Here is a 55,967-nt window from a genome sequence, read left to right as displayed (position 1 = left end):
TCAGGGCGCCGGTGTCGACGTCGAAGGCACGGATGACGCCGGACGGCTCCTGCGTTGAATAATTGTCGTTGACCGCGCCGCCGACGATGATCTTGTTGGCGACGATCAGCGGCGCCGAGGTCGAATAATAATAGCCCGGCTTCGGATATGGCATGTTGGCAAGCAGGTTCAGCGTGCCGCCTTCGGCAAATGTGGGACAGACCTGGCCATTCGCGGCGTCGAGCGCGATCAGCCTAGCGTCGGATGTCGGCAGATAGATGCGTGCCGCACAGGGCTGGCCGGCGGCGATTTTGGCATCGGCATAATAGGACACGCCGCGGCAGGTCTGGTGCTGGCGGTCCTTGTCCAACTTGATCTTGGGATCGAAGCGCCATTTCTCCTTGCCGCTGGCGGCATCGATCGCAATGGCGAAATTGTGCGGCGTGCAAATGTAGAGCGTGTCGGCAACCTTCAGCGGCGTCACCTGATAGGTCGTCTCACTGATATCGTCGGGCCCTTTCACATCGCCGGTGCGATAGGTCCAGGCCGGCTGCAGATTGGCAACGTTTTCGGGGGTGATCTGGTCGAGCGGCGAATAGCGCTGGCCATACGTCGTGCGACCGTAATAGTACCATTCGCCGGCTGGCACATTGCCGCCGCGATCGGCGGTCGGCGTCACCTTGTCGGTGTTGAGTTCGCCGGCAATATCCTTTGGATCGGTCGTCATCGAATAGCCGGCGACGCCGATCGACGCCAGCACGGCGAGGATCAGCGGCGCGCGACCATCGGGACCGGTGAGCCCGCCCCGCGCCCACGGTGTCAGCAGCCACAACGCGATAAGCACGATAATGCCGCCGCGCGGACCGAGCTCCCACCAGTCGAAGCCGGTTTCCCAGACCGCCCAGCAAAGCGTGCCGATGACGATCGCCGCGTACAGCCACAGCGCCATGGATTTGCGCCTGTAGAGCAGCCAGGCAGCGACGAGGAAGGCTATGCCGGCAATGACGTAATACCAACTGCCGCCTAGCGAAGCTAACCAGATGCCGCCGCCGCCGAGTACCAGGCCGATAAGGAAAAGGATGAGGGAGGTGATGACGACAGCCAAAACGATGCTCCTTCGACTGGTGCGCGCTTCGCACGCGTCAATGGGCAACCCGGCATTGCGTTCCTGCCCCGAGCACAACTTTCTCCGGCCCGCCATGGCTGTCAAGCAGGCTGGCGCTATAGGTGGTGTTCTACCGGATTTGTAACTCCCCCGCCTGGATTGAGAACAAAACGGAGACACTTCTGGCCTTTCGCTGCCGAATCACTACATTCGGGGACAATGTCCGGCTTTTCGGAAGACATGCCCTTTTTTGACGAACCGAATGCGCGGCCCACGGCCCCGTCCGGCATTGCCGCGCGCGCCATGGCTGCCCGCAGCGGCCACACCAATGCGCCCGACTATCTGAACGGGCTCAACCCCGAACAGCGGCTGGCGGTGGAAACCACCGAGGGTCCGGTTCTGGTGCTGGCCGGCGCCGGCACCGGCAAGACGCGTGTCTTGACCACCCGCATCGCTCACATCCTCGCCACGAAGAGAGCCTTCCCGTCGCAGATCCTCGCCGTCACCTTCACCAACAAGGCCGCGCGCGAAATGAAGCAGCGCATTGGCCTGCTGATCGGCGACGGCAATGTCGAAGGCATGCCGTGGCTCGGCACCTTCCACTCGATTGGAGTGAAGCTGCTGCGCCGCCACGCCGAGCTTGCCGGGCTCAAATCCGACTTCACCATTCTCGACACCGACGACGTCGTGCGCCTGATCAAGCAGCTCATCCAGGCCGAAGGGCTGGACGACAAGCGCTGGCCGGCCAGGCAGTTCGCCCAGATGATCGACGGCTGGAAGAACAAGGGGCTTGGCCCTGCCGACATTCCCGAGGGCGACGCCCGCGCCTTCGCCAACGGCAAGGGCCGTGAGCTCTACAAGGCCTATCAGGAGCGGCTGAAGACGCTGAACGCCTGCGACTTCGGCGACCTCCTGTGCCACCCGATCCGCATCTTCCGCGACAATCCGGACGTGCTGAAGGAGTACCACAAGCGCTTCAAATACATTCTCGTCGACGAGTACCAGGACACCAACACCGCCCAATACATGTGGCTGCGCCTGCTGGCCCAGCGGCCGGACGCCGGACGCACTTCTACGTCGACAGGTTTGCGAACGGCCGAAGGCCGCAAGCCCGACCGGGCGTCCGAGCCGTTGCGAGGCCCCCGCGGAGGGCCCGCGCCGCCAGGCGCGGAACAGCCCGTGAGCGAAAGCAAAGTCAACATTTGCTGCGTCGGCGACGACGATCAATCCATCTATGGCTGGCGCGGGGCCGAGGTCGACAACATCCTGCGCTTCGACAAGGATTTCCCCGGCGCCGCGATCATCCGGCTGGAGCGCAACTACCGCTCCACCGCGCACATCCTCGGCACCGCCTCCCATCTCATCGCCCACAATGAAGGCCGCTTCGGCAAGACGCTGTTCACCGAAAAAGTCGCCGAGGACGACGAGAAGGTGCATGTCCATGCCGCCTGGGATTCCGAGGAAGAGGCCCGCGCCGTTGGCGAAACCATCGAAGCCTACCAGCGGCAGAAGCACAATCTCAACGATATGGCCATTCTTGTCCGCGCCTCCTTCCAGATGCGCGAATTCGAGGATCGTTTCGTCACCCTCGGCCTCAACTATCGCGTCATCGGCGGCCCGCGCTTCTACGAGCGCCTCGAAATCCGCGATGCGCTGGCCTTCTTCCGCGTCGTTGCGCAAGGTGCCGACGATCTCGCCTTCGAGCGCATCGTCAACGTGCCGAAGCGCGGGCTGGGCGAAGCCACCATCCGCCAGATCCACGACACCGCCAGGACGCTCCGCATTCCGATGCTGGAGGCTGCGGAAAAACTCGCCGAGAGCGACGAACTGAAGCCGAAGCCGCGCGCAGCATTGCGCGAAGTCGCCGCCAATTTCGAGCGCTGGCAGAAAGCGTTGGAGACCACGCCGCACACCGAGCTGGCCGAGACCATCCTGGAAGAGAGCGGCTACACCGACATGTGGAAGAACGACCGCTCGGCGGAAGCTCCCGGCCGGCTGGAAAACCTCAAAGAACTGATCCGCTCCATGGAGGAGTACGAATCGCTGCGCTCGTTCCTCGAACATGTCGCGTTGGTGATGGACGCCGAGCAGAACGCCGAGCTCGACGCCGTCAACATCATGACGCTGCATTCGGCCAAGGGCCTGGAATTCGAGACGGTTTTTCTCCCTGGTTGGGAGGAAGGTCTTTTTCCACACCAGCGCGCGCTCGACGAGGGCGGCCGCTCCGGGCTGGAGGAAGAACGGCGGTTGGCCTATGTCGGCCTGACCCGCGCCAAGAAGAACCTGCATTTGTGGTTCGTCTCCAACCGCCGCATCCACGGCCTGTGGCAATCGACCATCCCGTCGCGCTTCCTTGATGAACTGCCGGAGGCCCATGTCGAGGTCGCCGAGAGCGGCAACTCCTATGGCGGTTACGGCAATGCCTATGGCGGCGGCTCCTTCGCCTCCGGACGGGGCGGCCAGGGGGCAGGACGGCAGAATCCTTACGGCGCTTCGCGCTTCGACAATGTCGGCACCGAGAAATCCGGCGCCTTCTCCAGCACCTATGCGACGCCGGGCTGGCAGCGCGCGCAACAGAACCGCACCGAAGCGACCGACCGCAACTGGGGCTCGCGCTCCGGCCACCAGGTCGAGCGCATCGGCTATGGCGAGACCGACAGTGGCTATGGCGCCGGCCGCACCTCGATCAAAGGCCGCACCATCGACGGCGAACTGGTCGCCAAATCTGTTGCCGACACGCCATCCCCCTTCAATGTCGGCGACCGAGTCTTCCACCAGAAATTCGGCAACGGCAACATTGCTGCCATCGACGGCAACAAGCTGACCATCGATTTCGACAAGGCCGGCCAGAAACGCGTGCTGGACGGGTTTGTCAGCGGGGTGTGAGTATCCCCCTCACCGATACCGCGCCTGGTTCCATTTGTGGCCGAGCAGCGACAGGATGATGATCAGCCCGTTGAAGAACTGGACATAGAAACCGCTCAGGCCTGCCGCGACGACGCCGGTCTGGATGAACGACACGGTGACGGCGCCGATGGCGCCGCCGACCACGGTACCGACGCCGCCCCAGGTCGGCGTGCCGCCAACGAACACCGATGCCAGCACCGGCAGCAAATAGCCGTCGCCAGCCGTCGGCCACCAGGTGAAGTTGATCATCACCGAGAAGGTGCCGGCGATCGCCGCCCCGATGCCGACGAAGACGAACACTTTCACCCGCACGCGCTTGACGTCGATGCCCATCTGTTGGGCGCTGTCGGGATTGTCGCCGACCACCTTCACCTGCGCGCCGAAGCGATGCCTGTTGTAGAGCAGCGCCGACAGCACGACGAAGCCGATGGCCCAGAAGATCTGCACCGGGATGCCGTAGAGTTGGCTGGAGAAGATCTTGTAGGCCCAACTGTCGGCAAGGCTGGTCAGCGCCGTCGACTTGCCCTCGTTGATAATCTGGATCAGGCCGCGCAGCAGGAAATTCATGCCGAGCGTGGCGATCAGCGACGACAGCCCGCCGTAGACGACCAGCGAGCCGACCAGGAGCCGAGCAACGTGCCCGTTGCAATGGCGGTGGCGATGCCGAGGAACGGATCGTAGCCGGCCTGCACGACCAGCGCGAAGACCCATGAGGCAAAACCCATCGTCGCCGGAAACGACAGGTCGATCTCGCCGCAGGTGACGACGAAGACCAGCGGTACCACCACAAACAGCGCTACCGGCAGCGTGGTGAGCACGGAACTGTAGAGATACCAGGTGGTGAAGACGGTCGGGTTGGCGATCATGAACACTGTCATCATCACCACGAACACGGCAAGCGTGCCGAGTGCGGCGCGGTTGTCGAGGATGAAGCCGCGCATCCAGTGATCGGATGGGTGTTTCCACTCTTTCCGGGGATTGCCGGGACGGGAGATGCCGGCGGACGGCTCGTGCAGATCGGGCTCCATTGTCTTGCTCATCGTGCTCTCTGCTCCGGGTCGCCGGCGTCGTGCAGTCCCGGCAATCCGCCCGGATGCGCGACGTCTTCCATGAAGTTGATGAGGTCTTCGGCCGACTTGACTTGGCTGCGGTCGGCGGTGAGCGCGACCTTGCCGCGATCGAGCACGACGAAGCGGTCGGCGATATCGAAGACGTGATGGATGTTGTGGCCGATGAACAGGATCGATCGGCCGCTCGCCCGCACCTGGCGCACGAAATGGAAGACTTTGGCGGTTTCGGTCAGCGACAGCGCCGTCGTCGGCTCGTCAAGGATGATCAGGTCGGCCTGCTTGTAGATGGCGCGGGCGATCGCCACGCCCTGGCGTTCGCCGCCGGAGAGCTGGCCGACGATCGATTGCGGCGTGAACACTTTCGAGGTGAAGCCGATCTCGCGCATCAGGCGGCTCGCCTCCTCGATTTCCTTGTTGACCTTCAGCCAGCCGAGAAAGCCGGTGAGTTCGCGGCCCATGAAGATGTTGCGCACGATCGTCTGCTGCACGGCCAGCGCCCGGTCCTGGAACACCGTCTCGATGCCGGCGTCGCGCGAGCGCGCGGCGCTCCAGCCGGTCACCGGCTGGTCGCGGATGAGGATCTCGCCGCTGGTCGGCTTGACCACGCCGGAGAGAATCTTGATCAGTGTCGACTTGCCGGCGCCGTTGTCGCCGATCAGGCCGACCACCTCGCCGCGGTCGACGCTGAGATTAACCCCGCCCAGCGCATAGACCTGGCCATAGGACTTGCTGATGTTGCGCAGTTCGATAAGGCGTTCGGCCATTGCGATCCTCGCTTGGTTCCGGCTGCCGGTCGGCCTGTCCGACCGGCATGCCGTATTAGAAAGTCAGCGCAGCGCCTGCTTGGCGAGTTCGGCGACGATCTCGTAATTCTCAGGCGTGACGAAGCCGGCGCCGGTGTCGACATTCATTGGCGCTAGGCCCAGCACCACCTGCTGGCAGAGGCTGAGGATCGGCAGATAACCCTGCAGGAACGGCTGCTGGTCGGCCGTCAGCTGGACCCAGCCGCCCTTGAATCCCTCGACGATCTGCGGGCTGGTGTCGAAGCCGAAATTGAAGATATCGCCCGCCTTCCTGCCCGCCGCCTGCATGTAAGTCGGGACGTTGCCCAGCATCTGTCCGCCGGGATAGCCGACCGCCTTGACGTCGGGATTGTTGAGCAGTGCTGCGGTAATCACCGGAATGGCTAGATTGGGGTCGGAAGCCCATTCGCCGCTCGGCGGCGAGGAGAGCTGGATGACCTCGACGCCCGCCTCTTTCAGGGCGGCGACCGTGCCGCGCTCGCGCGCGCCGCGGTTCTCGTTCTCGAACGGCCCGATCATGATCGCCTTGTCGCCGGCCTTGAGCCCGGCCAGCTTGAACGCCTCGGCGCCGAGCGCGCGGCCCTGCTGCTCCTGCTGGGCGCCGACATAGCCGCCGCCGAACGCTGCCGTGACCTTCGGCACCGGCACGTTCTGGTACATCATCCTGATGCCGTCCTTGTGCGCCTGTTCGGCCAGCGGCATGATCGAAGCATCGCCCGGGTGGCCCATCATGGCGATGCCGCCGGGCTTGACCGCGACGGCCTCGCGCAATTGCTGCACCATCTTCTCGACGTCCCACTGGGAAAAGATGTAGTCGACCTTCGGCCCAAGATCGGCCTCGGCCTGCTTGGCGCCATTGTAGACGATGGTGCCGAAGGCGTCGCCCTCGGCGCCGCCGACGAAGAAGCGGATGTGGACGTCCTTGCACCACTGGGCATCGAGCGCCTGGGCAGGCAAGGTGGAGATTGCGGCGGCGAGCGCCGTGGCGGCCGCCAGGACGGTCGAGCGCAGAACTGTCCTTCTCATCGTGATGCTCATGCACGTTCCTCCCTTTGTTCCCTCGCAAGCCGAGGGTTTTCGACGAATGCTTCGGCTTCTCGCCGCAATGCTCCGCTGGCCGGCTCCTCCCGCCTGCCGATCCTCAGGCCGGGTTCGGCAGATACGCGGCACCTCCCCGGCATTGCTTGAGGTAATCCAGCGCCCGCACCTGCCCTGTAATCTCGAGGTCGCCGCGATAGACCGGGTCGTGCCAACCCTCGATGTCGATGGCGCCCTTGTAGCCGGCCAGCCGCAATTCGCTGATCACCCGCGTCCAGTCGCTGTCGCCGAAGCCAGGCGTGCGCATTTTCACGAACGGCAGCCGGCCGAACACGCCATGCTCGCGGATCACGTCCCAGCGCACCGTCGCGTCCTTGCCGTGGACATGGAAGATGCGCGGCGCCCATTTGCGGATCTGCGGGATCGGATCGATCAGATACACGAGCTGGTGGCAGGGCTCCCATTCCAGGCCGAGATTGTCATCGGGCAATTCGTTGAACATCAGCTCCCAGGCGTCCGGATTGTGGGCGATGTTCCAGTCTCCATCAGCCCAGTTGCCGTCCATCGCGCAATTCTCGAAGGCGATGCGCACGCCCTTGTCGGCGGCGCGCCGAGCCAGTGGTCCCCAGACCTCGCGGAAGCGCGGCAGACTGTCGGGCAGCGGCTTGCCGCGGAGGCGGCCGGTGAAGCCGCTGACCATCGAGGTGCCGAACAGATGCGCATGGTCGATGGCCGTTTCCCATGCGTGAAGCACGCCGCAATCGACATCGCCGCTTTCCAGCGGATTGCCGAAGACGCCGAGCGAGGAGACGACGACGTCGGCGTCGCCGATCGCCTCGCGGATCTGGCCGGCCAGCCGTGGAAGATCCTTGCCGCCCAGCGTCTGCCAGAAGAAGGGCTGGATGCTCTCGAAGCCGAGCGGCAGGATCGCCTTGATATAGGCGGCCGGGTCATCGAGATTGGCCCGCACCATGGTACCGATCCTGATGTCGAGAAGCGGGTTTGGCATCGTCACCCTTCCTGTGCGATCGCGACCCGGCGCCCGGTTTCGGCGCTTTCGATCGCGGCAAAGACCATGGCCAGGCTCTTGATGTTGTCGGCGCCGCGCGTCTCCGGCTCGCTGCCAGTTTCGACGGCGCGCACAAAATCCTGAATGATGCCGAGATGGCCGCCGATGCGGTCATTGGGATCGAGCGGCGGCACGGCGAGCGGCTCTGTGCGATCGAACAGGCCTTCACGGATAGGCCGCGCGACTTCCGCCCTCAGCCCATCCTCACCGTCCCAGACCAGGCTGCCGTGCTCGGCGACGATGCGCCATGTGCTCTCCCAACTGGTGCGGAACCCGTCGGCGCACCAGGAGCCGGAATAGGTGAACAGCTTGCCGCCGCCGAGCTCGAAGATTGCGGTGGCCGACGATCCCTGCCGGTACCAGGAATTGACTGGCTCCCATTCCTGGCAATAGACGCTGGCCGGCTCGCCACCTACCATGTAGCGGGCGGCGTCGAAAGTGTGGATCGCCATGTCGAGCAGCAGGACATGGCGCATCTCCTCGCGAAACCCGCCGAAATGCGGCGCGACGAAGAAGTCGGCGTGGATGCTGGTCGCAGCACCGATGGCGCCGGATTCGAGAAAGCGCCTGATACGCCTGACATTGGCGACATAGCGGCGGTTCTGCACGACGGCATGAACACGTCCGGCGCGGCGGGCGGCCGCAACGATGGCGCGCGCGTTGTCCGGGCTGTCGGCGAGCGGCTTTTCGGTCAGGAGGTGGCAATGATGGGCAAACGCGGAGAGCGCAACCTCGCGCCGGGCCACCGGAACCACGACGTCGAACACTGCGTCGGGTTTGGTCTGGTCGAGGACAGCGTCAAGATTGGTTCCGACGATGACGCCGGCAAGGTCATATTCGCGCGCCCTTACCTTCGCCCTGTCGGCGTCGAGGTCGACAAGGCCGACAATAGCCAACCCGTCGATCTGCCTCGCCGCATCGAGCCAGTGCTTGCTCATCGCTCCGCAGCCGACCAGGACGACATTCATCATCCAGCGCTCCTCCTCCGCTCGGCCCCTCCAGACCGATCGTCACGGCATTCACGGCGTGACCGTAAACGTTTTTCCGTAAACGTTTACGAGAACACACCCGAAGGCGTAGAATGTCAATTGGCCGCTCGCGAAAATCACCTTGATCACCTTGGCCTGAAGAGCGGCCGGTGATAGCCAAGAAAGGGGAGAACTGTCCTTTGGCGTCCAGCATTCACGACCTTGCGCGTCACCTGAACATTTCGATCGGCACCGTGTCGCGCGCGCTCAACGGGCGCGCCGACGTCAATGCCGACACGCGCCAGCGCGTGCTCGATGCCGCGGCAAAGCTGAACTATTCGCCGAACCAGTCCGGCCGCAGCCTGCGGCGCGGCGCCACCCACTCGATCGCCTTCATGCTGCAGCCGCACCCGGGCGACGAGCAATATGGCGAGCCGTTCTTCATTCCGTTCCTGACCGGGCTGCAGGCGAAACTCGCCGAAAGCGGGCTCGACCTGATCGTGGTGATGGGCGCGCCGGGCGACTACCAGCAGGAGCGCCTGCGCCGGGTGGTCGAGACGCGCCGGGCCGATGCGGTGGTGCTGGCCTGGACGCGGCGCGAGGACGAGCGCATCGATTACCTGACCAGGGTCGGATTCCCGTTTGCGACGCTCGGCCGCAGCCGCTCTGGCGGCAACTCCTATCCGTCGCTCGACCTCGATTTCGAAAAAGCCGGGGCCGACGCGGTCGACCGCCTAGTGGCGCGCGGCCATCGCCGCATCGCCGCCATCCGCCCGTCTCTTAACCTCAATTTCGGCTATCTGTTCCTGGCCGGCTATCGCAAGGCCTTACGGCGGCACGACATCGAGGTCGAACCCGGGCTGATCGCGGACGGCTTCATCAACGAGGCCGGCGGATACGAAGTGACGCCTGAGGTGATGCGCTCCAAGGACCCGCCGACCGCGATCATCTTCAATAATGACGCGATGGCACTGGGCGGCTGCAAGGCGCTGGCCGAGATGGGCATCAAGCCCGGTCACGACATTGCGGTGATCGTTATCGTCGACACGCCGCTGTGCCGCTATTTTTCACCGGCGCTGACCGGCTTCCGCCCTCCCCTGGAGCCGATGGGACGGCGGCTGGCCGAAATGTTGCTGGCGTCGATCCCGGCCTTTGCCGGCACCGAAGGCGCGCGGATCATCCGTGAGGTCTGGCCGCTGGAGCTGATCGCACGCGACAGCGATTGATGATGGCCGCACTCACCTTCCCCTCTTGTTGTTGATCGGCCGCTCTTCTTGTTATCGGCGAGGAAGCGCTGTGGTGGAGCTTTCCGGTCGGCTCGATCACCTCGCTCGCGCTGGCAGCCGCCTATCACCGCTTCGGCCGCTGGCCCACCCTGCACATGATCGAAGACAGACCGGCCACCGGCGAGACGCCGAACGGCTGAACGACAGCACCCAGGCCTTCCCTCCAGCCACTTCGATCGCCTAGGATGAGCCAGGCGCAGTGGAGGAAATCCATGGGCAAGGGACGAGTCGAGGCATTTACCGATGGCGTCATCGCCATCATCATCACCATCATGGTGCTCGAGTTGAAGGTGCCGCATGGCGCGGAGTTTTCCGTGCTGGCACCTCTATGGCCCACGTTTTTCAGCTACGTGCTGTCCTTCATCTATGTCGGCATCTACTGGAACAATTTGCACCACATGTTCCACACCGTGCAGTGGGTGGATGGCCGCGTGCTGTGGGCGAATTTGCATCTGCTGTTCTGGCTGTCGCTGATGCCCGTCACCACCGCCTTCATGGGCGAAAACCATTTCGCGCCGGTGCCTGTCGCCGTTTACGGTGTTGTCCTGGCGCTTTGCGCGGCCGCCTACTTCATTCTAGTCGTCATGCTGCACCGGCTGCATGGCAACGACACTGCCTTCGCCAGAGCGGTAGGCACCGACCGCAAGGAAAAGATCTCGTTGGTCCTTTATATCGCCGCCATTCCGCTGACCTTCGTCAATCAATGGATCAGCGTCGCGCTCTATGTGCTGGTTGCCATGATCTGGTTCGTACCGGACAGGCGGTTCGAAAGGCTGGTCGAAAAATAGGTCTGCCTAGCCCCGCATTGCTTTCAGCTTCTCCGCCACGGAGGCCGCAAGATCGGCATAGCGCTCCTCGAGCCGCTCGGCCGCCTTGATCACCGAAAAATCATGGCCAAATTTCTCCAGCGCCATGCGCAGCTTCTCGACGAATTCCGCTTGCTTTTCGAGCGCCGAAAACAGCGTCTTCACTTGCGCTTCGCTGATGTCAGGATTGGCAAGCATTTGCGGCACCTCGCGGCTCATCTGGTCGCCGGTGGCGGTCTGTTCTTTCAGGATCTCGATCCAGTCGGTCAATCGGTAATCTCCTTCTTACGTGGACAGCATGCGCAGCGCCTGCCGATGTGGTCAACCCAAGGATGCCAAAGCGGGCTTGCGCGAGCCCCTCGCCGCGCTAAGTTCGGCGCAACTTGAAACGAGGACGCTATAGCCATGACCACCGATGCCGAAATCCAGAGCGCTTTGCCTGCCCTTGCCTCCGGCAACGCGGCCGTCATCACCGGCGGCGCCAGCGGCATCGGCCTTGCCGCGGCCAAGCGGCTGGCGGCGATGGGCCTGAAAATCGTGCTGGCCGATATTGGCGGCGCGCGGCTCGATGAGGCTGCCGGCGCCGTTGCAACGATTGCCGGCGACAGCGCGGTACTCGCGGTCGCCACCGACGTCTCGAAAGCCGACGAGCTCGACCGGCTGGCCGAAAAGGCGTTCGATGCCTTCGGCGGCGTATCGCTGTTGATGAACAATGCCGGCGTCGGCAACAATCCCGGCAAACCCTGGGAGAACCGCGACGCCTGGAAGCGACTGCTGGACATCAATTTCTGGGGCGTCGTCCATGGCGTCGAGGCCTTCACACCCCGCATGCTGGCGACCGGAAGGCCGGGCCTGATCGTCAACACCGGCTCCAAGCAAGGCATCACCACGCCGCCCGGCAACCTTGCCTACAACGTCTCCAAATCAGGCGTGAAGACCTTCACCGAAGGCCTGGCACATGCGTTGCGCAACGAGCCGGGTGCCAACATCGCCGCGCATCTGCTCATCCCGGGGTTCACTTTTACCGGCCTGACCGAAGGTGGAACCGAAAAGCCCGCCGGCGCCTGGACAGGCGAGCAGGTGATCGACTTCATGCTGGCCTCGCTGGTGCGTGGCGACTTCTACATCCTGTGCCCCGACAACGAGGCGACACGGCCTATGGACGAAAAGCGCATGGCCTGGGCGATCGGCGACATCATCGAGAACCGCCCTGCTCTGTCGCGCTGGCATCCGGATTACAAGGAGCCTTTCGCGGCGTTCATGGAAAGCTGACGCTCACGCCGCATGTGTGTTCGAGCCGCGCTTTTGCGCAGCGGCTTTCTTGACCGCCGCATCGGCGATCTTCTGGTCATGCCGTTTCGCCGCTTGTTCACATTTTTTGCGGATCTCCTCGACCTCGGATTCGGTCAGGTGCTCGATGCCGATAAAAGTATTGTGGGCTTTGCCGACCCGGATCAACTCGTCGAGTTTCGTCTGAATCGCCGTGCCATCGCGGTTCTGGGTGTTCTGGATGAGGAACACCATCAGGAAGGTGACGATCGTCGTGCCGGTATTGATGACGAGTTGCCACGTATCCGAAAAGCCGAACAACGGCCCGCTTATCGCCCAGGCAACGATGATCAGAAAACAGACGGCGAATGTCGTCGGCAAACCGGCAAGATGGGCAACGTAGGTGGCGATCTTGGTGAAAAGCTTCTCGATCATGGCAAGAGAAACAACCGGCAACCGCTCCGGGTTCCCTTGCAAGGAGGGATTTCACGGACATAGCCGTGCACGCGCCTGCCAAATCAGGATATTTCGTTTTCCCAGCGGTCGAGGAAGGCCTCGATCGGCATTGCCTGCATGTCGGGGACTGCCTTGGCCAGTTTCTCGGGCGGCCAGTCCCACCAGGCTAGGCTTTCGATCCGCGCGGCGATGTCCGCCGCGAAGCGTTGGCGCAATTGCCTGGCCGGAACGCCGGCGACAATCGCATAAGCAGCTACGTCGCGCGTCACCACAGCGTTGGCGCCGACGATCGCGCCATTGCCAATGGTCACATCAGGCATGATCACCGCGCCATGGCCGATCCAGACGTCGTGGCCGATACTGACGGCCTTTGCCCGCCGTCGTTCCCGAAATCCGGCGTCGACGCCCAGCCAGCGAAAATACTCGTTCGGGCGGTAGCTGAGCTTGTGCTGGGTCAGCCGCTCAATCGGATGCTCCAGCGCGTTGATGCGGCTGTTGGCGGCGATCGAACAGAACTTGCCGATGGTCGTGTAGATCGCCTCGGCGTGGCGCTCGAAATAAGAGAAATCACCCACTATGACTTCACGCAAGATGACCCGCTCGCCGATCGAGGCGTAGCGTCCAAGCTTGCACGCCTTCAATTCCGCGGTCGGGTGGATGCGCGGCTCGGGGTCTTTCAGGACAAGGTTTTCGGGACGGTCCATGCCGGCGGCTTTACGCCCGAGCGATTGGTCCCGCAAGCGGGACCAATCGTCCGTCACCTGTTACCAGAGCCTATTTCGGCTTGCCGTTGGTCCACACCACGTTCTGGCCGTAAAGCGGCACGGTGGTGACCGACATTTTCGCCGAACCGTCCTGCACCTGGCGCGAGTGCGACAGATAGATCAGGGTCTCATTGGTCTTGTCGTAGATGCGGTTCACCACCTGCTTCTTCCAGATCAGGCTGATGCCCTGCTTGAATACCTCCTCGCCGGCCTCGCTCATGTCGATGTCGCTGATGGTGATCGGCCCGGTCTGGCGGCACGAGATCGAGGAATCGGACGGGTCCTCGAACCAGTTGCCCTTTTGCAGGCGATCGATCACGCCGCGGTCGAAATAGGAGACGTGGCAGGTCACGCCTTCGACCTTCGGGTCCTTGATCGCCTCGACGATGATGTCGTTGCCGAGCCAGTCGACGCCGACCTTGCCGACCTCCTGGGAGACAGCCGCACCAGCACCGATGACAAGGCATGCGGCCAAAGCGCCGCCGATCAGTTTTCGCAAGGAAGCCTCCTGCGGTTCGAGTTTTGCCGACCTCAGGTGGGACGGGCGGCAGCGCTTTGCAAGCGGATCATTTTTTGACAGGAATGCCGGTTGCGGCAACGCGACATCTTTGCGCGCGCGAGATCTAACCGTTAAGAGTGTTCGCCCAACAAGCTCCAGGGCGCCGATACGGCGCCAATGAAAATCGCAATGGACACCAATTGATGATGCGTTCAATTCTGGTCGGCATTCTCGTCCTGATGGCGGCGGGCATCGGCTGGCTCACCTTCGACTGGTACCGCGGGCATTATGGCGGCGAGCCGTTCGGCGCGCCGTTCACGCTGGTCGACCAGAAGGGCGCCCCGATCACCGAGGCTGAGTTTCGCGGCCACCCCAGCGTCGTCTTCTTCGGCTTCACCCATTGCCCGGAAGTCTGCCCGACCACGCTGTTCGAACTGGCCGGCTGGCTGAAGACGATGGGGGGCGATGGCAAGAACCTGCGCGCCTATTTCGTAACGGTCGACCCGGAGCGCGACACGCCCGACGTCTTGAAAGCCTATATCAGCAATTTCTCCGACCGCATCCTCGGTATCACCGGTGACCCGGACAAGGTCCACGCCATGGCCAAATCCTTCGGCATCTATTCGAAGAAGGTCGATACGGGCAACGGCGACTACACGATGGACCACACCGCTTCGGTGCTGCTGCTCAACGCCAGGGGCGATTTCGCCGGCACCATCGCCTACGGTGAAAGCCCGGACACCGCCATCGCCAAGCTCAAGCGGCTGGCGGCGGAAGGTTAGAGCATGATCCCCAACCGAAGGTCCGCGACAGCGAAAAGTGAGACCGGTTTTCGGAAAAGATCATGCTCAAACAAAAACATCGTTTGATGACCCAAACGCGGCTTTATTTCACCACTGGAAAGATCGAGGCCGACCGTATCTTCGCGGCGTTCGAAACGGCCTTCGAGGACGAGGGTCTGCCGATTGCCATCCTCGAAGTCGATGAGGATCGCGACATCCAGGAAGTGTCGCTCTATGCTGACGGCGATGTCGACGCCGTCGAGGCGCGCGTGGAAGAGATCCTTGCCGGGCTTGCCTTGTCGAGGCCGATTGCGCGCGAGCCCGTGCCAGATATCGACTGGGTGACGCGTTCGCTGGAGGGACTGAAGCCGGTACGCGCCGGCCGTTTCTTCGTCCACGGCGCGCATGACCGCAGGAAGCGCCACAGCGGCGAACTCGCCATCGAGATCGAGGCGGGCCTCGCCTTCGGCACCGGTCATCACGGCACCACCGCCGGCTGTCTTGAAATGCTGGAACAGGTCGTGCGGCGCGAGCGCCCGCGCAACGCGCTCGACCTCGGCACCGGCAGCGCGGTGCTGGCCATCGCGCTGGCCAAGCTCGCCCATATCCCGGTGCTGGCGACCGACATCGATCCGGTCGCCACAAAAGTCGCCGCCGCCAATGCGCGGCTCAATCACGTCAAGGCGCTCGTCGAAACGGTGACGGCGCCGGGCTTCCACCATCCGATCTTTGCCGCGCGCGGCCCCTTCGACCTCATCGTCGCCAACATACTGGCGCGGCCGCTGATGCGGCTGGCGCCCGAAATGGCCAGGCATATCGCTTTGGGCGGCTCGATCGTGCTGTCAGGCATCCTCGACCGGCAGCGCGACGCGGTGATCTCGGCCTATGTCGGCCAGCAGTTCCGCCATGTCAGGACGTTGCATCGCGAGGGCTGGGTGACAATCCACCTCAAGCGGTGACGCGCAGCGCCTTCAAACGCCAGCCATAAATTCGCTCAGACGTAGCGCGACCTTGCCGCCTTCTTCAGTTCTTCGCGATCGTAGCCGTTCGCTTTCAGCGTTTCGTCGTCAAAGCCAAGCAGAACGCCGCTCACATAGCGGCTCGCTTCGCGCTGGCGTGCTTCGATGAGAGCGTTCACAGCACTTCTGAAAAATCCGCGTCTGGCTGAAATCGTGGACATGATGGTCTCCTTTGCAGGGCAATAAGACTCTTTCCTCCACGTCAAAAAGGTAAGCTCTGCTGACCTGTTTGAAAATCGCTGATTCTGCATGGCGTCTATGCGCAAAAGCGATGCTGCTGGACCAAATCCCGCCGATTGTCAGGCGCCTGACGCTGTAGCACTTTGATCTTGCGCTGATTTTCTCCGAACCGAAGATCCGCCCAGCAAAAGTCGATTCCGATTTTCAGGGTCATGCGCTACGGTCGCGCTAGAGCATCGCACCCAAAAGTGGAAACCGGTTTTGGGAAAACCCGATGCTCAAACAAAAAGCTAGATGTGAGCGGCGGCACGGTTCGACTTGAAAGTCCGCCGCTCACATCCAGCACCCAAAGAGAGGCCATGATGTTCCAGACCTTTGATTCCGCCGGCGACCCCGCTGTCGCCAAGCCGCGTGTGGCGCTGCTGCGTCAATGGCTGGCGGCCAACGGCTTGGATGGCCTCATCGTGCCTCGTGCCGACGAGCATCAGGGCGAATATGTCGCCGACCGCTCGGCGCGGCTGAAATGGCTGACTGGCTTCAGCGGTTCGGCCGGCGTCGCCATCGTGGCCGGCGACCGCGCCGTCATGTTCGTCGACGGGCGCTACACGCTGCAGGTGCGCCAGGAGGTCGATCTCGACATCTTCTCGATCGAAAGCCTGGTCGACAATCCGCCCGCCACCTGGATCAAGGACAATCTCGGCAAGGGCGTGCGGCTTGGCTTCGATCCGTGGCTGCAGACGATCGGCGACGTGAAAGCGCTGAAAGCTTCGGCCGAAAAATCGGGGGCGGTTTTGGTGCCGCTCGAGAAGAATCCAATCGACGTCATCTGGAAGGACCAGCCCGAACCGCCGCTGGCGCCGGTCGAGCTCCATCCGATCGCCTTTGCCGGCGAACTGGCCAAGGATAAGCTGGCACGGCTGGCCGAGGCCATCGGCAAGGACGGCGCCACCCATGCCGTGCTGACCGACCCGTCCTCCATCGCCTGGGCCTTCGACATCCGCGGCGGCGACGTGCCGCACACGCCGCTGGCACTCGGCTTCGCCGTGCTCGCCGCCGATGGGTCGCATCTCCTTTTCATGGACCAACGCAAGTTTTCGCGCACCGTCGCGGCCTATCTGACGCAGCTCGCCGAATTGCACGAACCCAGTGAATTCGAAGCGGCGATCGCAGGATTGGCCAAGGGCGGCGCGAAGGTCGCGCTGGATCCGGTGCTGGCGGCGGAGAAGCTCAGGATGCTGGTCGAGGATAATGGCGGCACCGTCATCACTGCACCCGATCCTGCCCGCATTCCACGCGCGACGAAAAACCAGGCCGAGATCAACGGCGCCCGCGCCGCGCATCGCCGCGATGGCGCCGCGGTGGCCAAGCTGCTTTGCTGGCTCGACCGCCAGGAACCCGGCAAGCTCGACGAGATCGCGGTCGTCACCAAGCTCGAGGAGTGCCGCCGCAGCACCGGCGAGGAAACGCAAATGCCGCTGCGCGACGTGTCCTTCGACACCATCTCGGGCGCTGGCCCGAACGGCGCCATCATGCACTACCGCGTTTCCCACGCCACCAGCCGAAAGCTTCAGTCTGGCGAGTTGTTCCTGCTCGATTCAGGCGGACAGTATCAGGACGGCACCACCGACATCACCCGCACCGTGCCGATCGGCACACCGACCGAGGAAATGCGCGAACGCTTCACGCTGGTGCTGAAGGGCATGATCGGTATTTCCATGCTGCGCTTTCCCCCGGGCACGCGCGGCTCCGAGATCGATGCCGTGGCGCGCCTGGCTCTGTGGAAACATGGCTGCGATTTCGCCCATGGCACCGGCCACGGCGTCGGCTCCTATCTGGCCGTGCACGAGGGCCCGCAGCGCATCGCAAGGACCGGCACCGAAAAGCTACTGGCAGGCATGATCGTCTCCAACGAGCCGGGCTACTACAAGGAAGGCTCTTACGGCATCCGCATCGAGAACCTCATTCTGGTCACACCAGCCGAGCAGATAGAGGGCGGCGACATTGCCATGCACAGCTTCGAGACACTGACGCTGGCGCCGATCGACACCAGGCTGGTGCGATCCGACCTTTTGACGCGCGACGAGCTCCATTGGCTCGACACATACCACGAACGCGTGCTGGCCGAGCTCGGACCGATGCTCGAAGGCGAGACGCTCGCCTGGCTGGAAAAGGCAACCGCACCACTGCCGCACGACCAGAAATCCTGATTTTTGGCAAGGCCGGGAATGGCATGTAGCGTTATCGCTGCCAACCGGCTTTCTTCAACAGATGCGCCATCTCATCTGCCCAATGTGGATTGCGCAGCCTGAGCGGCGCCAAGGCATCGCCTGAAGGGTTTTCCATTTCCCGCATCAGCTCAACGCAAGATCCAGCCTCCGGCAAGCGGCCGAGCGAAACGTAGCAGCAGGCGAGAGTTTCGTGAGTGGGCCGCCATGCGGGAGCGATCTTGCGCGCCTTGATGGCTGCGGCAAGAGCCTTGTTTGCCTGTCCTGCAAACAAGTAGGCGAGCGCCAGAACATTGAACCAGACGAAGTTCTGAGGATCGTAAGGATTCAACATAAGGCCTTGTTCGAGCGGCGCTATCGCTTCGGATGCGCTGCCACGAAAAAACTGTCCCATCCCCAACACCAGATGACCAAGGGCGAAGCTTGGGCTGATTTCGATCGCCTTTTCCGCGGCAAGAACGGCCTGTTCCGGTGCATTGGCGTAAATGCTGCAGATGGCCAGCGCGTAGTGCGAATAGGAATTCTTCTCGTCGAGCCGAACCGCCTTCAAGGCTGCATCCAGGCCCTCCCGGATATCCTGTTCCGGTTTGTCGCTCCAGCCGTAAGCGACGATGCCGGCGCTCACCCGGCCGAGCCAGAGATGGGCCTCTGCGAGTTCAGGATCGAGCCTGCATGCCTCCCGGAACAGCTTGCGGGCACTCAAGTGAGTTTGACGGCCGACGTGGTGGAAATGCCAGGTACCTTGCCGCACCAGGTCCCAGGCCGTCGCATTTCCGCTGCTGCGTGCAGTGGCTGGAAGCGATTCCGTCTTGAGAAGTTCGGGCTCGATCGCGCCGGCCACCCGCTCGGCTATGGCATCCTGGACGGCGAATGCCTCCGTCATTTCCGTCTCGTATCGTTCGGCCCAGATCTGATTGGCCGAGGCCGCATCGACCAATTGCGTCGAGACCCGAATATGCTGGCCGGACCGGCGCACGCTGCCTTCCAGCACATAACGGACGCCAAGCTCGCGGGCCACCTGTTTGGAGTCGACTGGCTTGTCCTTGTAGACGAAGCTGGAATTGCGGCCGATCACCCGGAACCAGCGGAACCTCGTCAGCGCTGTGATGATGTCCTCCGTGATGCCGTCAGCCAGATAGGCCTGTTCCCCGTCGCCGCTGACATTGGCGAACGGCAAGACCGCGATGGACGGTCTTTCGGAGAGTCCCGCCGGCTGGCCGGAACTTGGCAGCGCGCCGTCTGCAGCGGCGTCCAGCACACGGACGCTGCCGGCGAAACGATATCCGGTGCGGGGAACCGTGGCGATCCACTCGCTGCCGTCTGGCTGTGGCCCGAGCAGCTTGCGCAGGGCTGCAATTTGCACAGAGAGATTGCTTTCTTCGACAACGGCATCGGGCCAAGCCGCTTCCATAAGCGCCGTCTTGCTCAGCACTTGAGCCGGTGCCTCCAGCAGGGCTTGAAGCAACGACAAGCCTTTGTGCCCGAGCGCAACCGGCCGGCCCTCGCGGACAAGCCCCCCGCGCAGCATGTCGAGCACGAACGGGCCGAACGCTAAGCATCGCGGCGCTGCGACATTCCGCTTACCGGCTTCGGAAGAATTCGGAACTTTTCGCCTCCCTTTTTAGGACTCCGGCCGGACGTGCGGTCATCTTGGCCGTTCTTCGTATAGACTAACACAAATGGAGGTCGAAATGACGATGTTGAAGCAACCGTCAGGAGCGGACATTGTGGCGCCCAGCGACAGAAAAGCTGTAATCGTCGGGGCTGGCGAGGCTTATCGGGCCGAACAGGGGTCGGACTATCTGCCGGGAATAAGTGCTGAGACCGTCGGCGCGAAGGCGCTTTGGCTGGGCGTCGTCACGATGCCTCCGGGGAAGCGGACCAAGGCCCACGTCCACGCACGTCACGAAACAGCATTTTATATGCTGAGCGGAGACGAGCTGGAGATGTGGAGCGGGGACGAACTGCAATTTCGGGACGTCGTGCATCCCGGCGACTATCTCTATATTCCCGCCAACGTGCTCCACGTCGCCGTGAACCGGGCAAGCGCGCCGGCCATTTTTATTGGCGCCCGCAACGAACCGACCGCTCAGGAAAGCGTCGTCCTGTTCCCGGAGATGGACGGGAGGATACCGTAGAGGCGACCTTCCAGGAATGATTGGTGGGGCGCCCTTCAACCGAACATTCCGCCAATGGTGTGCCGCCAGACCGGAGCCATGTCTATCACGCCAAGCACGGGTCGCCGACGGATTTCGCGTTGAAACTCGTTGAAGGCACATAGCGGGTGCAGGATGACGGTTGTGTCGGCAGAAGGTCTGGCGTGGTGGAACGAGAAGGCAGAGCGTGGGCGAGACCGACGAGCGGCTTCTGGCGCTGATCGCGCAAAACAATGCGGCTGCGGTGGAAGCCATGGTCGAGCGCAAGCTGCCGCGGCTGATCCGTCTCGCCACCCGAATGCTGGGCGACCGCGGCGAGGCGGAGGACGTCGCGCAGGAGACCTTCTTGCGCATCTGGCAGGCGGCTCCGGGCTGGCGCGCCGGCGAGGCGAAGTTCGACACGTGGCTGCATCGCGTCGCACTCAATCTCTGCTACGACCGGCTGCGCAGGCGGCGGGAGACGCCGGTGGCGGAGCTTCCCGATCGCCCCGACGAACGCCCGGGCGCGGAAGCGGATATGCTCGCGGCCGACGATCAGCACCAGGTGCGGCGCGCGCTGGCCGAGCTGCCGGAGCGCCAGCGCGAGGCGATCGTGCTGCAGTATTATCAGGAGCTTTCGAACAGCGATGCGGCAGAGGTCATGGGGATCAGCATCGCGGCATTGGAAAGCCTCTTGTCGCGGGCGCGGCGGCAGTTGCGCTCCAGGCTCGGACGAGACAGGGACGAAATGACATGACTCCAGAGAGGTTTTCCGAGCTCGTTGCCGCCTATGGCGGGTCGCCGCAGCGCTGGCCTGAAAACGAGCGGGCGGCGGCGCTGGACTTCATCGCCGCCAATCCGACTCAAGCCGAAGTCGCACTTGCACCGGCGGCGGAGCTCGACGATCTGCTGTCGCGCCATCGCGTCGCAGCTCCGGACGGCGCGCTCGCGCGAAGGATCATCGCCACGGCGCCGCCCGCGCTGTGGCGCCGCACACGGCTCATCTGGCGGTGTGCCGGATTGGCCGGCATCGGACTGGCGGGCGCGCTGGCCGGTGTGCTGACAGTCGCCGTGCTGTTGTCGCTCAACAGCGCCCCTGACGATGGCGGCGCCTATGCGCTGACCGCATTCGGCGACATGCAGGGGGACGTGCAATGAGCGAACGCAGCATCAGGATCCTGCTTGCCGTCTCGCTGGCGCTGAACATCTTCGTGCTCGGCGCCACTGCCGGCGCTGGCTATATGTGGCAGACGCGCGAGGGGCAGCGCGACGGGGTGGGCGACCAGCGCGGCCTGCGCTTCGCCGCGGCCGGCCTGTCGCCCGAGCAGCGCAAGGCGTTCCGCCAAGCGCTCGCCGAGGCGCGGCGCCAGTCGGCTGCCGACATCGAAGCGGCTCGGACCGGCCGCGAGCAGGTCGCGCGCCTGATCAAGGCCGAGCCGATCGACGCAGCGGCTGTCAGTGAGACGCTCGCCTCGGTCCGGCAAGCCGATATGGCGCTGCGCGGCCGGCTCGAACAGGCAATCGTGAGCTTCGCGACGACACTGACGCCAGCCGACAGGGCGCGGCTTGTCGACGGCCTGCGCGGCCGCAGCAACATGCTGCGCCGAGCGGATGAAAAATAGAGCTGGAAAGAGCGACGGATTCCGGTCACTGCCGCGTTGAAGCCTCTGAAGCAATGCTGACGGAGGCACGATTGGCACGTCCGAGCGAGGTCGCGGTTGCGCTCAACCGCTTCGGCCTGGGCGCCCGGCCCGAAGACGAGACACCGGCCGACCCGAAATCCTGGTTGATAGCGCAGTTCGAAGACTACGATGCAAACCCAGCCGTCTTTTTCGGCGCGCAGGACTCGGCCACACTCGGTGACGGCTACGTCGAGGCGATGCTCGAGGCCAAGGACGCGGAGGGGGCCGCAAAGATGGCCGCCCGCAAGGCGGCGCGCCAGGAGGCTCAAGCGCTCTATCGCGACGAGGTCGACATGCGGGCACGCGCGGCGCTCGAAACGTCGACGCCCTTCATCGAGCGGCTCGTGCATTTCTGGTCGAACCATTTCGCCATCTCGGCGGAGAAACCGCAGGTGACCCTGATCGCCGGCGCCTTCGAGCGCGAGGCGATCCGCCCGCATGTGCTCGGCCGCTTCGAAGATATGCTACTCGCCGCCGAGCGCCACCCGGCGATGCTGTTCTATCTCGACCAGGTGCGCTCGATCGGTCCCAACTCGAGATTTGCCAACCGCGCAGCAAAACGCAACGCCAAGCGCAAACCCGGCATCAACGAGAACCTGGCCCGCGAAATCATGGAACTGCACACACTCGGTGCACGCTCCGGCTACAGCCAGGCCGACGTGACCGAATTCGCGCTGGCGCTGACCGGTTTCAGCACCGGACGCGCCAGAGGGCGGGGCCAGGCCGGCACCTTCACCTTTCGACCCGGGCTGCACGAGCCAGGCCAACGCACGATCATGGGCAAGACCTACGACCAGGGCGGGGACAAACAGGCGCTCGCCGGGCTCGGCGACCTCGCGGCGGTCGAGGCGACCGCAACGCATATCGCCGCCAAGCTGGCGCGCCACTTCATCGCCGACGAGCCGCCGGCAGCGGTCGTGACACGGCTCGCCGAAGCCTTTCGCCGGTCGAACGGCGATCTCGTCGCCGTCTACCGCGCGCTCATCGACAGTCCAGAGGCCTGGCAACCGGCGGCGGCGAAGTTCAAGACGCCGTGGGAATGGACGATCTCGGCGCTGCGCGGCCTGGGCCGCAGCGACATCGGCAAGCCGCGCCTGGCGCAACTGCTCAACCAGCTCGGCCAACCGGTATGGCGGCCGCGTTCGCCGGCCGGCTATGACGACGTTGGCGGGAGCTGGGCGGCACCCGACGCACTGGTCCGCCGGGTCGAGGCGGCGCAGCGCCTCGCCGCACAGAGTGGCGACATCTGTCCGCGAGATCTCGCGCAAAAACTCTTTGCCGGCTCACTCAGCGAGCTGACGATGGCCGAAGTCGACCGCGCCGAGAGCCGGCGCACCGGCATCGCGCTGCTGCTCGTGTCGCCCGATTTCCAGAGGAGATGACCAAGATGAAACGCCGTCAATTCCTCACTCTCGCCGGCGTCGGCCTCGGCTCGATGCTGATCGCGCCGCACATCGTCTTCGCCACTGTGGAAACCGACCGCCGCTTCGTTTTCATCATCCAGCGCGGCGCCGCGGACGGGCTGAACACGATCATTCCCTATGCCGACCCCGCCTACCGCACACTGCGCGGCTCATTGGCAATCGACAATCCGATAAAGCTCGACGGTACGTTTGGCCTGCATCCTTCGCTCACCCGGCTCCGCAAGCTGCATCAGGACAAGCAGGCACTGTTCGTCCAGGCGGTCGCTTCGCCCTATCGCGAGCGCTCGCATTTCGACGGTCAAAATGTGCTCGAAAGCGGCGGCACCTCGCCCTATGAGCGCCAGGACGGTTGGCTGAACCGGCTGGTCGGCATGCTGCCGAAGTCTCGCAGCGAAGCGATCGCTTTTGCACCGACCATCCCGCTAGCGCTGCGAGGCCAGGCGGACGTCACCTCCTATGCGCCAACCGCCCTGCCAGAAGCGCCGGACGACCTGATGATGCGCGTCGGCAAGCTCTATGACGCCGACGAACAGCTGCATACGCTGTGGAGCAGCGCGATTGAGACACGGGCGCTGGGCGCGGTGAACTCGCAGCGCAAGGACGCAGCGAGCGTCGGCCGCACCGCTGCGGGCTTCCTCTCCAAGGCCGACGGACCGCGCGTTGCCATGATCGAAACCAGCGGCTGGGACACGCATAGCGGCCAGCAAGGCAGGCTGGCCAACCAGCTCAGAGCGCTCGACGCGCTCATCGATGCGTTGCACGTTGGGCTCGGCGATATCTGGAAGGATACGACCGTGCTGGTCGCCACTGAGTTTGGCCGCACTGTCGCCGTCAACGGCACTGGCGGCACCGACCACGGTACGGCATCGGCCGCGATGATCGCTGGCGGAGCGGTGAATGGCGGGCGGGTGCTGGCCGACTGGCCGGGACTGTCTACCGGTGCGCTCTACCAAGGACGCGACCTCGCACCGACGCTCGACCTCGACGCGCTGATTGCGGTGACGGCCGCCGAAACGTTTGGTCTCGATCCGGAAGAGACGATGCGCACGCTCTTTGCAGGAGGTCGATTCGACCCCGCGATCTCCGACATCGTGCGCAAGTAGGACTGGCGTACTCAGCCGGTCCGGTTACCCGACGAACTGGCGGGCGAGGACCAGCACAGCGGCGCCGGCCAAAAACATCGCCATAAGCCCGCCGCGCAGCGAGACCAGCCCGGCGACGATCAATGCCGCCCATTCCGCCGGCCCGGCGCCAAGCGCCGCGGGCGCCACCAGCGTCGTCAACACCGCGGCAGGCACGGCGTTCAGCCCGGCCTCGACGCGCGGATGGATGTTTTCGAAGCGCGAGATCACCAGATGGCCGCCGATGCGGGTCAGATAGGTCGCAATCGCACCGGCGATGATGATCCACAAGGTTGTGCTCATGGCCGCGCCTCCACACCACTGTGGTGCGGCGGCAGGATGACTGCGAGCAGCACGCCGGCCACGGCGCCAATGGAGACGTGCCAGGGCGAGCCTACCGTCTTGTAGGCGATGATGGAGGCAGCAGCACTGGCGACGACCACCGGCAGCCATAGGGGCCGTTTGCGAAAGCTCATGACCAGTCCGAGAAAATAGATCGGCAGCAGGAAGTCGATGCCCAGCGCATGTGTGTTAGGAATGAGCTTGCCGAACACCGCGCCAAGCGCGCTTTCGGTCACCCAGAACACGTAGACCGGCAGACCAAGTCCCATATACCAGGCGAAGCCGACCGTTTCGCCGGCCTCCGCCTTGCGCTCGGCCACCGCGAACTGCGGATCGGTCAGAATGAAATAGCCGACGGCCTGCTGCATAAGCGGCCAGTGCGCGATGCGCCGGCCGATACCCGCCGAGTAGAGCACATGGCGGAAATTCACGGCGAAGATCGACAGCACGATCAGCCATGGCGCGACATGCTGCCCGAACAATTCGATGCCGACCATCTGGCTGGCGCCGCCGAAAACCATGGCGCTCATCAGGAAGGCTTCCAGCACCGAAAAACCGTTGTCGACGGCAAGCGCCCCGAACAGCAGTCCAAACGGCGCCGCCGCCACCACGACGGGCAAGCTGAGCCGCACGCCTTGCCAGAAATCGCTTTTTGCGCGGTTTTCGGAGATTGCTTCCGCCGACATCAGCCACTCCTTAGAGCGCCGCTCGTCCTTTTGGACGAGCAAAGGACGCTCTAACACTTTGAATCCACGCATCGGGCCATCCGAAAATCGATCCCGATTTTCGGGCCGATGCGGGGGGAAAGGCCGTAAGTAGGGAGCGCCGCCAGCCTTGTCACACCAATTCGCTTGAGCCAATGATCAGCGGAAATGATCGCTGGAACGCAGCCAGTCTACTCGACCTGGCCTTCGATCGCCCTGCCCCAGTCGAGCAGCGGTCTTGCCCGCAAGGCGAAATCGACAAGCTCGTCGACCAAGGCCGGCCCATGGATTCCAGCAGGGTCGATTTCGTGCCGGACGGCGAAATGCCGGTTGCGGATGGCCGCGGCGAGATCGGCGTCCGTGACATGCTCGAAGCCGCGTGGCGCTCGCTTCATGCAACCTTCCGCATCGAGTTCGAGACGATTTTGCTTCAGCGCCTTGATCAGCGCCCGGAATTCACCCGGCCGCGTCGCAATAGCCCGGCGCATCGCCAGGAGCAGCTCCGGCCCGGGCTGCCACCAGGCAACGCCGGCAAAGCAGCGGTCGAGCCCAATGTAAACGAAGAACACGCCCTGCTCCATCTTGGTGCCGTCGGGTGAGAGAATCGCCGACAGATGCCGGTTGTAAGGACTTTTGTCCTTGGAGAAACGCACGTCGCGATTGATCCGGAACAGCGACTTCTTGCGATCGCCGCGCAAACCCAGCCCCGCTGCCGCGAAACGCTCGGACAGCGTTTCGACCAGATCGCCGAAGGGGTCGCGCAGCTCGCGTTCGAAGAGGTCGCGATTTTCCAGAAACCACTCCCGGCTCTGATGAAAATCGAGTGCCTTGAGGAAAGGAATGGCCTTTTGGCCGAACCCGTTAAATGCCACCGTCACGACTTGCCGATCCGCGCCAGCCACGCATCCTCGTCGATCACTTCGATGCCGAGCTCGTTGGCGAGCTTGAGCTTGGAGCCGGCACCTGGTCCGGCAACGACGAGATCGGTCTTCTTCGACACCGAGCCGGCGACCTTGGCGCCGAGCTTTTCGGCCATCGCCTTGGCCTCGTCGCGCGACATCTTCTCCAGCGCACCGGTGAAGACCACCGTCTTGCCGGAGACCGGCGACGACACGCCACCGACCGGCTCCTCGTCGAGCACTGTGACTTCCGCCAGCAATGCATCGAGCGCCTGCCGGTTATGGTCTTCGGCGAAGAAATCGACCACCGCTTCGGCAACGATCGAGCCGATGCCGTTGATGCCGTTCAACTCCTGCCAGGCAGCGTTTCCAGGGTCACCCTTGCCGGCCGGCATGACGGCGTTTTGCCCGGCTTCGCGGAAAGCGGCAAAGGAAAGGAAATGGCGGGCCAGCCGCTTGGCATTGGTCTCGCCGATGTGACGGATGCCGAGCGCATGGAGGAAGCGCGAGAACTCGACCTGCCGCCGATCGTCGATTGCCGCGAACAGCTTGCGTACCGAGGTCGCGCCGAAACCGTCGACATTCTCGAGCTTGGTCAATGATGCTGCCTGCCGTGCCTTCAGGGTGAAGATGTCGGCCGGCGAATAGATGCGCAGCGACGGATCCTCGGCATGGAAGAAGAACTCAATCTGCTTCTCACCGAGCCCCTCGATATCAAAAGCACCTCGAGACACGAAATGACGCAGACGCTCCACTGCTTGCGCAGGGCATATCAATCCGCCGGTGCAGCGCCTGACGGCTTCACCCTCCTCGCGCACGGCGTGGCTGCCGCAGGCCGGGCAAAGCACTGGGAAAGCATATGGCATACTGTCGGGCGGCCGCTTCTCCAAGACCACGTCGATGACCTGCGGGATGACATCGCCGGCACGCTGGATGCTCACCGTGTCGCCGATGCGAATGTCGCGGCCTTCGCGGATCGGCTGGCCGTTATTGCCGATGCCTTTGATGTAGTCCTCATTGTGCAGCGTTGCGTTGGTCACCACGACGCCGCCGACCGTCACCGGCACCAGCCGCGCCACCGGGGTCAGCGCGCCGGTGCGGCCGACCTGGATGTCGATGCCGGTCAGGATCGTCGTCGCCTTCTCGGCCGGGAATTTGTGCGCGATCGCCCAGCGCGGCGAGCGTGAGACGAAGCCCAGCCGCTGCTGCAGCTCGAGGCTGTTCACCTTGTAGACGACGCCGTCGATGTCGTAGCCGAGCGTCGCCCGGTTGGATTCGATCAGCCGGTATTGTTCGAGCAGCCCCTCGACGCTGTCGAACAGCTTCATCAGCGGATTGACCCTGAAGCCGAAACGCTCGAACGCCGCCACCATGCCCATCTGCGTGTCGGCGGGCATGGCACTCACCGCGCCCCAGGTATAGGCAAAAAACCGCAGCGGCCGGCTGGCGGTGATCGACGTGTCGAGTTGGCGCAAGGAGCCTGCTGCCGAGTTGCGCGGATTGGCAAAAACCTGCTTTCCGGCCTCGGCATTGCGGCGATTGAGTTCGGCGAAATCGGTGAGGCGCATATAGACCTCGCCCCGCACTTCCAATACTTCGGGGAAATCCCCCGAAAGCACATTGGGAATCTCGGCGATGGTGCGGGCGTTGGCCGTCACATCCTCGCCGACCTGACCGTTGCCACGCGTTGCTGCCGTCACCAGCCGTCCGGCCTCGTAGCGCAGCGACAGCGACAGGCCGTCGATCTTCGGCTCGGCCGTCATGGCCAGCGGCGCGTCGGCGCCGAGCCTGAGGAAGCGGCGAATGCGGCCGACGAAATCGATCACATCCGCATCGGCAAAGGCGTTGTCGAGCGACAGCATCGGGATGGCATGGACGATCTTGCGGAATTTTTCCGAGACCGCCGCGCCGACTTTCCGAGAGGGCGAATCCTCGCGCACAAGGGCGGGAAACCGCTGCTCGATGGCGAGGTTGCGCCGCCGCAGCGCGTCGTAGGCCGCGTCCGAAATCGTCGGCGCGTCCTCGGCATGGTAACGCTGGTCGTGAGCGGCGATGTCCTCGGCCAGCCGCTTCAGCTCGCTGGCTGCTTCACTTTCACTGAGCGAATCGACTGGTTTATCGGACATGCACGGCTCCTAGACGCATGACCCCGAAGACCGGAACGATTTTCGGGGTCATGCGCAAAATCAAATTGCTTCAGCGTCCCTTGCGCGTCCGAGAGACCGCGCGGCGCTTCAGCGGTGGCGCGCCACAATAGATCAGGATTTTGGGAAAATCATTCCTGAACAGCAGGATGGAGCCACATCCTGACTCGATCCACAACGCCAAGCATAAGCTCTGCTATGCTGCGGTATTTTCGCGAAGCAGTCGCTCGGCCGCCGCACGCGCCTCGTCGGTGATGGTCGCCCCGGCCAGCATCCGCGCGATCTCTTCCTGGCGTGCCGCGCGGTCCATCTCGGCGATGCCGGTGGCAACACGATCGGCGCCGCCGGATTTGGAGATCAGGAAATGCGTCGCCGCGCGTGCCGCCACTTGCGGCGCGTGCGTAACCGAAAGCACCTGCACGCGCTTCGACAGCCGCGCCAGCCTTTGGCCGATGGCGTCCGCCACCGCGCCGCCAACGCCGGTGTCGATTTCATCGAAGACCAAGGTCGGCGCCGAGCCGCGGTCGGCCAGCGCCACCTTCAGCGCCAGCAGGAACCGCGAAAGCTCGCCACCGGAGGCGACCTTCATCATCGGGCCCGGTCTTGTGCCGGGATTGGTGCGCACCCAGAACTCGACCTGGTCGATGCCGTCTTCCATGCGGCTCTCGGCCTCACTTGCCATCTCGACGATGAACGCGGCCCGTTCGAGCTTTAGCGCCGGCAGTTCGGCCATCACCGCCCTGGTCAATCCGACCGCCGCCGCATGGCGAAGCGACGAAAGCTGTGCCGCGGAAATGTCGTAGGTCTCACGCGCGGCGGCGGCTTGCTTCTCCAGCCCGTGCAGGCGCTCCTCGCCGGCGTCGAGATCGGCGAGATCGGCGGCCATCGTGTCGCGCAATTGCGCCAGATCGTCGACCGCCACACTGTGCTTGCGTGAGGCGGCGCGCAGCGAAAACAGCCGCTCCTCGGCTTGTTCCAGCCGCCGCGGATCGTATTCGGTGGCGCGAAGTGCCGCTTCCACGCCCGATTGCGCCGCGTCGAGCGACAGCATCGCCTCATCGAGCGATTTGACCAGCTCGTCGAGCAGGCCGGGCGCATCGGCCACCTTGCGCTGCAGTCGCCGCAACAGGCTGGCGAGTTGCGGCAGGGGCGAGGACGGTCCCGAGAGCACATCTTGCGCGTCATGGATTTCCGAGGCGATCTTTTCCGCCCGCATCATAGAGGCGCGCAATTCGGCAAGGTCGGCTTCCTCGCCCGGCTGGGGGTCGAGCTTCGTCAATTCGGCGACCGCGGCGCGCAGATAGTCGGCCTCGCGGGCGGCCGCCTCCACCTTGGCGCGGTGCCGCAAAAATTCCTGCTCGCAGGCCCGCCAGTACCGCCATGCCTCGCCAGTCGCCCGCACAGCGCCGAGATGACCGCCAAAACTGTCCAGCAATTCGCGATGGGCGCCGGGATCGACCAGGGCACGCTCGTCATGCTGGCCGTGGATCTCGACAAGCGCGTGACCGACGTCGCGCATCAGCGTCACGCTGGAAGGCTGGTCGTTGACGAAGACGCGGGTGCGGCCGTCCGCCGTCTGCACGCGCCGCAGGATGATGTCGCCATCGTCCTCGATGGCGTTGTCGGCAAGCAGTATGCGGGCAGGATGGTTGCGCGGCACGTCGAACACCGCGATGACCTGGCCCTGTGCCGCGCCATGCCGCACCAGCGAGGCGTCACCGCGCGCGCCAAGCGCCAGCGACAGCGCGTCGAGCAGGATGGATTTTCCAGCGCCGGTTTCGCCGGTCAGCACTGAAAGACCGGACGAGAAATCGATGTCCAGCTTCTCGATCAGAACGATATCGCGGATCGACAGCCTGGAAAGCATGGTGGCGCGCCGCTCAGGCGCCGGTGATCAGCTTCCCGGCCTTGGCGATCCACGAGCCGGCATTCTCGCGCGGCTCGAGCCCACCAGTCTGCAGGAGCTTGTAGGAATCCTTGTACCACACGCTGTCGGGATAGTTGGTGCCGAGCACAGCCGCGGCAGTCTGCGCTTCCGATGTCAGCCCCATCGCATAATAGGTTTCGGTAAGGCGCGCGAGCGCTTCCTCGACATGACGCGTGTTGGAATAGGTCTCCACCACGAGGCGGAACCGCTTGACGGCGGCGATATATTCACGGCGCTCGAGATAGTAGCGCCCGATCTGCATCTCCTTGCCGGCGAGCTGGTCGTTGGCGAAGCGGATCTTTTCCTTGGCGTCGTCGACATATTCTGAATCGGGCCAGCGCGTCACCAGATCCTGCATCGTCTGCACGGTCTGACGCGCTTCCTTCTGGTCCTGGGTGACATCCCTGATTTGCCGGTAATAGCTGAGCCCGATGATGTACTGGGCATAGGCCGCGTCGTCGGTCGACGGATAGAGCGTGAGATAGCGCTTGGCCGAACCGATCGCCTCGGTATAGTTGCCCTGGCGATAGTCGGCAAAGGCGCCCATCACCATCGATTTGCGGGCGTATTCCGAATAGGGATGCTGGCGGTCGACCGCACTGAATTTGCGGCTCGCCTCCTGCAGCCGCCCGGCATTCAGATTGGCGAGACCCTGATTGTAGAGAACGTCGGCCGGCTCGGTCTGCTCGACATAGGTCGACAGGTCGACATCCTTCTCGGACGACATGCAGGCCGACAGGAACAGCGATGGAACAACCACCGAAAGCGCCAGGAAAACAGCCCGATGCGGCGCTTTCGATTGACCAATTCGCTTGAAGAACATGATTGGATTCCGCCCTTTCGGCGTCATTTCAGTCGTCATTTCGCTCTGGGGCAGCAGGCATAACCATAATCGCCGTGCCCGGCAACGCTATCTCCGGCCAATCGCACATTTTTGTGGCAGCCTGGCGCAGCCTGCACACTTGCGTGATTTCGCCGGCCAATGATGCATTCATGCAACACCGGCCGGCAGCCATAAAACCCGAAAACGTTAAGATTCAGATCATCCAGGGCGCGTAGACAGGCGCATAGACGGCGCTCATCTCGGCGGTACGACCGCGCTCGCGGCGTGTCGTCTCGACGATCTCGAACGCCGAACGGTCCGACAAAAGGCGGCGCAGCGCTGCCGCATTCAGCCTGTGGCCGCCGCGATAGGAACGGAAGCAGCCAATGAACCGGGCGCCGGCCAGCGCCAGATCGCCCATGGCGTCCATCGTCTTGTGGCGCACGAACTCGTTGGGATAGCGCAAGCCTCCCATATTGATCACGCGGTTGTCGTCGCCGATCACCAGGGAGTTTTCCAGCGAGGAGCCAAGCGCATAGCCGGCTGCCCACAGCCGCTCGACGTCCTTCATGAAACCAAAGGTACGGGCCCGCGCGATATCGCGGCGAAAAATGTCGGCGTTCATGTCGGATGCGAACAGCTGACGGCCTATCGCTGGACTTTCGAAATCGATCTCGATCTCGAAGCGCGTGCCGTCATAGGGCCTGAACTCCGCCCAGGAGGCACCGTTCTCGATGCGAACCGGCTTGACCACACGGATATAGCGGCGCTTGACCGGCAGCGTATCGATGCCCGCCTGGTCGATCGCCTCGACGAACGCCATGGCGCTGCCGTCAAGGATCGGAACCTCATGGCCGTCGATCTCGATGACGACATTGTCGATGCCGAGCCCGAAAAGCGTGGCCATCAGATGTTCAACGGTGGCGATATGCTCGCCTGCCGGATCGCCGAGCATGGTGCAGAGATCGGTGGCGCCGACCTCGGAAACGAGCGCACGGAACTCCCGGTCTTCGCTTCCATTCGAAAGCTGGAACACGACACCCGTATCAGCGTCTGCCGGCAGGAAATGAACGGTAACGGGATTGCCGCTGTGAACGCCGGTGCCGGTCAGCGTTGCACGCGATCTAAGTGTCGTCTGATAGTCGTGCAAAACAAACCCCATAGCCCATACTGCCTACGTCCGCTTCATTAGCCCAAGGGCGCGGCTCTTTGATCGGCAGGCAGGGCCACTTCCCCGAATCCCAGCAAACCGAAATTGATCGGGGCGAAGATAGTGGTCCAGCAGGAAGTCTCCAAATCACGGTTTCTTACTCTCTGTAACCGCAATCCGCAGCGGATACGGTCTCGTAACTCCCTGTTTTACAAGCACTTTTAATATTAACAGGCAAACAATTTCTTATCTGCCTGTTAACAACTGTTACGGACCGTTAACAGGTCAGTTGGCCTGGCGGCGCAGGAATGCCGGAATCTCCAGCTGATCGTCTTCCTGGACAGCCCTGCTCTGCGGCGTCAGCCGGCCCTGGTCGTCCAACTGGCCGCGGCGTGGCGCGTAAAGCTGCGGATCCTGGCTGGCAAGGCGGCGCACTTCGGGTGCCGCCTGGCGCAGTTTCGGCTCACGCGGCTGCGCCGGCTGCAGCCGTGCAGGTTCTTCTTCGCGGCGGGTAAGGCCGTTGGTCAGGCGCTTGAGCAGTCCCATCGGGCCGCTGTTCTCATGGTCGGCCGGGCGGCCCTTGGCTTCCACTTCGGCTTTCACCACCGGCGGAAAGTCCTCGACGCGCGGCATGCGCTGGGGCGCTGCGGCTACCGGCTGAAGCACCTCGCGCTGTGGCGCAGGCTGCATCACCTGCTGAACCATCGGCTGCGGCTGGGCCGGCGGCGCCTGGAAGATCTTGCTCTGCGGACGGAAATCTTCCGCCTGGGCAGCCGGCGCGGGACGCGCCATCGCCGCGGCATTCGCCTCGGCAAGCTGGATCGCCTCGGCTACAGGATCGGCGGCGCGTGGCTCGTAGCCGCCGTGCTGGACAGGCGCCGGACGGCTTTCCGTGACCGGAGCGGCCGGGCGATTGGCCGGCTTTGGCGGGGCCGTGCGGATGGCGATCGGCGCGGCGGCGATTTCAGCCGCCGATTTGTCGATGCCGGTGGCAACCACCGAGACGCGGATGACGCCTTCGAGATCCTCGTCGAACGTCGCACCCAGAATGATGTTGGCTTCCTGGTCGACCTCCTCGCGAATGCGGGTCGCGGCCTCGTCGACTTCGAACAGGGTCAGGTCGCGGCCGCCGGTGATCGAGATCAACAGGCCCTTGGCGCCCTTCATCGAGGTCTCGTCGAGCAGCGGGTTGGCGATCGCGGCTTCGGCGGCGGCCATGGCGCGGCCCTCGCCGGAGGCCTCGCCGGTCCCCATCATCGCCTTGCCCATCTCGCGCATGACCGAGCGGACGTCGGCGAAGTCGAGGTTGATCAACCCTTCCTTGACCATCAGGTCGGTGATGCAGGCAACGCCGGAATAGAGCACCTGGTCGGCCATGGCGAAAGCGTCGGCGAAGGTCGTCTTGTCATTGGCCAGCCGGAACAGGTTCTGGTTGGGGATGACGATGAGGGTGTCGACGCATTTCTGCAATTCCTCGATGCCCAGATCCGCCGTCTTCATGCGGCGCTGGCCTTCGAAATGGAACGGCTTGGTGACGACGCCGACGGTGAGGATCCCTTTTTCGCGGGCTGCACGTGCAACGACCGGCGCGGCCCCCGTGCCGGTGCCGCCGCCCATGCCGGCAGTGACGAAGCACATATGGGTGTTGGACAGATGATCGACGATCTCGTCGATGCATTCCTCCGCCGCCGCGCGCCCGACCTCCGGCTGCGATCCCGCACCCAGGCCCTCGGTGACATGCGCGCCGAGCTGGATCAGGCGATCCGCCTTGGACATGGTCAGCGCCTGCGCGTCGGTATTGGCGACCACGAACTCGACGCCGCGCAAGCCGGCGGTGATCATGTTGTTGACGGCATTGCCGCCGCCGCCGCCGACACCGAACACGGTGATACGCGGCTTGAGCTCGGTGATATCCGGCTTCTGCAGATTGATGGTCATTGTCTCCGTCCTTTGCCTTTCCCGCCGCTTCGCCGCTGCGGCCGCCTATGGGGCTGTCCCCGTCAATTTAAAAACTGTCTCTCAACCACTGACTCATTCGATGCAGTTTTCCGCCCGTTCCGGTCATCCTGAGACCAGAAATTCCTTTCGCCGGATGGCTCTCGAAATTCGCCATCTGCGGATAGATGAGAAGCCCGACCGGCGTCGAGAAAGCCGGCCCCTTGGCCGCCTCGGGCAAGCCCGCCACACCGAGCGGACGGCCGATGCGCACATTGCGTCCGAGAATGCGGCGCGCTGCCTCGGGCAGGCCGGAAAGCTGGCTGGCGCCGCCGGTCAGCACGACGCGCTTGCCGACGGCGTTGCCGTAGCCGGACCTGTTCAGCCGGTCGCGCAACAGTTCGAGCGTCTCGTCGATGCGTGCGCGGATAATGCGCGTCATCACCGAACGCGGTATCTGCAGCGGCACCTCGCCATCCTCGCCGATCGGCTGTATCGAGACCAGGTCGCGGTCGTCCGCACTGCCGGGCAGCGCCGAGCCATGCATCACTTTCAGCCTCTCGGCGGCGTCGAGCGAGGTCGACAGGCCCTTGGCCATATCCAGCGTGACGTGGTTGCCGCCGATGGCGATGGCGTCGCCATGGACGAACTTGCCTTCCGAAAACACCGAGATCGTCGTAGTGCCGCCACCCATGTCGATGCAGGCTGCGCCCATTTCGAGTTCGTCGTCGACCAATGCGGCAAGCCCGCTGGCATAGGGCGTCGCCACCATGCGCTCGACCGACAGGTGCGAACGGTTGATGCAAAGCTCCAGATTGCGCAAGGGCGCCGCATCACCCGTCAGCACATGCATGTCGACGCCGAGCTGGTCGCCGACCATGCCGCGCGGATCACGCACGCCGCGCTCGGCGTCCAGCGAAAAGGCGACGGGAAGCGAATGGATCACCTCGCGCTCGGCCCGAAGCGCCTGCTTGGCGCCGGCGGCAAGCACGCGCTTGATGTCGGCCTCGTCGGCCTCATGGCCACCGAGATTGATGGTTGCCGAGAAGCTTTCGCTCTTCAGCCGGCCGGCCGTCATGTTGACGATCAGTGAGTCGACGGTCAGGCCAGCCATGCGCTCGGCGGCATCGACGGCCAGACGGATGGCGTGCTCGGCCCTGTCGAGATCGATGACGACACCCGATTTCACGCCTTGCGATTTCTGGTGGCCGATGCCGATCACCTGGATGCGATGCGAACGTCCGCGCAGCAGCATGCCGTCCTCGCGCGGCTTAAGCTTGGCCACGACGCAGCAGACCTTGCTCGAACCGACATCGAGCACTGTCATGATGCCGGACCGGCGCGACGAGGCATCGCTGTTGCCGCCAAGCCAGCTCATATCTTCGTCTCCGCCTTGCGCTTCGGCATTTTCGGCTTTTCATTCAACGCAGCCTCGCGCTGTGTCGCCGCTTCCGGCGTCAACTGGACGACGAGGCGATCGGAAAGGCGCATGTCGACGGCGACTATGTCGCGCGTCAGCAGCCCGTTCTCGCGGTCCATCCTGACCAGATCGGCGATCGCCTGGTCCTCGCCATCCTCGGGCAGCTTGATGGTAATGCCGTTCTCCAGCTTCAGGTCCCAACGCCGTTCGCCGATGCGGATATAGCCTTTGACCCGCGCGGCAAATTCTGGGTATTTTTTGATCCTGGCCAGGAAATCGGGCGCTTTGGCCGGCGCGCCGGTGCCGATGATCAACGGCAGCAGCGACTGCCTGCCGCCGGAGAATGGCGCGATCACGGCGCCGGACCGTTCGATGACGGAAAGCTCGCTGCCCTGCTGCCAGAGCGCAAAGGGCTGACGCTCCTCGATGCGCACCTCCAGCGTGTGCGGATAGACCTTGCGTACCGCCGCAACCTCGACCCACGGCAGCGTGGCTATGCGTTCCCGCGCGGCTTCGGCGTCGAAGCCGATCAGCGACGTCCAGCCATCGAGCTGCATCCTGTCGAGAATGTCGATCTCGGAGGTTGCGCGGTTGCCGACGACCTTGATCTGGTCGACGGCGAAGCCGGTGCGGGCGGTGATGCCCTGGACGATGCCGTCGACATGTCCGCCGAGATAGGCGCCATAGGCACTGCCCGATAGGAGCAGCGCCGCCGACAACATGGCTGCGGAAAAAGGCGGCGCCTCGAAGTCGTCCTCGCCCAGACGCGCCAGCACGCGCGCCGGCCGACGAAGCAGACGCGGCAGCACGAAATGGTCGAACGACAACGAAAAACCGAACAGCGTCGGCCCGGCCGCGCCCTTCCCCTTGCCCTGTCCCCACTTCAACGCAGACACGAAGCGTCCTCCACCATCCAACTCAACAAATCGCCGAACGAGTGTCCCGCCTGCGCGGCGATTTCAGGCACCAAGGATGTCGGCGTCATGCCCGGCTGAGTGTTGATCTCGAGCCAGACAATTTCGCCGTTCTCGGAGTGTCGATCATCATAACGGAAGTCCGACCGGGAAACGCCCCGGCAGCCGATAGCTTGGTGAGCCTTAAGCGTCAGTGTCTGTATTTTTTGGTAAATATTCGGTGAAATTTTTGCAGGGCATTCGTGTTTTGATCCGCCCGCGACGTATTTTGAATCATAGTCGTAGAAGGAATGGCCGGTCGGGATGATCTCGCAGACGCCGAGCGCCACATCGCCCATCACCGCGCAGGTCAACTCCCGCCCGTGCACATAGCGCTCCACCATGACGGTATCGCCATACTTCCAGTCGGACGAACCGATGACCTGCGGCGGATGCGACTGACCTTCGTGCACGATGACGACGCCGAAGCTCGACCCCTCGTTGACCGGCTTGACGACATAGGGCGGCTTCATCGGGTGCTTGTTCTGGATGGCGAAGCGATTGACCACCTTCGATTCGGCAACCGGGATGCCGACAGACTTGGCGATCTTCTTGGCTTGTTCCTTGTTCATGGCAAGCGCCGAGGCGAGCACGCCGGAATGGGTGTAGGGGATAGCAAGATATTCGAGGATGCCCTGTATGGTGCCGTCCTCGCCGAAAGGGCCATGCAGCGCATTGAAGGCAACATCAGGCTTGAGCTCAGCCAGCACCGATCCGACATCGCGCGAGACGTCGACGCGAGTGACCTGGTAGCCTTCCTTCTCGAGCGCATCAGCACAGGCTTTCCCCGAGGACAAAGACACGGGCCGCTCGGACGAGAATCCACCCAGAAGGACGGCCACGTGCTTGCTTTTCATTTCCCGTCATTCCCTCTCACGGCGGGCCCTTTCACGGCGGGTCTGCATCTTACATGCTCCGGAAAGGGCCACACACTCAAACGCTCGGAGCAGTCCCTGCTCCCATGGTTCCGCAACATCGAGTCCCCGAGCCTCCCGGCAGGTTGCCCCTGACGGAAAAACGCTGGCAACGCGTCGAAACGACTCAAATCAGGAAACGCTTCAGGGCAGAGAATCAGAGAGTTGATTCACTGGCAAGTCCTTACGATTCCGAGAGATTCACTTTCGGCAAAAACGGCAGCGAAAACTGTGTTGTGAGTCTTTAGAGCAACTGTCCGAGGAATTCCTGGACCTCGTGCCCCGGCCGGAAATTGCCGATGCGTTTGATTTCCCAATGCAGCCGGATGCCCGACTTTTCGAGCACACGCGCGCGCACCGTCTCGCCGAGATATTCGAGGTCGTAGCCGGTCGCGGTTCCCGTGTTGATCATGAAGTTGCAATGCATCGGCGACATCTGCGCGCCGCCGATCATCAGCCCCCGACAACCAGCTCTGTCGATCTCCTTCCAGGCCGAGGTGCCCTCCGGATTCTTGAAGGTCGAGCCGCCGGTCTTTTCGCGGATCGGCTGCACAGTCTCGCGATGATGCTGGACGGCGTCCATCGCCGCCTGGATCGCGGCCTTGTCTGCCAAAACCCCTTCGAACACAGCCGATGTGAAGATCAGCCCGGCAGGTGCTGCCGAATGGCGATAGGCGTAGCCCATATCGGCGTTGCTCAGCGTATGCACATTGCCCTTGCGGTCGAGCGCCCGCACCTCGACGACGCGCTCGCGCGTCTCGACGCCAGTGGCGCCGGCGTTCATCCTCAGCGCACCACCGATGGCACCCGGAATGCCGTGGTAAAATTCGAAGCCGCCTATACCAGCCTGATAGGCGACAGCGGCAAGGCGCTTGTCGGGCGTGGCGGCGCCCGCCTTGATTGTGGTCGGCGCAATCACTTCGGCCTCGCCAAAGCCCTTGGCCGAAAGCCGGATGACGAAACCCGCAATACCGCCGTCGCGGACAAGCAGATTCGATCCGATGCCGACGATGGTCAGCGGTATCTCTTCGGGCACTGCTCTCAGGAACGCGGCGAGATCGTCCTCGTCGGCCGGCTGGAACAGCGCGTCGGCCAGTCCGCCGGCGCGAAACCAGGTGATCTTGTCCATCTCGGCATTGGGGGTGATGCGGCCGCGCAGGCCGGCAAGCCGGCCGCCAAGCTTGTCGATCAATGCCTGGCCGCGCATCATGAGGCAGTACCGCCGAGTTCCTTGGGCAGCGCGTAGGCCCATTGCGTGATGTTGCCGGCACCAAGGAAGACGATGAAATCGCCTGGTTTCGCCAGATCGCGGATAACCGGCGCAATCGCCGCGGGGCCTTCGATGTAGCGCGCGTCGCGATGGCCGCCGGAGCGGATGCGCGACACCAATGCTTCGGACGTCACCCCGTCGATCGGCTCTTCGCCTGCCGCATAGACCGGCGCCACCATCACCGTGTCGGCATCGTTGAAGCAGACGGAAAACTCGTCGAACAGGTCGTGCAGCCGGGTGAAGCGGTGTGGCTGGGCAATGGCGATGACGCGACCCTTGGTGGCATCGCGCGCCGCCCTCAGAACCGCCGTGATCTCGACCGGATGGTGGCCGTAATCGTCGAACACATCGACTTCGTTCCACGAACCGGTACGGGTGAAGCGCCGCTTGACGCCGGCGAAGGACGACAGGCCCTTCCTGATCGCCTCGGCCGAAAGGCCGAGCTCGTGCGCCACGGCGATCGCCGCGGTCGCATTGGCGACGTTGTGACGGCCGGGCATCGGCAGGCGCAGGCCTGATATGGTCGACTGGTCGCGGCTCTTGCGGTCGCGGATCACCACGTCGAATTCCGAGATCGGGCCGTTCATGCGGTGATTGGTGAAACGCACGTCGGCCTGCGCGTTCTCGCCATAGGTGATGACGCGCCGGTCCTCGATGCGGCTGACCAGCGCCTGCACCTCCGGATGGTCGGTGCACATGACGCCGAAGCCGTAGAACGGCACGTTCTCGACGAACTGGCGAAAGGCCTCGCGCACCTTGTCGAAGGACCCGTAGTGGTCGAGATGCTCGGGATCGATGTTGGTGACGACGGCAATCTCGGCCGGCAGCTTCAGGAAGGTGCCGTCGCTCTCGTCGGCCTCGACCACCATCCATTCGCCATCGCCCATGCGGGCGTTGGTGCCGTAGGCATTGATGATGCCGCCATTGATCACGGTCGGATCGAGCCCGCCGGCTTCGAGCAGCGTCGCCACCATCGAGGTCGTCGTCGTCTTGCCATGCGTGCCGCCGATGGCCACCGCCTGCCGGAAGCGCATCAGTTCGGCCAGCATCTCGGCGCGACGGACGATGGGAAGCAGTTTCTCGCGCGCCGCCTTCAGCTCCGGGTTGGATTTCTTGATCGCCGTCGAGACGACCACCACTTCGGCATCGCCGATGTTGTCGGCATGATGACCGACAAAGCACTCGATGCCCTTGTCGCGCAGCCGCTGCACATTGGCGCTGTCGGCCTGGTCGGATCCTTGCACCTTGTAGCCGAGATTGTGCAGCACCTCGGCGATGCCGCTCATGCCGATACCGCCGATGCCGATGAAATGCACGAGGCCGATCGTCTGCGGCATCTTCATGCGTGCGTCTCCTTCCTGAAGTCCGATACGTTTTTCTTCGACGCAATAGCCTCTGTCAGATCGGCGAGCAACCGTGCCGCGTCCGGTTTTCCGGCCGATTTCGCCGCCGCTGCCATTGTGGTCAGCCGGTCCGTATCGTCCATCAGCGCCCCGACGAGCGCAGCGATGCGCTCGGGCGAGAGCGAGGATTGCGGATGCACTTCGGCGCCGCCTGCCGCTGCCAATGCCGCGGCATTGGCTGCCTGGTCGTGGTCGAGCGCGTGCGGATAGGGCACCAGCAGCGCTGGTCGGCCGATCACCGCGATTTCCGATACGGTCGATGCGCCGGATCGTGACATCACCAGGTGCGCCGCAGCCATGCGCGCCGCCATGTCGGTGAAGAAGGGCGACACCTCAGCCTCGACGCCAAGGGCGGCATAAGCCGCCTTCACCCGCTCGACATCGTCGGCACGGGCCTGCTGCGTGATATCAAGCCGCTTGCGTTGTGCGTCGGAAAGCTGTGCTACTGCCGCCGGCATTGCGTCGGAAAAGAACTGTGCGCCCTGGCTGCCGCCGAACACCAGAAAGCGGAACGGTTGATTCCCGGTCGACATCGCATAAGGCGTCTTTGCCGCCTCCAGCACTTGCGGCCTGACCGGATTGCCTGTCGTCACCGTCTTGGCGCCTGCAGCGCTTGAATCTTCCGGCAAGAACCCGCCGGCGATGGCATCGACGCGGCCGGCGAGCGCCCGGTTGGCGCGCCCCATCACCGCGTTCTGCTCGTGGATCAGCGTCGGCACCTTGCGCCGCGTCGCCGCATAGAGCGGCGGCAGCGTCGGATAGCCGCCGAAACCGACCACGACAGCTGGCTTGATCCGGCCGATCACGGCGGACGCCTGCCGCACGCCACCCCAGATTTTCCAGAAGGCGGCGAGCACGGCAAAAGGATTTTTCGAACTCATCGTCGCCGACTGGATCGGATGGATGCCTGCGGCCGGAAACTGGCCGGCAAAACGCTCGGCACGATCATCGGTGGCGAGATGCACCGCCCAGCCGCGCCTGATCAGCTCGTGCGCCAGCGCCTCGGCCGGGAAGAGGTGCCCGCCCGTGCCGCCGGCGGCCAGAAGGATCGCACCTTTCGACATTTCATTCCGCCGGCATGGCGCGCTGCGACGGTGCGAAGCCTAATTGCTTGCGCTTTTCCGGCCGCTTGCGCGTCAGCGCCAGCACCATGCCCATCGAGATGGCGATGGCGATCTGCGAGGAGCCGCCATAGGAGATGAACGGCAAGGTCATGCCCTTGGCAGGCATCAGCTGCAGATTGACTGCCATGTTGATGACCGACTGCAGACCGAAAACCGTGACCAGGCCGCCAACCGCATAGCGTGTGAAATCGTCCTGCTCCTTGAGCGCGGTGCTAAGGCCGCGCAGCACGATGAAGGCGAAGATGGTCATGATGAAGAAGCACATGATCAGTCCGAACTCCTCGCCGGCCACCGAGTAGACGAAATCGGCATGGCTGTCGGGTATGACCCGCTTGACGGTGCCCTCGCCCGGCCCGACGCCGAACCAGCCGCCGTTGATCAGCGCATCGCGGCCCATGTCGACCTGGAACGTGTCGCCCTCGCCGGTCATGAAGCGATCGATGCGGCCGGCGACATGCGGGAACACCGTGTAGGCGGCGAACACGCCGCCGATGCCGGCAGCGCCCAGCGCGATGATCCACAGCCATGGCAGTCCGGCCATGAAGAACATCACCCCCCAGGTGCCGAGCACCAGCATGGTCTGGCCGAAATCAGGCTGCGCCACCAGCAGCGAGATGACGAGGGCCAGCAGCAGCATGGCGAACAGATTGCCCGGGATGTCGGGCTGGCGCTTGTGTTCGGCAAACAGCCAGGCGCAGATGACGACGAAGGCCGGCTTCAGGAATTCCGACGGCTGGATCGACACGCCGGCGAGCGACACCCAGCGCCGCGCGCCCTTCACCTCGACGCCGATATAAAGCACCGCCACCATCAGCACCAGCATGATGCACAGCATCGCCAGGGCCATGCGTCTGATCTGCCGCGATTCCAGGAAGGAGACCGCCAGCATCACGCCAAGTGCGGGAATGGTGAAGATGATCTGCCGTGTGGCGAAGTGGAAACTGTCCAGGCCGATGCGCTGGGCCACCGCCGGGCTTGCCGCGAAGGACAGCACGATTCCGAGCCCCATCAGCGACAGGAACGCAGCCAGGAACCAGCGATCGATCGTCCACCACCAGGTGGCAACCGGGCTTTTGTCGAGACGACTTTGCATTACCGTGTCCCTCCGATGAGCTTCACGCCATCAATACTACTCGCAGCTTGCCTGAAGGCTTCGCCGCGCACTTCGAAATTCTTGAACTGGTCGAAACTGGCGCAGGCCGGCGAAAGCAGCACCACCACCTCGCCGTTGCCATCATCCCTGGCCGCGTCGCTTGCGGCGTGCTCGACTGCTGCCGCCAGCGTGCCGGAGATCTCGTAAGGCACCGCCTCGCCGAGCGTCGCCGAGAAGGCTGGTGCGGCCTCACCGATCAGATAGGCTTTGGCGACGCGCGGAAAGAGGCCGCGCAACGGCTCGATGCCACCCTCTTTCGGGAGCCCGCCGGCGATCCAGTAGATGCGCGGAAAGCTGGACAGTGCGGGCGCTGCCGCATCGGCATTGGTCGCCTTGGAATCGTTGATGAACAGCACATGGCCCTTGCGGCCGACCTGCTCCATACGGTGCGCCAGCCCGGGAAAGCTCTCCAGGCCCGACTGGATCTCGCCCAGCTCGAGCCCGACCTTGAGGCAGGCGGCGATAGCGGCCAACGCATTCTGCGCATTGTGCTGGCCGCGCAGCGAGCCGATGCCTTCGAGAAAGGCGATCCGGCTATAACGGCCATGCACCGCCTCCATCAGATCGGTGCCATCGGCGAAATAGCCGTCGGTCAATGGCAGGCGCTTGGAAATGCGGATGACGTGCTGGCCTGCCCGTTCCAGCCGGTCGGCGAGCTGGGCGCACCAGGAATCGTCGACACCGACGATTGCCGTCTCGCTGCCGGCCGCCAGCCGTTCCTTGATCGCGGCGTAGTGCTGCATCGTGCCATGACGGTCGAGGTGATCGGGCGTCAGGTTGAGCAGGACGCCGGCGGTCGGATTGATCGAGGGCGCCAGGTCTATCTGGTAGGACGAGCATTCCACGACATAGTGCCGCCCGGGTTCCGGCGGATCGAGCGTCATCACCGCGCGGCCGATATTGCCGCCCATCTGCGTGTCGCGTCCGGCCGATTTCAGGATATGCGCCGTTAGCGCCGTCGTCGTCGATTTGCCGTTGGTGCCGGTTATGGCGATGAAGGGTGCTGCCGGCGCCAGCAAGGTCCGTTGCCGGCAGAACAGCTCGATGTCGCCAATGATCTCGACGCCTGAAGCGCGCGCCAGCTCCACTGTCCAGTGCGGCTTCGGATGCGTCAGCGGCACGCCGGGCGACAGCACGAAGGCCGAGAACTTCGCCCAGTCTGCACCGCGCAGATCGCCGGTCGCGATACCGACGGCCGCGGCATTGGCGACACTGCCGGGATTGTCGTCCCAGGCGAGCACGTCCGCCCCGCCCTCGATCAACGCGCGCGCAGTGGCGATCCCCGAGCCGCCGAGCCCGAAGAGCGAGACGCGCTTGCCTGCGAAGGATGCGGCGGGGATCAAGCGACCTCCTATCGGAGCTTGAGGGTCGACAGGCCGACCAGCGCGAGGATGACGGCGATGATCCAGAAGCGGATCACCACCTGGCTTTCGGTCCAGCCCAGCTTTTCGAAATGATGGTGGATCGGCGCCATCAAGAACACTCGCCTGCCGGTCATCTTGAAATAGCCGACCTGGATGATGACCGACAGGATCTCGACGACGAACAGGCCGCCGACGATGACCAGCACGATCTCGTGCTTGGTGGCAACCGCGACCGTGCCGATCAGGCCGCCCAAGGCCAGCGAGCCGGTATCGCCCATGAAGATCGCCGCCGGCGGTGCGTTGAACCACAGGAAGCCGAGGCCGGCGCCGATCACTGCGCCGAGGACCACCGCCAATTCGCCGGTGCCGGGCACGAAATGGATCTGCAGATATTCGGCGAACACCGCATTGCCGGAGAGGTAGGCGATGACGCCGAAGGACGCCGCCGCGATCATGATCGGCACGATCGCCAGCCCGTCGAGGCCATCGGTCAGGTTCACGGCATTGCCGGCGCCGACGATGACGAAGCACGAGAACGGGATGAAGAACCAGCCGAGATTGACGAGGAACTCCTTGGCGAAAGGGAAAGTCAGCGACGACGAGAACGGCGCCTGGCCGTTGTGCATGATCACCCAGGCGGCGATGCCGGCTATCACGAATTCAAGCGCCAGCCGCGCCTTGCCGGAAAAGCCGAGATGCGATTGCTTCGTCACCTTGAGATAGTCGTCGTAGAAGCCGATCGAGCCGAAACCCAGGGTCACCAGCAGTACCACCCAGACATAGATGCTGGACAGGTTCGCCCACAAAAGCGACGAGCCGATGATGCCGCACAGGATCATCAGACCGCCCATGGTCGGCGTGCCGGCCTTCTTGAAATGCGTCTGCGGCCCGTCGGCGCGGATCGGCTGGCCCTTGCCTTGCCGCAGCCTCAGCGAATTGATGATAGCCGGTCCGAAGATGAAAACGATCAGCGCCGCTGTTATCAGCGCGCCGCCGGTACGGAAGGTTATGTAGCGAAAGACGTTGAAGACCGAGATCTTGTCCGCGAATTCGACGAGCAGTGTGAACATGCGATTCGGTCCCCGGACCTGGCTCTAGGTCTGTTTGGCGGTTGTGGCTACCGCCGGAAATTTGCCGAGCAGTGCGTCGACCAACTTGGAAAACCCGATGCCTTTCGACGATTTGATCATCACCACGTCGCCGGGCTTCAGCGCCGACAGAAGCACCAGTTTCAGATCCTCTGCGCCGGCGCGATACTCCGTCTCGATCTCATCAGGCAGGATGTCGGCCAGCGCCCGCATTTCCGGGCCGGCGAGAAAGACCGTGCGCGTTTCTGTGCCGACGATGAGATCGGCAAGGGCCGCATGCAGCTTCGCCGAGTGGTCGCCGAGTTCGAGCATGTCGCCGAGCACCGCGATGCGCCTGCCTTCGCCCGACACCGGCGTCGCGTTGAGCAGCGCCATTGCTGCGCTCATCGACGCCGGATTGGCATTGTAGCTCTCGTCGATCAGCGTGATCGGACCCCTGGGGTGGCGCAGCACATGGCGCTTGCCGCGTCCGCGTTCGGCCGAAAGATCGGCCAGCGCCAGCGCTACCCTGGCGATGTCGGCCCCGACCAGATGCGCGGCGCCCAGCACGGCCAGCACATTCTGCACCATGTGGCGGCCCGGTGCGCCTACCCTGGCGGTGATCTCCTGTCCGCCGATCTTGGCGGTGATGACAGAATGATCGGCATGCAGCGCGCATTTGAGCAGTTTGAAGGTCGCACGGGCATTCTCGCCAAACCCGTAAATGTACTCGACGCCGGCGGCTCTCGCCAACTTGTCCAGAAGCTTCCAGCGCGGATCGTCGCGGTTGAGAAGGGCGGCACCGTCCGGTTCCAGCCCCTCGAAAATCTCGGCCTTGGCCTTGGCGATCTCGTCCAGATTGCGGAAGAAGCCTAGATGTGCCGCGGCGATCAGCGTGACGATGGCGACATGCGGCCGGACCATCTTGACCAGCGGCCGGATCTCGTCTGGATGGTTCATGCCGATCTCGAACACGGCATAGTCGCAATCCACCGACATCCGCGCCAGCGTCAGCGGAACGCCCCAGTGGTTGTTGAAAGACTGCGGCGACGCATGCACTTTGCCGACCGCGGACAGCACATGGCGCAGCGCTTCCTTGGTGGTGGTCTTGCCCGCCGAACCGGTCACCGCGATGACCTTGGCATTCGAGCGCGCGCGTGCGGCCAGCCCCAGCTTTTCCAGTGCGGCCAGCACGTCCTGCACGACGATCATCGGCGCCGTCAGCCGCCCGAGCGACGGCAGCTTGCCCTCGGCGACGACCAGCACGCCGGCGCCGGCCTTGATGGCAGCGGTCGCGAAATCATGGCCGTCCATCGCCTCGCCCTTGATGGCGAAGAAAGCATCGCCCGGCTCAAGGCTGCGGCTGTCGATCGAGATGCCGCTGATCCCTTCCGGCATCGGACCGAGCGGTCGTCCCCCCATGGCGGCGACGAGATCCTCGGAGGTCCACAGGAAGTTCATGCGACGCGCTCCTGGAGCGCGGCGCGGACTTCCTCATGGTCGGAAAAATGCAGCGTCTCGGCGCCGATGGTCTGGCCTTCCTCATGCCCCTTGCCGGCCACGATCAGCGTGTCGCCGGCATGGAGCATGGCGACCGCCTCGTGGATCGCCTTGCGCCGGTCGCCGATCTCGATGGCGCCGGGCGCAGCGGCAAGGATCGCGGAGCGGATCGTTTCGGGCACTTCCGAACGCGGATTGTCGTCGGTGACGATGACGACATCGGCGAGCCGCGTGGCGATCTCGCCCATGATCGGCCGCTTGCCCCGGTCGCGGTCGCCGCCGCAGCCGAACACGACGATGACGCGACCGGTGGTGAACGGCCGCACCGAGGCCAACACGTTTTCCAGCGCGTCCGGCTTGTGCGCGTAATCGACATAGACCGGCGCACCGTTGGCAGTGGTGCCAACAAGGTCCAGCCGGCCCGGTGCGCCCTTCAATTTCTCCAACGCCATCAGGGCTTTGGCGGCAGGTGTTCCAGTGGAGATGGCGAGGCCCGCCGAAACCAGGGCATTGGCGATCTGGAAATCGCCGGCCAGCGGCAGGTCAATCTCGTGGAGAACGCCATCGACTTCCACCTCGGCACGCTGGCGGTGGCGCTCGTGCTCGACCCGCTTCAGTGTCAGGAACTCGCCGTGACGGCCGACCGTCAGCACATCCAGTCCCGCCGCCCTCGCCGCCCGGATCGTCGGCTCCGACCACGGATCGTCGGCAAAGATGACGGCCGGCGCGCCCTTCGGCAGCAGCGTATCGAACAGGCGCAGCTTGGCGCGATGATAGTCCTCGACTGTCGGATGATAGTCCATGTGGTCGCGGCCGAGATTGGTGAAGCCGCCGGCTGCAAGCTTCACGCCGTCGAGCCGGCGCTGGTCGAGGCCGTGGCTGGAGGCCTCCATCGATGCGTGAGTGACGCCGGCATCCGCCAGTTCCCGCAGCAGCCTGTGCAAATCTACCGGGTCGGGGGTGGTCAGCGAGCCATATGCGTTGCGGCCCGGCGCCACCACGCCGGTCGTGCCGATCGAAGCGGCGGCAAAGCCTGACTGCTCCCAGATCTGCCTGGTGAAGGCCGCAACCGATGTCTTGCCGCTGGTCCCGGTCACCGCGACCATGGTTTGCGGCTGGCTGCCGAAGTAGCGGGCGGCACTCAGCGCCAGCGCCAGGCGCGGATCATCGACGGCGAGAACGGGCACCGGCAGCAGTCCGGCGACCGCACTGCCGTTGCCGGCAACGATCGCCACTGCGCCGCGCTTGGCGGCATCGGCGGCATAGGCCACGCCATCGGCCTTGGTACCGATGAGCGCGAAGAAGACCACGCCCGGTCCAACCTGGCGGGAATCCGACGAAATCCCGGTAACCTCCGTATCGAAGGAAGCTGTCCCCTCGACAGGCAGGATACCGGCTAGGTCTTTCAGCTTCATCGAACCCCGTTCATCGCAACAAAATAGCGCGCTGTTGCCGGCGCGCCCTAAGAATCACTGATAGGAAACCAGCGTTGCGCCATTTTCATGGCTGAAATCTGGCTTCACGCCAAGCATGGAAGCCGAACGTCGGACAATGTTCGCAGCCATGACGCCAGCATTCGAGGCGGCCGTTGCACCCATGCCGGGTTTTTCCGGCCTCGGTTCGTCGGCGATCGTAAGCACGATGTATTGCGGATCGTCCATCGGGAAAGCCGCGACGAAGGCGTTGAAATTCTTGTCCTTTGAATAGCGGCCGTTGACAACCTTCTCGGCCGTTCCGGTCTTGCCGCCGACGCGGTAACCTGGAACCCTGGCGTTCCTGCCTGACCCTTTCTCGGCGTTCAGTGCGTAGAGATAGCGCATGCCCTCGACCGTCTTGTCGCTGACCACTTTCTTGGCCACCGACATCGCCTGTTCCTGTGCGCGCCTCAGGAATGTCGGCTGGATCAGATAGCCGCCGTTCAGCAGCGCGGCGCAGCCGACCGCCGTCTGCAGCGGCGTTGTCGACACACCGTGACCGAAGGCGATGGTGATCGAATGGACCTGTTTCCAGACTTTGGGCTCGGTCGGGCGGGCGACCTCCGGCAGTTCCGTCTGCATCTTCTCGAGGATCCCCAGGCGATGCAGGAATTCGCGGTGCCCCTCGATGCCAACCGCTTCGGCTTCCTTGGCCGAACCGATGTTGGACGAGTAGATGAACACTTCGGGCACCGACAGCACCCGAGCCTTGCCGTGAAAATCATGGATGGTCTGACGGCCGATCCTGATCGGGCGCGAAGCGTCGAAACGGCTTTCCAGCGTCACTTTGCCGGAATCGAGCGCCATGGCGGTGGTGAAGCTCTTCAACGTCGAACCCATTTCGTAAAGGCCGGCCGACATGCGGTTCAAGCGGTCCTTGTCCTGCGCATTGTAGGGGTTGTTCGGGTCGAAATCCGGAACCGATGCCATCGCCATCACTTCGCCGGTCTTGATGTTGAGAACGACGGCGCCCGCCGCGATTGCGCGGTATTTCTCCATGCCGGTGGCGACCTCGTCCCGCACGATATGCTGGACGCGCAGGTCAATCGAGAGCTGCACCGGCTTCAGATCCTTGGCCATCGCCAGGCCCGACGCCTGAAGATCGCTCAGCCCCTGTTCGTCGATGTATTTCTCCATGCCGGAGATGCCTTGGTTGTCGATGTTGGTGAGCCCGACAATGTAGGACGAAGTTTCGCCAGCCGGATAGAAGCGGCGCTTTTCGGTGCGGAAGCCGAAGCCGGGAACACCGAGCTGCATGATATCCGATTGTTGCTTGGGCGTCAGTTGCCGCTGCAGCCAGACGAAGCCGGCGCCGCTCTTGAGCTTGTGGTAGGTCTGCTCGTAGTCGATCTCGGGAAGCACCGTCGCCAGCTTTTCGATCGCCTCGTCGGCGTCGACAATGCGGCGCGGTTCGGCAAACAGCGATGCCGTCTTGATGTCCGTCGCCAGCACTTCGCCGTTGCGGTCGACGATGTCGGGCCGTGACGCCGTCACCCGGCTCTGCGGACCGCCGGACAGGTCGGGGTTCTGAAAACCCAGATAGACCAGCCGCCCGGTGATGGTTGAATAGATGCCGAAGAACACCGCCATCGTCATCACGATGCGGGTCCTGCCCTTACCGCCGGTCGCCTTGCGGGCGCCTTCGACCACAATCGATCCATCTTCCGACTTGGCGCGACGCTTCAGCAGTCCGGCGATCGACGGAAATCTGGCGATCATTGGACGATGCCTCCGGTCACCACGGGGTCTTTGTCGCCCAAGGGTCCTTTGCCAGAATTGTCGGCCATGCCGCCCAGCCGCTGCGACGAAAGGTCTTCTATGGTGAGGGGTTTTGCCGGCAGGTCGTCCAGCCCAATGATCTGGCGGGCGCTGACCGGCTCGAGTTCGAGTTGCGACTTGTAGATCTCGGCCAGCTTTTGCAGGCGCGACGGCTGGGTCAGCAGGCTCCAGTCCGCCTTCAGGAGATCGATCGTATCCTCCTCGTAGCGGATCTGCGCCTGGATCTTGTGCACCGCCGCCAATTGTTCTTCGGCCTCGCGCTTGGTCTTGTAGGTCAAGGCCGCAGCCGAAACCATGACGGCGATAAGGACTATGTCGCTGGTACGAAACACGTGCTCACCTCTCTCCCGGGCGGTCGGCACCGGGAAGTTTTGGGTCAGGAAGTTTTGGAAGCCCGAAAATCGAAAAGTCGCCGGCGCGCGGCGGTGCTTCGGTGCGGATCGCAGCGCGCAGCCTTGCCGAGCGTGCGCGCGGATTGGCTGATATCTCGGCCTCATCAGGCGTCACGCCGCTACCCGCCTTTTTGAAGGTGGCGGTGCGCGCTTGCGCCTCGGGCAGGTGCCGCGATCCGGTGGCCGCATCGGCGCGATCGGCGATGAAGCGCTTGACGATGCGGTCTTCCAGAGAGTGGAACGTCACCACGGCCAGCCGTCCGCCCGGTTTCAGCACGCGTTCAGCCGCAAACAGCGCTTTGGCCAGTTCGCCGAGTTCGTCATTGACGAAGATGCGCAGTGCCTGGAAGACGCGGGTCGCCGGATGGATCTTGTCCTTCGGTGCGCGGCCGACATGCGTCTCGATGGCGTCGGCAAGGTCGAGCGTGCGCTCGAACGGATGTTTTTCGCGACGGCTCTCGATCATGCGGGCGATGCGGCCGGCGTGACGCTCTTCGCCAAGAAACCCGAAGATGCGGGCAAGGTCGCCCACTTTGAAGCTGTTGACGACATCAGCGGCGCTGAGGCCAGCCTGCGCCATACGCATATCGAGTGGTCCGTCGGCGCGGAACGAAAAACCGCGCTCCGGCTGGTCGATCTGCATTGAGGAGATGCCGATGTCGAGCACGACGCCGTCAGCACTTTCGACATGCTCGTCCAATGTCGAGAACGGCGCCTGAACCAGCCTGAGCTTGCCGCCTGATAGTTGTTCGAGAACACGACCCGCAGCGATCGCATCCGGATCGCGGTCCATGGCGACGACCGAGGCGCCGCTTGCCAGAATGGCTTTGGTGTAGCCGCCGGCGCCGAAGGTGCCGTCGACGATCAGCTCGCCCGCCTTAGGGGAAAGTGCCTCCATCACTTCGGCAAGGAGGACCGGAATATGGCGAGCCGGTCCGCCTGCGGCGTGAGGGTCATCGCCGTAGCCCGCCATCATTCCGGTCGCTCCCCAGGCTTCGTCCCCTGCCGAAGCTGCAAAAGCCGGGCGCGCGCTTCCGCCCCATAGGCGGTGAGCCGTCCAGGTTCCCAGATCTGAAAAAAATTGCCGCGACCGACAAACGCCGCTTCCGCGGAAATGCCGGTGTGCTCGCGGATGAAATCGGTCATCGAGATGCGGCCGTCCTGATCGAGCTTGAGAAATGTCCCATCGCCATGGCAGAAGAACGACATGTCGTCCGCCGTCTGCAGGAAGGGGTCTTCCTGCGCGATGCGCTGCTCGTAGCGGTCGAGCAGGTCGAGCCCGCCGACATCCATCGCCGGGCGATCCAGGCAGCGCAGCGCATAGAGTTCCGAATAGCCGCGTTTCTGGACAACGGCACGGAAATGCGCTGGAACGGACACCCGTCCCTTCGCATCGATCCTGTTCACCGCGCTTGACAGAAACCGGTCCATTACGCGTTACGGCCGCTTGCGCCGCCGCACCCCTCTGCATCTTCCCGCCCGCGCCGCCCCGGCGCGGTCCCTGCCCAAAACTCACTTCGTTCCAGGCGAAAACAAGCAAACGCTCAGCCGCCGCGGCTGCCCGATTGGCGTACGCTTCACCCTGACGCGGAACGAAGGCTTGAATATCGAAATGGGATATCATGGGGCGCTATGGGCGTCAACGGGAATAGGCTTCACAAACGCGCGCCACAACCGATGAGAGCAGCTTTGACGGCACTCCCGTCTTTATGCTCCATTAAGCCTAACGAAGCGTTTAGAGCGGTTTGCCGGCACGGTTCGGCGCTTGCCTGCCGGTGTGACCCGGCATAGCGTCTGCGCGTTCTTCTCCTCAAAGTCAGGGTTCGAAAAACCGATGTCCGAAACAGCGAAGTCGCGCGCCGCCACCCTTGCCCATTTGCGTGGCGTCAAGCTCGCCAAGGGCGACCCGGTCTCACTACCGCTGATAGTGACGACAACTTTCCATCTGCCCGGCAACCCGGCCGGCGTCAGCCAGTACGGGCGCTACGACAACCCGACATGGAACGCGGTGGAAGACATGCTCGGCCACCTTGAGGACGCGCCGTCCGTAGCGTTCCCGTCGGGCATGGCCGCGATCTCGGCGGTCTTCTTCGCGCTGCTCAAGGCAGGCGATCGCATCCTGTTGCCGTCCGATGGTTACTACACGCCGCGCCTGCTTGCCGAGCGCTTCCTCAAACCTTTCGACGTCTCGTTCGACACAAGACCGACCAAGTCCTTTCTGGACGGCGGTTTTTCCGGCTACCGGCTGGTGTTCGTCGAGACCCCATCCAATCCCTGCCTAGACATTTGCGACCTGGCCGGCGTGGCGCGCCTTGCGCACGAGGCCGGCGCGCTGGTCGTCGCCGACAACACCACGATGACGCCTTACGGTCAGCGCCCGCTCGATCTCGGCGCCGATATCGTCGTTGCTGCTGACACTAAGGCGCCCAATGGCCATTCCGACGCGCTGTTCGGCCATGTCGCCAGCCGTGACACCGGGGTCATCACCGCCATCCGCGACTGGCGCAAACTGTCGGGCTCCATCCCCGGACCATTCGAAGCCTGGCTGGTCCATCGAGGCCTCGAGACGCTGGAAGTCCGCTTCGACCGCATGTGCACGTCGGCCGAACTGATCGCCCGACGCCTGACAAATCATCGGAGCGTGAAATCCGTCCGCTTTCCTGGGCTGGAGAATGACCCTTCGCACAATCTGGCGACCACCCAAATGGAGCGTTTCGGCTTCCTTATCGGTCTCGACCTGGGGAGTGAAGCCAAGGCCGAAGCGTTCATCGGCGCCTGCGCCCTGATCCAGCCCGCGACCTCTTTCGGCGGCGTCCACTCTTCGGCCGAGCGGCGCGCCCGCTGGGGTGATGCAGTGCCGCCCGGCTTTGTTCGCCTGTCGGTCGGCTGCGAGCCGGTGGAGGAGCTTTGGCAGGCGATCGAGGCGTCACTGGACGGCGCGGGCGGCTGAACGAACCGATCAGGAAGCCAGATCGTCGGCTTCAATATTGCGCCGGCCATGCAGCACACGCAGGATTTCGATGGCATCTCCGCCGACACGGGTACAAGGTGAGATATTCGCCGACGACCAGGTGGCGAATGCCGGGCCCAATGTCTTCGCGCGGCGCCAGCTGGCTTCGATCCGGTCGAGCAGCCGGTCTGCTGCAGCCTCGTCGTCTCGCGCGATATGAAGCCAGATCGCGATCAAATCCTCTTCTGCATTTGCAGTTCGGATGATGGGCAGCAAATTCATGCCGCGTTATCGGATTTCAATCGCCTGCGCGCTTCGGCCTTGATTTCGTCGATCGACGCAAACCGTCCCGGCCCGCTGTCGATCCCCTCCTGCACCAGCTTGCGCAGCTCCTCGACCGTGTAGCCATGCAAGTCGCGGCGGTCCTTCCATTGCCTGAGTGCGTCGCGGATCACCTCGCTCGCCGAAGCATATTCGCCTGCGGCGACCACATCGTCGACCGCAGCCGCCAGTTCCGGCGAAAGCGTGATGCTGCGTTTGTCGACCTGGCCCATGATGCGCTCCTGATATTGCCCGGCCTATGGTACGATTTAATCGTACCAATTTCAAGAAACGCTCGCTCCATGCACAGCCCAGTGAAAGCTGATTCAGTCAATGAGGCGCCTGAACCAGCAGGCGCGCCCGAAGGCGCAACCTGCTGATATCAGGGAATTTCCTTGTAGAATCTGGAAGAAATTGCCAGCTGGCCTGTAAGCCGGGTTCTGTATGGCCCTCGCCCCTTGCGGCGCGAGAACGTGGCGGCCATTCATCTTGGGCGCATGTTGCCATGCACCTCACGCAACCTACCCGGACGGTGAGCCGGAAACAGCCCTCGAGGGTTTCCCCTCGCACCGCCCCTATTCGGTCTTGCTCCCGGTGGGGTTTACCGTGCCGCTCCTGTTGCCAGTCGCGCGGTGGGCTCTTACCCCACCCTTTCACCCTTACCACGACGGATCGTGGCGGTTTGCTTTCTGTGGCACTTTCCCTAGGGTCACCCCCGCCGGCCATTAACCGGCACCGTGTCTCCATGGAGCCCGGACTTTCCTCACCCGCAGCCTTTCGGCTTCGCGGGTGCGGCCGCCCGGCCAGCTGGCAAGGCGTATAAAGGGATTCGCGCCCGAAAACGCAAACAAAAAAGCAGGTTCCGGCTTATTTACGCCGGCGCTCCAAGCGCGGCCAGCTGCACCTTGACCTTGCCGCAATAGGCCGCGGATATCGGGTTCATACGCTTGGCGCCATGGCCGGCATTGTACTTCAGGATCGTGCCGCATGTCGTGCCGTCGCCGAGGTTCCGCGCCATGGCGAGGTATTTCATGCCGTATTTGATGTTGGTCTCGGGATCGTAGAGACCTTTGATCGAGCCGCTGTAACCCATCATCCGCGCCGTCGACGGCTTGATCTGCATCAGCCCGATCTCACCGGCGCTGCCGACCTGGTTCGGCTGGAAACTGCTCTCGATCATGATGACGGCCTTGGCGAGCGACACCGGCACACCATTGCTGGCGGCATGACGCTCGATGATCGTCGAATACTGGCCGCTGCCGCCAGCGACCGCCGCCTTCGGCGCCGCCGCGCTGCTTTTCCGGCCGATCGACGCCGTCGTCGCCTGGTCGATGCGGGTCCTGTTGCGCTTCACATGCCGCTTGGAGACTGCCTTGTTTGCAGAGAATGGCTTTTTCACTTTTACCCCAGCTTTTTCCGCCATTGCGGATGCTGGCTTTTTCACCTTTACCGCAGCAGCTTTTTCCGCCTTTGCGGAGGCTGTGCTTTTTTCCTTTGCGCCCTGGCCGGCTTTCGGCGTGGCGGTTTTGTCGGACGCGGTAATGAAACCCTGGTCGGCTCGCTGGCTCAGTGGCGCGCCATTCGCCGCACCGATGGCAAAAGTAATTACGCCGGCAGCAACAGCTGCCGTTAAAACGGTCAATTTCTGCATGAGATCCTGTTCTGTTTGAACCGCGCGAAGAACTTCACGCAGCTACGCTAATCAACATCGGAACATCTGGGGGGCTGTAGGTCCGACAACTTGCACGGATCGCCTTTGACGACCGAATTGGCGGCAAAAAAGGCGGGGAAAGTCACTTTAAGTGACAGGCTGTAACTTAATAGCTAAGAAAAGACTACTTGGACGGAACTGCCCTCACGGAGGCAAGCAGCCTTTCCAGCGTGCGGATGGTCGATCCGTCGGCCACACCATCCACTTTGCGTTGGCGGAAGTGCCGTTGAAAAGCCTCGACCACGATTTCGGTATGCCGGTCAAAATTGCCTGATATCTCCACGCCATAACCGTAGCGCGCCAGCATCGATTGCAGCGCCTCGACCTCGGCATCCGCATCGCCGGCCTTCAGCACCGCGCCACGCCTGACGGGTGCCGCTTCGACGAGATGGCCGACACCGGCCTCGAACAGGGCCTTCCAAGGGAATTTCTCGCCCGGGTCGATCTTGCGTCCCGGCGCCACGTCGGAGTGGGCGAGCACCCGTTGGGCTGGAATGGAATGGCGCTGGACAATCCCCTTGCACAGGCCGATGACGGCATCGATCTGCCGTTTCGGAAAATTCCGATAGCCCAGCAAATGCCCCGGATTGACGATCTCGACGCCGACTGAACAGGAGTTGATGTCGCTGCGCCCGAACCACGAACTCTTGCCGGCATGCC

General features: G+C 63.6%; 54 protein-coding genes and 1 other RNA gene (2 of these 55 running past the window's edge). 14 read left to right on the top strand and 41 right to left on the bottom strand.

Annotated features, from left to right (window positions below; all coding sequences use genetic code 11):
* Positions 1 to 1,084, bottom strand: partial view of a glucose/quinate/shikimate family membrane-bound PQQ-dependent dehydrogenase gene (locus tag AC0NIE_RS17855; protein WP_473485277.1) — the start only. Its footprint begins 1,229 nt before the window's first position; only the first 1,084 of its 2,313 coding nucleotides appear in the window; it begins with the start codon at positions 1,082 to 1,084; the stop codon falls past the left edge of the window.
* Between the two features lie 219 nt (positions 1,085 to 1,303).
* Here AC0NIE_RS17855 and AC0NIE_RS17850 point away from each other — a divergent pair, with 219 nt between their 5' ends.
* The gene (locus AC0NIE_RS17850) at positions 1,304 to 3,970 is read left to right on the top strand and encodes an ATP-dependent helicase (RefSeq protein ID WP_473485276.1); all 2,667 of its coding nucleotides are present in this window, start codon (positions 1,304 to 1,306) and stop codon (positions 3,968 to 3,970) included.
* A gap of 9 nt (positions 3,971 to 3,979) precedes the next feature.
* Here the strand turns inward: AC0NIE_RS17850 and AC0NIE_RS17845 are convergent, their stop codons facing one another.
* The 6 genes from AC0NIE_RS17845 to AC0NIE_RS17820 all read right to left on the bottom strand — a co-directional run bounded on the left by AC0NIE_RS17845 (position 3,980) and on the right by AC0NIE_RS17820 (position 8,942).
* Positions 3,980 to 4,573: an ABC transporter permease subunit gene (locus AC0NIE_RS17845; protein ID WP_473485391.1), complete on the bottom strand. Its 594-nt coding sequence runs from the start codon at positions 4,571 to 4,573 to the stop codon at positions 3,980 to 3,982.
* Complete coding sequence (locus tag AC0NIE_RS17840) at positions 4,573 to 5,031, bottom strand: hypothetical protein (RefSeq protein ID WP_473485275.1); 459 nt, start codon at positions 5,029 to 5,031, stop codon at positions 4,573 to 4,575. Before AC0NIE_RS17840 ends, AC0NIE_RS17845 begins: the two co-directional genes overlap by 1 nt.
* A complete protein-coding gene (locus AC0NIE_RS17835; protein WP_473485274.1) occupies positions 5,028 to 5,825 on the bottom strand; it encodes an ATP-binding cassette domain-containing protein in 798 nt (265 codons plus the stop codon). The genes AC0NIE_RS17840 and AC0NIE_RS17835 overlap by 4 nt, the downstream gene beginning before the upstream one ends.
* A 63-nt stretch (positions 5,826 to 5,888) precedes the next feature.
* Entirely contained in the window at positions 5,889 to 6,902 is a 1,014-nt protein-coding gene (locus AC0NIE_RS17830) for a substrate-binding domain-containing protein (RefSeq protein ID WP_473485273.1), read from the bottom strand.
* A gap of 103 nt (positions 6,903 to 7,005) precedes the next feature.
* Positions 7,006 to 7,911, bottom strand: coding sequence for a sugar phosphate isomerase/epimerase family protein (locus AC0NIE_RS17825; RefSeq protein WP_473485272.1), 906 nt, complete (start codon positions 7,909 to 7,911; stop codon positions 7,006 to 7,008).
* 2 nt (positions 7,912 to 7,913) lie between these two features.
* Entirely contained in the window at positions 7,914 to 8,942 is a 1,029-nt protein-coding gene (locus tag AC0NIE_RS17820; protein WP_473485271.1) for a Gfo/Idh/MocA family protein, read from the bottom strand.
* Positions 8,943 to 9,139: 197 nt separating this feature from the next.
* On the opposite strand from AC0NIE_RS17820, the gene AC0NIE_RS17815 reads away from it, so the two are divergent.
* On the top strand, positions 9,140 to 10,165 hold the full coding sequence (locus tag AC0NIE_RS17815) for a LacI family DNA-binding transcriptional regulator (RefSeq protein WP_473485270.1): 1,026 nt from the start codon (positions 9,140 to 9,142) through the stop codon (positions 10,163 to 10,165).
* 272 nt (positions 10,166 to 10,437) lie between these two features.
* The gene (locus tag AC0NIE_RS17810; RefSeq protein WP_473485269.1) at positions 10,438 to 11,013 is read left to right on the top strand and encodes a TMEM175 family protein; all 576 of its coding nucleotides are present in this window, start codon (positions 10,438 to 10,440) and stop codon (positions 11,011 to 11,013) included.
* A 6-nt stretch (positions 11,014 to 11,019) separates the two neighbouring features.
* Here AC0NIE_RS17810 and AC0NIE_RS17805 read toward each other — a convergent pair whose 3' ends face one another.
* Positions 11,020 to 11,301, bottom strand: coding sequence for a hypothetical protein (locus AC0NIE_RS17805; protein WP_029351415.1), 282 nt, complete (start codon positions 11,299 to 11,301; stop codon positions 11,020 to 11,022).
* A 135-nt stretch (positions 11,302 to 11,436) separates the two neighbouring features.
* On the opposite strand from AC0NIE_RS17805, the gene AC0NIE_RS17800 reads away from it, so the two are divergent.
* Positions 11,437 to 12,303: an SDR family NAD(P)-dependent oxidoreductase gene (locus AC0NIE_RS17800; RefSeq protein ID WP_473485268.1), complete on the top strand. Its 867-nt coding sequence runs from the start codon at positions 11,437 to 11,439 to the stop codon at positions 12,301 to 12,303.
* A gap of 3 nt (positions 12,304 to 12,306) precedes the next feature.
* Here AC0NIE_RS17800 and AC0NIE_RS17795 read toward each other — a convergent pair whose 3' ends face one another.
* The 3 genes from AC0NIE_RS17795 to AC0NIE_RS17785 all read right to left on the bottom strand — a co-directional run bounded on the left by AC0NIE_RS17795 (position 12,307) and on the right by AC0NIE_RS17785 (position 14,019).
* A complete protein-coding gene (locus AC0NIE_RS17795) occupies positions 12,307 to 12,735 on the bottom strand; it encodes a low affinity iron permease family protein (RefSeq protein WP_473485267.1) in 429 nt (142 codons plus the stop codon).
* Positions 12,736 to 12,818: 83 nt separating this feature from the next.
* On the bottom strand, positions 12,819 to 13,460 hold the full coding sequence (locus AC0NIE_RS17790; protein ID WP_473485266.1) for a DapH/DapD/GlmU-related protein: 642 nt from the start codon (positions 13,458 to 13,460) through the stop codon (positions 12,819 to 12,821).
* Positions 13,461 to 13,530: 70 nt separating this feature from the next.
* Entirely contained in the window at positions 13,531 to 14,019 is a 489-nt protein-coding gene (locus AC0NIE_RS17785; protein WP_473485265.1) for a CreA family protein, read from the bottom strand.
* A 203-nt stretch (positions 14,020 to 14,222) separates the two neighbouring features.
* Here AC0NIE_RS17785 and AC0NIE_RS17780 point away from each other — a divergent pair, with 203 nt between their 5' ends.
* Together AC0NIE_RS17780 and AC0NIE_RS17775 are read left to right on the top strand one after the other, a co-directional pair.
* Positions 14,223 to 14,801 carry an SCO family protein gene (locus tag AC0NIE_RS17780; protein ID WP_473485264.1) on the top strand — a complete coding sequence of 193 codons (579 nt, stop codon included), beginning with the start codon at positions 14,223 to 14,225 and terminating at the stop codon, positions 14,799 to 14,801.
* Between the two features lie 86 nt (positions 14,802 to 14,887).
* Positions 14,888 to 15,760 (top strand): 50S ribosomal protein L11 methyltransferase, encoded by an 873-nt coding sequence (locus AC0NIE_RS17775; protein ID WP_473485390.1) that lies wholly within the window; start codon positions 14,888 to 14,890, stop codon positions 15,758 to 15,760.
* 35 nt (positions 15,761 to 15,795) lie between these two features.
* Here the strand turns inward: AC0NIE_RS17775 and AC0NIE_RS17770 are convergent, their stop codons facing one another.
* Entirely contained in the window at positions 15,796 to 15,981 is a 186-nt protein-coding gene (locus AC0NIE_RS17770) for a hypothetical protein (RefSeq protein ID WP_029351430.1), read from the bottom strand.
* Between the two features lie 381 nt (positions 15,982 to 16,362).
* Between AC0NIE_RS17770 and AC0NIE_RS17765 the strand changes: the two genes are divergently transcribed.
* Positions 16,363 to 18,207 carry an aminopeptidase P family protein gene (locus tag AC0NIE_RS17765; protein WP_473485389.1) on the top strand — a complete coding sequence of 615 codons (1,845 nt, stop codon included), beginning with the start codon at positions 16,363 to 16,365 and terminating at the stop codon, positions 18,205 to 18,207.
* A 31-nt stretch (positions 18,208 to 18,238) separates the two neighbouring features.
* Here the strand turns inward: AC0NIE_RS17765 and AC0NIE_RS17760 are convergent, their stop codons facing one another.
* A complete protein-coding gene (locus AC0NIE_RS17760) occupies positions 18,239 to 19,753 on the bottom strand; it encodes a winged helix-turn-helix domain-containing tetratricopeptide repeat protein (protein WP_473485388.1) in 1,515 nt (504 codons plus the stop codon).
* Positions 19,754 to 19,916: 163 nt separating this feature from the next.
* On the opposite strand from AC0NIE_RS17760, the gene AC0NIE_RS17755 reads away from it, so the two are divergent.
* The 6 genes from AC0NIE_RS17755 (at position 19,917) to AC0NIE_RS17730 (ending at position 24,569) form a co-directional block, all read left to right on the top strand.
* Complete coding sequence (locus tag AC0NIE_RS17755; RefSeq protein WP_473485263.1) at positions 19,917 to 20,363, top strand: cupin domain-containing protein; 447 nt, start codon at positions 19,917 to 19,919, stop codon at positions 20,361 to 20,363.
* Positions 20,364 to 20,568: 205 nt separating this feature from the next.
* The gene (locus AC0NIE_RS17750; RefSeq protein WP_473485262.1) at positions 20,569 to 21,117 is read left to right on the top strand and encodes an RNA polymerase sigma factor; all 549 of its coding nucleotides are present in this window, start codon (positions 20,569 to 20,571) and stop codon (positions 21,115 to 21,117) included.
* Positions 21,114 to 21,518, top strand: a complete 405-nt coding sequence (locus AC0NIE_RS17745) for a hypothetical protein (RefSeq protein WP_473485261.1) — start codon at positions 21,114 to 21,116, stop codon at positions 21,516 to 21,518. Before AC0NIE_RS17750 ends, AC0NIE_RS17745 begins: the two co-directional genes overlap by 4 nt.
* A complete protein-coding gene (locus tag AC0NIE_RS17740; protein WP_473485260.1) occupies positions 21,515 to 21,982 on the top strand; it encodes a periplasmic heavy metal sensor in 468 nt (155 codons plus the stop codon). Before AC0NIE_RS17745 ends, AC0NIE_RS17740 begins: the two co-directional genes overlap by 4 nt.
* A gap of 71 nt (positions 21,983 to 22,053) precedes the next feature.
* Positions 22,054 to 23,424 carry a DUF1800 domain-containing protein gene (locus AC0NIE_RS17735; RefSeq protein WP_473485259.1) on the top strand — a complete coding sequence of 457 codons (1,371 nt, stop codon included), beginning with the start codon at positions 22,054 to 22,056 and terminating at the stop codon, positions 23,422 to 23,424.
* Positions 23,425 to 23,429: 5 nt separating this feature from the next.
* On the top strand, positions 23,430 to 24,569 hold the full coding sequence (locus AC0NIE_RS17730) for a DUF1501 domain-containing protein (protein ID WP_473485258.1): 1,140 nt from the start codon (positions 23,430 to 23,432) through the stop codon (positions 24,567 to 24,569).
* Between the two features lie 24 nt (positions 24,570 to 24,593).
* On the opposite strand, the gene AC0NIE_RS17725 is transcribed toward AC0NIE_RS17730, so the two are convergent.
* The 23 genes from AC0NIE_RS17725 to mraZ form a co-directional block, all read right to left on the bottom strand.
* Positions 24,594 to 24,890 carry an AzlD family protein gene (locus tag AC0NIE_RS17725; RefSeq protein ID WP_077383210.1) on the bottom strand — a complete coding sequence of 99 codons (297 nt, stop codon included), beginning with the start codon at positions 24,888 to 24,890 and terminating at the stop codon, positions 24,594 to 24,596.
* On the bottom strand, positions 24,887 to 25,615 hold the full coding sequence (locus AC0NIE_RS17720; protein WP_473485257.1) for an AzlC family ABC transporter permease: 729 nt from the start codon (positions 25,613 to 25,615) through the stop codon (positions 24,887 to 24,889). The genes AC0NIE_RS17725 and AC0NIE_RS17720 overlap by 4 nt, the downstream gene beginning before the upstream one ends.
* Before the next feature lie 209 nt (positions 25,616 to 25,824).
* Positions 25,825 to 26,511 carry a DUF2461 domain-containing protein gene (locus AC0NIE_RS17715; protein ID WP_473485256.1) on the bottom strand — a complete coding sequence of 229 codons (687 nt, stop codon included), beginning with the start codon at positions 26,509 to 26,511 and terminating at the stop codon, positions 25,825 to 25,827.
* The gene (gene ligA, locus AC0NIE_RS17710) at positions 26,508 to 28,658 is read right to left on the bottom strand and encodes an NAD-dependent DNA ligase LigA (RefSeq protein WP_473485255.1); all 2,151 of its coding nucleotides are present in this window, start codon (positions 28,656 to 28,658) and stop codon (positions 26,508 to 26,510) included. The genes AC0NIE_RS17715 and ligA overlap by 4 nt, the downstream gene beginning before the upstream one ends.
* A 214-nt stretch (positions 28,659 to 28,872) precedes the next feature.
* Positions 28,873 to 30,543, bottom strand: a complete 1,671-nt coding sequence (recN, locus tag AC0NIE_RS17705) for a DNA repair protein RecN (RefSeq protein WP_473485254.1) — start codon at positions 30,541 to 30,543, stop codon at positions 28,873 to 28,875.
* A gap of 13 nt (positions 30,544 to 30,556) precedes the next feature.
* Positions 30,557 to 31,426: an outer membrane protein assembly factor BamD gene (locus AC0NIE_RS17700; RefSeq protein ID WP_095494750.1), complete on the bottom strand. Its 870-nt coding sequence runs from the start codon at positions 31,424 to 31,426 to the stop codon at positions 30,557 to 30,559.
* 214 nt (positions 31,427 to 31,640) lie between these two features.
* Positions 31,641 to 32,588 carry a UDP-3-O-acyl-N-acetylglucosamine deacetylase gene (gene lpxC, locus AC0NIE_RS17695; RefSeq protein ID WP_473485253.1) on the bottom strand — a complete coding sequence of 316 codons (948 nt, stop codon included), beginning with the start codon at positions 32,586 to 32,588 and terminating at the stop codon, positions 31,641 to 31,643.
* Positions 32,589 to 32,861: 273 nt separating this feature from the next.
* The gene (gene ftsZ / locus AC0NIE_RS17690) at positions 32,862 to 34,514 is read right to left on the bottom strand and encodes a cell division protein FtsZ (protein WP_473485252.1); all 1,653 of its coding nucleotides are present in this window, start codon (positions 34,512 to 34,514) and stop codon (positions 32,862 to 32,864) included.
* Between the two features lie 67 nt (positions 34,515 to 34,581).
* A complete protein-coding gene (gene ftsA, locus AC0NIE_RS17685; protein WP_473485251.1) occupies positions 34,582 to 35,889 on the bottom strand; it encodes a cell division protein FtsA in 1,308 nt (435 codons plus the stop codon).
* The gene (locus tag AC0NIE_RS17680) at positions 35,886 to 36,827 is read right to left on the bottom strand and encodes a cell division protein FtsQ/DivIB (protein WP_473485250.1); all 942 of its coding nucleotides are present in this window, start codon (positions 36,825 to 36,827) and stop codon (positions 35,886 to 35,888) included. Before AC0NIE_RS17680 ends, ftsA begins: the two co-directional genes overlap by 4 nt.
* Entirely contained in the window at positions 36,815 to 37,741 is a 927-nt protein-coding gene (locus AC0NIE_RS17675) for a D-alanine--D-alanine ligase (RefSeq protein WP_123151951.1), read from the bottom strand. Before AC0NIE_RS17675 ends, AC0NIE_RS17680 begins: the two co-directional genes overlap by 13 nt.
* A gap of 301 nt (positions 37,742 to 38,042) precedes the next feature.
* Entirely contained in the window at positions 38,043 to 39,008 is a 966-nt protein-coding gene (gene murB, locus AC0NIE_RS17670) for a UDP-N-acetylmuramate dehydrogenase (RefSeq protein ID WP_473485249.1), read from the bottom strand.
* Complete coding sequence (gene murC, locus AC0NIE_RS17665) at positions 39,005 to 40,411, bottom strand: UDP-N-acetylmuramate--L-alanine ligase (protein ID WP_473485248.1); 1,407 nt, start codon at positions 40,409 to 40,411, stop codon at positions 39,005 to 39,007. The genes murB and murC overlap by 4 nt, the downstream gene beginning before the upstream one ends.
* Complete coding sequence (murG, locus tag AC0NIE_RS17660; RefSeq protein ID WP_473485247.1) at positions 40,408 to 41,535, bottom strand: undecaprenyldiphospho-muramoylpentapeptide beta-N-acetylglucosaminyltransferase; 1,128 nt, start codon at positions 41,533 to 41,535, stop codon at positions 40,408 to 40,410. The genes murC and murG overlap by 4 nt, the downstream gene beginning before the upstream one ends.
* Before the next feature lies 1 nt (position 41,536).
* A complete protein-coding gene (gene ftsW, locus AC0NIE_RS17655; RefSeq protein ID WP_095494759.1) occupies positions 41,537 to 42,688 on the bottom strand; it encodes a putative lipid II flippase FtsW in 1,152 nt (383 codons plus the stop codon).
* Positions 42,688 to 44,091: a UDP-N-acetylmuramoyl-L-alanine--D-glutamate ligase gene (murD, locus tag AC0NIE_RS17650; RefSeq protein WP_192361194.1), complete on the bottom strand. Its 1,404-nt coding sequence runs from the start codon at positions 44,089 to 44,091 to the stop codon at positions 42,688 to 42,690. The genes ftsW and murD overlap by 1 nt, the downstream gene beginning before the upstream one ends.
* A gap of 8 nt (positions 44,092 to 44,099) precedes the next feature.
* Positions 44,100 to 45,182 (bottom strand): phospho-N-acetylmuramoyl-pentapeptide-transferase, encoded by a 1,083-nt coding sequence (mraY, locus tag AC0NIE_RS17645; protein ID WP_473485246.1) that lies wholly within the window; start codon positions 45,180 to 45,182, stop codon positions 44,100 to 44,102.
* A gap of 24 nt (positions 45,183 to 45,206) precedes the next feature.
* Positions 45,207 to 46,640: a UDP-N-acetylmuramoylalanyl-D-glutamyl-2,6-diaminopimelate--D-alanyl-D-alanine ligase gene (locus AC0NIE_RS17640; protein ID WP_473485245.1), complete on the bottom strand. Its 1,434-nt coding sequence runs from the start codon at positions 46,638 to 46,640 to the stop codon at positions 45,207 to 45,209.
* A complete protein-coding gene (locus tag AC0NIE_RS17635; RefSeq protein WP_473485244.1) occupies positions 46,637 to 48,094 on the bottom strand; it encodes a UDP-N-acetylmuramoyl-L-alanyl-D-glutamate--2,6-diaminopimelate ligase in 1,458 nt (485 codons plus the stop codon). Before AC0NIE_RS17635 ends, AC0NIE_RS17640 begins: the two co-directional genes overlap by 4 nt.
* A gap of 54 nt (positions 48,095 to 48,148) precedes the next feature.
* Positions 48,149 to 49,873, bottom strand: coding sequence for a peptidoglycan D,D-transpeptidase FtsI family protein (locus AC0NIE_RS17630; RefSeq protein WP_473485243.1), 1,725 nt, complete (start codon positions 49,871 to 49,873; stop codon positions 48,149 to 48,151).
* Positions 49,870 to 50,265: a cell division protein FtsL gene (gene ftsL / locus AC0NIE_RS17625; RefSeq protein WP_192365389.1), complete on the bottom strand. Its 396-nt coding sequence runs from the start codon at positions 50,263 to 50,265 to the stop codon at positions 49,870 to 49,872. The genes AC0NIE_RS17630 and ftsL overlap by 4 nt, the downstream gene beginning before the upstream one ends.
* A gap of 4 nt (positions 50,266 to 50,269) precedes the next feature.
* Positions 50,270 to 51,301 (bottom strand): 16S rRNA (cytosine(1402)-N(4))-methyltransferase RsmH, encoded by a 1,032-nt coding sequence (gene rsmH / locus AC0NIE_RS17620; protein WP_473485242.1) that lies wholly within the window; start codon positions 51,299 to 51,301, stop codon positions 50,270 to 50,272.
* A complete protein-coding gene (gene mraZ / locus AC0NIE_RS17615; protein WP_123151963.1) occupies positions 51,298 to 51,756 on the bottom strand; it encodes a division/cell wall cluster transcriptional repressor MraZ in 459 nt (152 codons plus the stop codon). The genes rsmH and mraZ overlap by 4 nt, the downstream gene beginning before the upstream one ends.
* 403 nt (positions 51,757 to 52,159) lie before the next feature.
* Between mraZ and AC0NIE_RS17610 the strand changes: the two genes are divergently transcribed.
* Positions 52,160 to 53,275 carry a cystathionine gamma-lyase gene (locus tag AC0NIE_RS17610; protein ID WP_473485241.1) on the top strand — a complete coding sequence of 372 codons (1,116 nt, stop codon included), beginning with the start codon at positions 52,160 to 52,162 and terminating at the stop codon, positions 53,273 to 53,275.
* A gap of 9 nt (positions 53,276 to 53,284) precedes the next feature.
* Here AC0NIE_RS17610 and AC0NIE_RS17605 read toward each other — a convergent pair whose 3' ends face one another.
* From AC0NIE_RS17605 to AC0NIE_RS17585, 5 genes are all read right to left on the bottom strand, one after another.
* The gene (locus AC0NIE_RS17605; RefSeq protein WP_473485240.1) at positions 53,285 to 53,551 is read right to left on the bottom strand and encodes a type II toxin-antitoxin system RelE/ParE family toxin; all 267 of its coding nucleotides are present in this window, start codon (positions 53,549 to 53,551) and stop codon (positions 53,285 to 53,287) included.
* Between the two features lie 2 nt (positions 53,552 to 53,553).
* Positions 53,554 to 53,829 carry a type II toxin-antitoxin system ParD family antitoxin gene (locus tag AC0NIE_RS17600; RefSeq protein WP_123151966.1) on the bottom strand — a complete coding sequence of 92 codons (276 nt, stop codon included), beginning with the start codon at positions 53,827 to 53,829 and terminating at the stop codon, positions 53,554 to 53,556.
* Between the two features lie 180 nt (positions 53,830 to 54,009).
* Positions 54,010 to 54,407, bottom strand: an RNA gene (gene rnpB / locus AC0NIE_RS17595) — RNase P RNA component class A.
* 60 nt (positions 54,408 to 54,467) lie between these two features.
* Positions 54,468 to 55,247, bottom strand: coding sequence for a lytic transglycosylase domain-containing protein (locus AC0NIE_RS17590; protein WP_473485239.1), 780 nt, complete (start codon positions 55,245 to 55,247; stop codon positions 54,468 to 54,470).
* Positions 55,248 to 55,431: 184 nt separating this feature from the next.
* Positions 55,432 to 55,967 carry the 3' portion of an N-acetylmuramoyl-L-alanine amidase gene (locus AC0NIE_RS17585; RefSeq protein ID WP_473485238.1) on the bottom strand. It continues 226 nt past the right edge of the window, so only the last 536 of its 762 coding nucleotides appear in the window; its start codon lies off the right edge, out of view; it ends in the stop codon at positions 55,432 to 55,434.

The organism is Mesorhizobium sp. WSM4842, from assembly GCF_055901575.1.
This window is presented reverse-complemented; position numbering and strand designations above follow the sequence as displayed.

What these genes read in the sequence shown, in the direction of transcription:
- recN (WP_473485254.1), bottom strand. Translation starts at nt 30,543, where the DNA reads ATGCTTTCCAGGCTGTCGATCCGCGATATCGTTCTGATCGAGAAGCTG.
- AC0NIE_RS17800 (WP_473485268.1), top strand. Translation starts at nt 11,437, where the DNA reads ATGACCACCGATGCCGAAATCCAGAGCGCTTTGCCTGCCCTTGCCTCC.
- AC0NIE_RS17820 (WP_473485271.1), bottom strand. Translation starts at nt 8,942, where the DNA reads ATGATGAATGTCGTCCTGGTCGGCTGCGGAGCGATGAGCAAGCACTGG.
- AC0NIE_RS17850 (WP_473485276.1), top strand. Translation starts at nt 1,304, where the DNA reads ATGTCCGGCTTTTCGGAAGACATGCCCTTTTTTGACGAACCGAATGCG.
- mraZ (WP_123151963.1), bottom strand. Translation starts at nt 51,756, where the DNA reads ATGGACCGGTTTCTGTCAAGCGCGGTGAACAGGATCGATGCGAAGGGA.
- AC0NIE_RS17590 (WP_473485239.1), bottom strand. Translation starts at nt 55,247, where the DNA reads ATGCAGAAATTGACCGTTTTAACGGCAGCTGTTGCTGCCGGCGTAATT.
- AC0NIE_RS17795 (WP_473485267.1), bottom strand. Translation starts at nt 12,735, where the DNA reads ATGATCGAGAAGCTTTTCACCAAGATCGCCACCTACGTTGCCCATCTT.
- AC0NIE_RS17765 (WP_473485389.1), top strand. Translation starts at nt 16,363, where the DNA reads ATGTTCCAGACCTTTGATTCCGCCGGCGACCCCGCTGTCGCCAAGCCG.
- AC0NIE_RS17635 (WP_473485244.1), bottom strand. Translation starts at nt 48,094, where the DNA reads ATGAAGCTGAAAGACCTAGCCGGTATCCTGCCTGTCGAGGGGACAGCT.
- AC0NIE_RS17740 (WP_473485260.1), top strand. Translation starts at nt 21,515, where the DNA reads ATGAGCGAACGCAGCATCAGGATCCTGCTTGCCGTCTCGCTGGCGCTG.
- AC0NIE_RS17825 (WP_473485272.1), bottom strand. Translation starts at nt 7,911, where the DNA reads ATGCCAAACCCGCTTCTCGACATCAGGATCGGTACCATGGTGCGGGCC.
- rsmH (WP_473485242.1), bottom strand. Translation starts at nt 51,301, where the DNA reads ATGATGGCGGGCTACGGCGATGACCCTCACGCCGCAGGCGGACCGGCT.
- AC0NIE_RS17725 (WP_077383210.1), bottom strand. Translation starts at nt 24,890, where the DNA reads ATGAGCACAACCTTGTGGATCATCATCGCCGGTGCGATTGCGACCTAT.
- ftsA (WP_473485251.1), bottom strand. Translation starts at nt 35,889, where the DNA reads ATGAGCTGGCTTGGCGGCAACAGCGATGCCTCGTCGCGCCGGTCCGGC.
- AC0NIE_RS17675 (WP_123151951.1), bottom strand. Translation starts at nt 37,741, where the DNA reads ATGAAAAGCAAGCACGTGGCCGTCCTTCTGGGTGGATTCTCGTCCGAG.
- AC0NIE_RS17755 (WP_473485263.1), top strand. Translation starts at nt 19,917, where the DNA reads ATGACGATGTTGAAGCAACCGTCAGGAGCGGACATTGTGGCGCCCAGC.
- AC0NIE_RS17610 (WP_473485241.1), top strand. Translation starts at nt 52,160, where the DNA reads ATGTCCGAAACAGCGAAGTCGCGCGCCGCCACCCTTGCCCATTTGCGT.
- ftsW (WP_095494759.1), bottom strand. Translation starts at nt 42,688, where the DNA reads ATGCAAAGTCGTCTCGACAAAAGCCCGGTTGCCACCTGGTGGTGGACG.
- murC (WP_473485248.1), bottom strand. Translation starts at nt 40,411, where the DNA reads ATGAAGATGCCGCAGACGATCGGCCTCGTGCATTTCATCGGCATCGGC.
- ligA (WP_473485255.1), bottom strand. Translation starts at nt 28,658, where the DNA reads ATGTCCGATAAACCAGTCGATTCGCTCAGTGAAAGTGAAGCAGCCAGC.
- mraY (WP_473485246.1), bottom strand. Translation starts at nt 45,182, where the DNA reads ATGTTCACACTGCTCGTCGAATTCGCGGACAAGATCTCGGTCTTCAAC.
- AC0NIE_RS17790 (WP_473485266.1), bottom strand. Translation starts at nt 13,460, where the DNA reads ATGGACCGTCCCGAAAACCTTGTCCTGAAAGACCCCGAGCCGCGCATC.
- AC0NIE_RS17760 (WP_473485388.1), bottom strand. Translation starts at nt 19,753, where the DNA reads ATGCTGCGCGGGGGGCTTGTCCGCGAGGGCCGGCCGGTTGCGCTCGGG.
- AC0NIE_RS17770 (WP_029351430.1), bottom strand. Translation starts at nt 15,981, where the DNA reads ATGTCCACGATTTCAGCCAGACGCGGATTTTTCAGAAGTGCTGTGAAC.
- AC0NIE_RS17700 (WP_095494750.1), bottom strand. Translation starts at nt 31,426, where the DNA reads ATGTTCTTCAAGCGAATTGGTCAATCGAAAGCGCCGCATCGGGCTGTT.
- AC0NIE_RS17730 (WP_473485258.1), top strand. Translation starts at nt 23,430, where the DNA reads ATGAAACGCCGTCAATTCCTCACTCTCGCCGGCGTCGGCCTCGGCTCG.
- AC0NIE_RS17835 (WP_473485274.1), bottom strand. Translation starts at nt 5,825, where the DNA reads ATGGCCGAACGCCTTATCGAACTGCGCAACATCAGCAAGTCCTATGGC.
- lpxC (WP_473485253.1), bottom strand. Translation starts at nt 32,588, where the DNA reads ATGGGGTTTGTTTTGCACGACTATCAGACGACACTTAGATCGCGTGCA.
- ftsZ (WP_473485252.1), bottom strand. Translation starts at nt 34,514, where the DNA reads ATGACCATCAATCTGCAGAAGCCGGATATCACCGAGCTCAAGCCGCGT.
- AC0NIE_RS17600 (WP_123151966.1), bottom strand. Translation starts at nt 53,829, where the DNA reads ATGGGCCAGGTCGACAAACGCAGCATCACGCTTTCGCCGGAACTGGCG.
- murB (WP_473485249.1), bottom strand. Translation starts at nt 39,008, where the DNA reads ATGATGCGCGGCCAGGCATTGATCGACAAGCTTGGCGGCCGGCTTGCC.
- AC0NIE_RS17780 (WP_473485264.1), top strand. Translation starts at nt 14,223, where the DNA reads ATGATGCGTTCAATTCTGGTCGGCATTCTCGTCCTGATGGCGGCGGGC.
- AC0NIE_RS17745 (WP_473485261.1), top strand. Translation starts at nt 21,114, where the DNA reads ATGACTCCAGAGAGGTTTTCCGAGCTCGTTGCCGCCTATGGCGGGTCG.
- AC0NIE_RS17775 (WP_473485390.1), top strand. Translation starts at nt 14,888, where the DNA reads ATGACCCAAACGCGGCTTTATTTCACCACTGGAAAGATCGAGGCCGAC.
- AC0NIE_RS17720 (WP_473485257.1), bottom strand. Translation starts at nt 25,615, where the DNA reads ATGTCGGCGGAAGCAATCTCCGAAAACCGCGCAAAAAGCGATTTCTGG.
- AC0NIE_RS17640 (WP_473485245.1), bottom strand. Translation starts at nt 46,640, where the DNA reads ATGAACTTCCTGTGGACCTCCGAGGATCTCGTCGCCGCCATGGGGGGA.
- AC0NIE_RS17630 (WP_473485243.1), bottom strand. Translation starts at nt 49,873, where the DNA reads ATGATCGCCAGATTTCCGTCGATCGCCGGACTGCTGAAGCGTCGCGCC.
- murG (WP_473485247.1), bottom strand. Translation starts at nt 41,535, where the DNA reads ATGTCGAAAGGTGCGATCCTTCTGGCCGCCGGCGGCACGGGCGGGCAC.
- AC0NIE_RS17830 (WP_473485273.1), bottom strand. Translation starts at nt 6,902, where the DNA reads ATGAGCATCACGATGAGAAGGACAGTTCTGCGCTCGACCGTCCTGGCG.
- AC0NIE_RS17810 (WP_473485269.1), top strand. Translation starts at nt 10,438, where the DNA reads ATGGGCAAGGGACGAGTCGAGGCATTTACCGATGGCGTCATCGCCATC.
- AC0NIE_RS17840 (WP_473485275.1), bottom strand. Translation starts at nt 5,031, where the DNA reads ATGAGCAAGACAATGGAGCCCGATCTGCACGAGCCGTCCGCCGGCATC.